The organism is Ruegeria sp. S84 (assembly GCF_056583445.1).
In genome coordinates this window covers 346,029-403,699 of the sequence record NZ_JBWPVF010000001.1, presented here as the reverse complement: position 1 = coordinate 403,699, position 57,671 = coordinate 346,029, and the positions used below count along the sequence as shown (strand labels likewise).

50 protein-coding genes, 4 pseudogenes and 1 riboswitch (2 of these 55 cut by a window edge) are annotated in these 57,671 nt (G+C 56.2%); of the genes and pseudogenes, 34 read left to right on the top strand and 20 right to left on the bottom strand.

Going from position 1 to position 57,671, the window contains the following annotated elements; translation table 11 throughout:
* On the bottom strand, positions 1-736 hold the 5' portion of the coding sequence (locus AC1DFB_RS20515) for a LysR family transcriptional regulator (RefSeq protein ID WP_480760851.1). 176 nt of this gene lie to the left of the window's left edge; the window shows 736 of its 912 coding nt (coding positions 1-736); its start codon is at positions 734-736; the stop codon falls past the left edge of the window.
* A gap of 74 nt (positions 737-810) precedes the next feature.
* Between AC1DFB_RS20515 and AC1DFB_RS20510 the strand changes: the two genes are divergently transcribed.
* The 5 genes from AC1DFB_RS20510 (at position 811) to AC1DFB_RS20490 (ending at position 5,407) form a co-directional block, all read left to right on the top strand.
* The gene (locus tag AC1DFB_RS20510) at positions 811-1,620 is read left to right on the top strand and encodes a CmcJ/NvfI family oxidoreductase (protein ID WP_480922713.1); all 810 of its coding nucleotides are present in this window, start codon (positions 811-813) and stop codon (positions 1,618-1,620) included.
* Positions 1,621-1,633: 13 nt separating this feature from the next.
* Entirely contained in the window at positions 1,634-2,599 is a 966-nt protein-coding gene (locus AC1DFB_RS20505; protein ID WP_223118529.1) for an LLM class oxidoreductase, read from the top strand.
* 12 nt (positions 2,600-2,611) lie between these two features.
* Positions 2,612-3,400 (top strand): SDR family NAD(P)-dependent oxidoreductase, encoded by a 789-nt coding sequence (locus AC1DFB_RS20500; RefSeq protein WP_480922712.1) that lies wholly within the window; start codon positions 2,612-2,614, stop codon positions 3,398-3,400.
* A gap of 91 nt (positions 3,401-3,491) precedes the next feature.
* Positions 3,492-4,337 (top strand): enoyl-CoA hydratase/isomerase family protein, encoded by an 846-nt coding sequence (locus AC1DFB_RS20495; protein WP_480922711.1) that lies wholly within the window; start codon positions 3,492-3,494, stop codon positions 4,335-4,337.
* A gap of 83 nt (positions 4,338-4,420) precedes the next feature.
* Positions 4,421-5,407, top strand: a complete 987-nt coding sequence (locus AC1DFB_RS20490) for a zinc-dependent alcohol dehydrogenase family protein (RefSeq protein ID WP_480922710.1) — start codon at positions 4,421-4,423, stop codon at positions 5,405-5,407.
* A 182-nt stretch (positions 5,408-5,589) separates the two neighbouring features.
* On the opposite strand, the gene AC1DFB_RS20485 is transcribed toward AC1DFB_RS20490, so the two are convergent.
* The 4 genes and pseudogenes from AC1DFB_RS20485 to AC1DFB_RS20470 all read right to left on the bottom strand — a co-directional run bounded on the left by AC1DFB_RS20485 (position 5,590) and on the right by AC1DFB_RS20470 (position 8,750).
* Positions 5,590-6,387 carry an ABC transporter permease gene (locus AC1DFB_RS20485; RefSeq protein ID WP_480922709.1) on the bottom strand — a complete coding sequence of 266 codons (798 nt, stop codon included), beginning with the start codon at positions 6,385-6,387 and terminating at the stop codon, positions 5,590-5,592.
* Positions 6,384-7,136 (bottom strand): ABC transporter permease, encoded by a 753-nt coding sequence (locus AC1DFB_RS20480; protein ID WP_480922708.1) that lies wholly within the window; start codon positions 7,134-7,136, stop codon positions 6,384-6,386. Before AC1DFB_RS20480 ends, AC1DFB_RS20485 begins: the two co-directional genes overlap by 4 nt.
* Before the next feature lie 9 nt (positions 7,137-7,145).
* Positions 7,146-7,911: pseudogene (locus tag AC1DFB_RS20475) on the bottom strand (transporter substrate-binding domain-containing protein).
* Positions 7,912-7,952: 41 nt separating this feature from the next.
* On the bottom strand, positions 7,953-8,750 hold the full coding sequence (locus tag AC1DFB_RS20470) for an ATP-binding cassette domain-containing protein (protein WP_170407522.1): 798 nt from the start codon (positions 8,748-8,750) through the stop codon (positions 7,953-7,955).
* A gap of 77 nt (positions 8,751-8,827) precedes the next feature.
* Here AC1DFB_RS20470 and AC1DFB_RS20465 point away from each other — a divergent pair, with 77 nt between their 5' ends.
* The 4 genes and pseudogenes from AC1DFB_RS20465 to AC1DFB_RS20450 all read left to right on the top strand — a co-directional run bounded on the left by AC1DFB_RS20465 (position 8,828) and on the right by AC1DFB_RS20450 (position 13,053).
* On the top strand, positions 8,828-9,484 hold the full coding sequence (locus tag AC1DFB_RS20465; RefSeq protein ID WP_480867904.1) for a TetR/AcrR family transcriptional regulator: 657 nt from the start codon (positions 8,828-8,830) through the stop codon (positions 9,482-9,484).
* On the top strand, positions 9,481-10,665 hold the full coding sequence (locus AC1DFB_RS20460; protein ID WP_480922707.1) for a pyridoxal phosphate-dependent aminotransferase: 1,185 nt from the start codon (positions 9,481-9,483) through the stop codon (positions 10,663-10,665). The genes AC1DFB_RS20465 and AC1DFB_RS20460 overlap by 4 nt, the downstream gene beginning before the upstream one ends.
* Positions 10,662-12,266, top strand: coding sequence for a 5-guanidino-2-oxopentanoate decarboxylase (locus AC1DFB_RS20455; protein ID WP_480922706.1), 1,605 nt, complete (start codon positions 10,662-10,664; stop codon positions 12,264-12,266). Before AC1DFB_RS20460 ends, AC1DFB_RS20455 begins: the two co-directional genes overlap by 4 nt.
* 3 nt (positions 12,267-12,269) lie before the next feature.
* Positions 12,270-13,053, top strand: a pseudogene (locus AC1DFB_RS20450) (dimethylarginine dimethylaminohydrolase family protein).
* A gap of 119 nt (positions 13,054-13,172) precedes the next feature.
* On the opposite strand, the gene AC1DFB_RS20445 reads toward AC1DFB_RS20450, so the two are convergent.
* From AC1DFB_RS20445 to AC1DFB_RS20435, 3 genes are all read right to left on the bottom strand, one after another.
* On the bottom strand, positions 13,173-14,783 hold the full coding sequence (locus tag AC1DFB_RS20445) for a glycosyltransferase family 2 protein (RefSeq protein WP_480922705.1): 1,611 nt from the start codon (positions 14,781-14,783) through the stop codon (positions 13,173-13,175).
* Positions 14,783-15,913 (bottom strand): glycosyltransferase family 61 protein, encoded by a 1,131-nt coding sequence (locus AC1DFB_RS20440; RefSeq protein ID WP_170407509.1) that lies wholly within the window; start codon positions 15,911-15,913, stop codon positions 14,783-14,785. Before AC1DFB_RS20440 ends, AC1DFB_RS20445 begins: the two co-directional genes overlap by 1 nt.
* Positions 15,914-16,435: 522 nt before the next feature.
* The gene (locus AC1DFB_RS20435) at positions 16,436-16,855 is read right to left on the bottom strand and encodes a hypothetical protein (RefSeq protein WP_480922704.1); all 420 of its coding nucleotides are present in this window, start codon (positions 16,853-16,855) and stop codon (positions 16,436-16,438) included.
* Between the two features lie 926 nt (positions 16,856-17,781).
* On the opposite strand from AC1DFB_RS20435, the gene AC1DFB_RS20430 reads away from it, so the two are divergent.
* The 13 genes and pseudogenes from AC1DFB_RS20430 (at position 17,782) to AC1DFB_RS20370 (ending at position 28,189) form a co-directional block, all read left to right on the top strand.
* Entirely contained in the window at positions 17,782-18,777 is a 996-nt protein-coding gene (locus tag AC1DFB_RS20430; RefSeq protein WP_480922703.1) for a glycosyltransferase family 2 protein, read from the top strand.
* Positions 18,778-18,849: 72 nt separating this feature from the next.
* Complete coding sequence (locus AC1DFB_RS20425; protein WP_480922702.1) at positions 18,850-19,545, top strand: FkbM family methyltransferase; 696 nt, start codon at positions 18,850-18,852, stop codon at positions 19,543-19,545.
* A 396-nt stretch (positions 19,546-19,941) separates the two neighbouring features.
* Positions 19,942-20,042, top strand: a riboswitch (TPP riboswitch).
* Between the two features lie 79 nt (positions 20,043-20,121).
* The gene (thiD, locus tag AC1DFB_RS20420; RefSeq protein WP_480922701.1) at positions 20,122-20,910 is read left to right on the top strand and encodes a bifunctional hydroxymethylpyrimidine kinase/phosphomethylpyrimidine kinase; all 789 of its coding nucleotides are present in this window, start codon (positions 20,122-20,124) and stop codon (positions 20,908-20,910) included.
* Positions 20,907-21,935: an FAD-dependent oxidoreductase gene (locus AC1DFB_RS20415; RefSeq protein WP_480922700.1), complete on the top strand. Its 1,029-nt coding sequence runs from the start codon at positions 20,907-20,909 to the stop codon at positions 21,933-21,935. Before thiD ends, AC1DFB_RS20415 begins: the two co-directional genes overlap by 4 nt.
* A pseudogene (gene thiS, locus AC1DFB_RS20410) lies at positions 21,932-22,063 on the top strand (sulfur carrier protein ThiS); the annotation flags it as partial. The gene AC1DFB_RS20415 and the pseudogene thiS, both read left to right, overlap by 4 nt.
* Positions 22,064-22,129: 66 nt before the next feature.
* Positions 22,130-22,900, top strand: a complete 771-nt coding sequence (locus AC1DFB_RS20405) for a thiazole synthase (RefSeq protein ID WP_480922843.1) — start codon at positions 22,130-22,132, stop codon at positions 22,898-22,900.
* Positions 22,897-23,493, top strand: a complete 597-nt coding sequence (locus AC1DFB_RS20400; RefSeq protein WP_480922699.1) for a thiamine phosphate synthase — start codon at positions 22,897-22,899, stop codon at positions 23,491-23,493. The genes AC1DFB_RS20405 and AC1DFB_RS20400 overlap by 4 nt, the downstream gene beginning before the upstream one ends.
* Entirely contained in the window at positions 23,490-24,458 is a 969-nt protein-coding gene (locus AC1DFB_RS20395; RefSeq protein WP_480922698.1) for a ThiF family adenylyltransferase, read from the top strand. The genes AC1DFB_RS20400 and AC1DFB_RS20395 overlap by 4 nt, the downstream gene beginning before the upstream one ends.
* Before the next feature lie 42 nt (positions 24,459-24,500).
* Positions 24,501-25,409, top strand: coding sequence for an ABC transporter substrate-binding protein (locus AC1DFB_RS20390; protein WP_480922842.1), 909 nt, complete (start codon positions 24,501-24,503; stop codon positions 25,407-25,409).
* On the top strand, positions 25,406-26,077 hold the full coding sequence (gene tenA, locus AC1DFB_RS20385; RefSeq protein WP_480922697.1) for a thiaminase II: 672 nt from the start codon (positions 25,406-25,408) through the stop codon (positions 26,075-26,077). The genes AC1DFB_RS20390 and tenA overlap by 4 nt, the downstream gene beginning before the upstream one ends.
* Positions 26,074-26,799: an ABC transporter ATP-binding protein gene (locus AC1DFB_RS20380; protein ID WP_170407469.1), complete on the top strand. Its 726-nt coding sequence runs from the start codon at positions 26,074-26,076 to the stop codon at positions 26,797-26,799. Before tenA ends, AC1DFB_RS20380 begins: the two co-directional genes overlap by 4 nt.
* Positions 26,796-27,449 (top strand): TenA family protein, encoded by a 654-nt coding sequence (locus AC1DFB_RS20375; RefSeq protein WP_480922696.1) that lies wholly within the window; start codon positions 26,796-26,798, stop codon positions 27,447-27,449. Before AC1DFB_RS20380 ends, AC1DFB_RS20375 begins: the two co-directional genes overlap by 4 nt.
* A complete protein-coding gene (locus AC1DFB_RS20370; RefSeq protein ID WP_480922695.1) occupies positions 27,446-28,189 on the top strand; it encodes an ABC transporter permease in 744 nt (247 codons plus the stop codon). Before AC1DFB_RS20375 ends, AC1DFB_RS20370 begins: the two co-directional genes overlap by 4 nt.
* Positions 28,190-28,447: 258 nt before the next feature.
* On the opposite strand, the gene AC1DFB_RS20365 is transcribed toward AC1DFB_RS20370, so the two are convergent.
* The 3 genes from AC1DFB_RS20365 to AC1DFB_RS20355 form a co-directional block, all read right to left on the bottom strand.
* Positions 28,448-29,377, bottom strand: a complete 930-nt coding sequence (locus AC1DFB_RS20365; protein WP_480922694.1) for a glycosyltransferase family 2 protein — start codon at positions 29,375-29,377, stop codon at positions 28,448-28,450.
* On the bottom strand, positions 29,367-31,148 hold the full coding sequence (locus AC1DFB_RS20360) for an ABC transporter ATP-binding protein (RefSeq protein ID WP_170423100.1): 1,782 nt from the start codon (positions 31,146-31,148) through the stop codon (positions 29,367-29,369). Before AC1DFB_RS20360 ends, AC1DFB_RS20365 begins: the two co-directional genes overlap by 11 nt.
* A 104-nt stretch (positions 31,149-31,252) precedes the next feature.
* Positions 31,253-31,936: a DnaA N-terminal domain-containing protein gene (locus AC1DFB_RS20355; protein ID WP_170423102.1), complete on the bottom strand. Its 684-nt coding sequence runs from the start codon at positions 31,934-31,936 to the stop codon at positions 31,253-31,255.
* A gap of 470 nt (positions 31,937-32,406) precedes the next feature.
* Here AC1DFB_RS20355 and AC1DFB_RS20350 point away from each other — a divergent pair.
* Positions 32,407-33,713: pseudogene (locus AC1DFB_RS20350) on the top strand (AAA family ATPase).
* Positions 33,710-34,816: a ParB/RepB/Spo0J family partition protein gene (locus AC1DFB_RS20345; protein WP_480922693.1), complete on the top strand. Its 1,107-nt coding sequence runs from the start codon at positions 33,710-33,712 to the stop codon at positions 34,814-34,816. Before AC1DFB_RS20350 ends, AC1DFB_RS20345 begins: the two are co-directional and overlap by 4 nt.
* 881 nt (positions 34,817-35,697) lie before the next feature.
* On the opposite strand, the gene AC1DFB_RS20340 is transcribed toward AC1DFB_RS20345, so the two are convergent.
* Genes AC1DFB_RS20340 through AC1DFB_RS20305 form a run of 8 tightly spaced genes read right to left on the bottom strand, consistent with a single transcriptional unit; the run spans position 35,698 to position 42,982 of the window.
* Entirely contained in the window at positions 35,698-36,540 is an 843-nt protein-coding gene (locus AC1DFB_RS20340) for a fumarylacetoacetate hydrolase family protein (protein ID WP_480922692.1), read from the bottom strand.
* 17 nt (positions 36,541-36,557) lie between these two features.
* Positions 36,558-37,313: an SDR family oxidoreductase gene (locus tag AC1DFB_RS20335; RefSeq protein WP_480922691.1), complete on the bottom strand. Its 756-nt coding sequence runs from the start codon at positions 37,311-37,313 to the stop codon at positions 36,558-36,560.
* A gap of 8 nt (positions 37,314-37,321) precedes the next feature.
* On the bottom strand, positions 37,322-38,824 hold the full coding sequence (locus tag AC1DFB_RS20330; protein ID WP_480922690.1) for an aldehyde dehydrogenase (NADP(+)): 1,503 nt from the start codon (positions 38,822-38,824) through the stop codon (positions 37,322-37,324).
* Positions 38,825-38,836: 12 nt separating this feature from the next.
* Entirely contained in the window at positions 38,837-39,949 is a 1,113-nt protein-coding gene (locus AC1DFB_RS20325; RefSeq protein ID WP_480922689.1) for a fumarylacetoacetate hydrolase family protein, read from the bottom strand.
* A 1-nt stretch (position 39,950) separates the two neighbouring features.
* Positions 39,951-40,781, bottom strand: a complete 831-nt coding sequence (locus tag AC1DFB_RS20320) for an amidohydrolase family protein (protein WP_480922688.1) — start codon at positions 40,779-40,781, stop codon at positions 39,951-39,953.
* The gene (locus tag AC1DFB_RS20315) at positions 40,778-41,206 is read right to left on the bottom strand and encodes an RbsD/FucU domain-containing protein (protein ID WP_170407431.1); all 429 of its coding nucleotides are present in this window, start codon (positions 41,204-41,206) and stop codon (positions 40,778-40,780) included. The genes AC1DFB_RS20320 and AC1DFB_RS20315 overlap by 4 nt, the downstream gene beginning before the upstream one ends.
* Entirely contained in the window at positions 41,196-42,248 is a 1,053-nt protein-coding gene (locus tag AC1DFB_RS20310; protein ID WP_170407428.1) for an aldo/keto reductase, read from the bottom strand. The genes AC1DFB_RS20315 and AC1DFB_RS20310 overlap by 11 nt, the downstream gene beginning before the upstream one ends.
* Complete coding sequence (locus AC1DFB_RS20305) at positions 42,245-42,982, bottom strand: GntR family transcriptional regulator (RefSeq protein WP_170407425.1); 738 nt, start codon at positions 42,980-42,982, stop codon at positions 42,245-42,247. The genes AC1DFB_RS20310 and AC1DFB_RS20305 overlap by 4 nt, the downstream gene beginning before the upstream one ends.
* A gap of 84 nt (positions 42,983-43,066) precedes the next feature.
* On the opposite strand from AC1DFB_RS20305, the gene AC1DFB_RS20300 reads away from it, so the two are divergent.
* The 6 genes from AC1DFB_RS20300 (at position 43,067) to AC1DFB_RS20275 (ending at position 52,740) form a co-directional block, all read left to right on the top strand.
* Entirely contained in the window at positions 43,067-44,620 is a 1,554-nt protein-coding gene (locus AC1DFB_RS20300; protein WP_480922687.1) for a UxaA family hydrolase, read from the top strand.
* Between the two features lie 29 nt (positions 44,621-44,649).
* Positions 44,650-46,188, top strand: coding sequence for a sugar ABC transporter ATP-binding protein (locus AC1DFB_RS20295; RefSeq protein ID WP_480760830.1), 1,539 nt, complete (start codon positions 44,650-44,652; stop codon positions 46,186-46,188).
* On the top strand, positions 46,185-47,192 hold the full coding sequence (locus AC1DFB_RS20290) for an ABC transporter permease (RefSeq protein WP_480922686.1): 1,008 nt from the start codon (positions 46,185-46,187) through the stop codon (positions 47,190-47,192). Before AC1DFB_RS20295 ends, AC1DFB_RS20290 begins: the two co-directional genes overlap by 4 nt.
* Positions 47,193-47,239: 47 nt before the next feature.
* Positions 47,240-48,184: a substrate-binding domain-containing protein gene (locus tag AC1DFB_RS20285; protein WP_480922685.1), complete on the top strand. Its 945-nt coding sequence runs from the start codon at positions 47,240-47,242 to the stop codon at positions 48,182-48,184.
* Positions 48,185-49,023: 839 nt separating this feature from the next.
* Positions 49,024-50,274, top strand: a complete 1,251-nt coding sequence (locus AC1DFB_RS20280; RefSeq protein WP_480922684.1) for an aminotransferase class V-fold PLP-dependent enzyme — start codon at positions 49,024-49,026, stop codon at positions 50,272-50,274.
* Between the two features lie 21 nt (positions 50,275-50,295).
* The gene (locus AC1DFB_RS20275; protein WP_480922683.1) at positions 50,296-52,740 is read left to right on the top strand and encodes a GcvT family protein; all 2,445 of its coding nucleotides are present in this window, start codon (positions 50,296-50,298) and stop codon (positions 52,738-52,740) included.
* 16 nt (positions 52,741-52,756) lie between these two features.
* On the opposite strand, the gene AC1DFB_RS20270 is transcribed toward AC1DFB_RS20275, so the two are convergent.
* Positions 52,757-53,644 (bottom strand): LysR substrate-binding domain-containing protein, encoded by an 888-nt coding sequence (locus tag AC1DFB_RS20270; protein WP_170423129.1) that lies wholly within the window; start codon positions 53,642-53,644, stop codon positions 52,757-52,759.
* A gap of 203 nt (positions 53,645-53,847) precedes the next feature.
* Here AC1DFB_RS20270 and AC1DFB_RS20265 point away from each other — a divergent pair, with 203 nt between their 5' ends.
* The 4 genes in view from AC1DFB_RS20265 to AC1DFB_RS20250 are tightly spaced (at most 16 nt apart) and all read left to right on the top strand, a layout consistent with a single transcriptional unit that may run on beyond the window.
* A complete protein-coding gene (locus AC1DFB_RS20265; RefSeq protein WP_170596365.1) occupies positions 53,848-55,203 on the top strand; it encodes an MmgE/PrpD family protein in 1,356 nt (451 codons plus the stop codon).
* Between the two features lie 16 nt (positions 55,204-55,219).
* The gene (locus tag AC1DFB_RS20260; RefSeq protein WP_480922682.1) at positions 55,220-56,461 is read left to right on the top strand and encodes an FAD-dependent oxidoreductase; all 1,242 of its coding nucleotides are present in this window, start codon (positions 55,220-55,222) and stop codon (positions 56,459-56,461) included.
* Position 56,462: 1 nt separating this feature from the next.
* Positions 56,463-56,726, top strand: coding sequence for a sarcosine oxidase subunit delta (locus AC1DFB_RS20255; RefSeq protein WP_170407402.1), 264 nt, complete (start codon positions 56,463-56,465; stop codon positions 56,724-56,726).
* A protein-coding gene (locus AC1DFB_RS20250; RefSeq protein WP_480760825.1) for a 2Fe-2S iron-sulfur cluster-binding protein crosses the window boundary here: on the top strand, positions 56,726-57,671 show its 5' end (the start). The gene runs 1,892 nt beyond the window's last position; only the first 946 of its 2,838 coding nucleotides appear in the window; the start codon lies at positions 56,726-56,728; its stop codon lies off the right edge, out of view. The genes AC1DFB_RS20255 and AC1DFB_RS20250 overlap by 1 nt, the downstream gene beginning before the upstream one ends.

Genomic DNA, 57,671 nt, shown 5'->3' with positions numbered 1-57,671 from the left:
CGCTCCACAGTGCGTTCAGGGATATTCCGGCGCCGGCCAGAGTGGCGCAGACCTGGCTTTGGCCGTCGTCTATGATCAATTGACCCTTAGCCATCGCTGGGTCAAATCCGGCTTTCTCACCTGCCTTTCCCGTTAGCGTGCGCAATTGGCGATTTTGGAAAGCGATCAGGTGGTGGCTTTTCAGATCGGCAGGTGTTTTGGGTGTGCCGTATGTGTCAAGATAGTGCGGCGCAGCGCACAGTATGCGTCGGTCATCAGCCAATTTTCGGCCTTTCAGGCTGGTGTCGACAAGCGGCGCATTTCTTAGTGCAAGGTCGTAACTCCCCTCGATAAGATCGAACTGCACATCCGATAGGCGCAAATCGAGCGTCAGATCGGGGTGCTGTTGAAGAAATTTCGGCAGGATTGGAGCAATGTAGAGCTGAGCAAAGGTGCTGGGCGCAGCGAAACGCAATGTACCGCGGATGGTCGCTGTTTGTTTGCCCAACGCCGTAAGTGCTGCCTCTTCCTGCGCAATAATCTCTCGGGCGAAGGGCAGGAAATCGGCACCTTCAACAGACAGCGACACCTTGCGCGTTGTGCGATGTAACAGTTCGGAGCCCAGGCTTTGCTCCAACTTGGCAAGCTTTGCGCTCGAGACAGCTGGAGCCATGCCCAAAGCGCGCCCCGCCGCACTGATGTTCAGCCTTTCTGCCGCCGCTACAAACAATCTCAGCGCGTCTGTATCAAGCCCCATTATATCGCAAACCCGAATTATCAATCCATGAATGGGCAGTTTATACGCAAATAGATTAGCGTTAAATCCCCTTCATGGATGCAACTCGGCATGGGAAGGAGACGCAGATGACGCGGACAGCCACAGTCAACTACCACGTTCACAAGCCCTGGCGGCAAGCCTTTGAACTAGATGCAGGCGGGATTGCTGGTAATTTGATTTCGCCCGAACTGGCCAGCACGGCTGTTGCATTGACAGATGCGCGCACCACGAGCAACACAGTTACATTCGCGTCTGATGCTGTTGAGTTCGCGCTGCTGGAAACGCAGGTACAAGATTTTACCGGCGAGGTCTGGAAACCGACATACGATGCGGAGCTAACGGCAATGCTCTCGAACAAGTTAGGTGCGCGCGAGGTTGTGGTTTTTGATCACACGGTTCGGATAGATGACCCAGGAGCGACGCGCAAACCCGCGCGCAACGTCCACAGTGACTATAGCAAGGACGGAGCCGAACAGCGGCTTGTCGATCTTTTGGGTGCAGAGGCCGCAGCGGAGTGGGCGCGCGGTCACTATGCTTTTGTTAATGTGTGGCGCCCTGTGAATCATCCTATCAACTCAGCACCCCTGGGCTTTGTTCGCCCGTCATCAGTTGAACCGTCTGACTGGATCTTACTGGACCTGATCTATCCCGACCGCAATGGGCAAATAATGGGGCTGGTAGGAAACCCCAGGCATGAGTGGATTTATCAATCGAAGATGACGCCGGATGAGGTCGCGATCTTCAACATCTATGACAATCAAGGTGCTCCGTCGATCGCGCATAGTGCGCTTGATATGGTCGAAGATTCAAACGTCAACACCATTCGCAAAAGCATCGAGAGCCGCACATTGGTGCGCTATTAAAGGAGAGCCGGACATGTTGGATAAAATGCAGCCTGCTGATTTTGCCCAAATCAACGTGGCCTATAACCGGGTATTTCGACCGGGACGGCTGAGCGTTGGCCTAGTGTTGCCGCTCGAAGCATATGCAGTCGGTGCAGAGCCCACGCTTCGGGATCATCTGGAAGCGGCTCGGAAAGCGGAGAACCTCGGGTTTGCATCACTTTGGCTGCGCGACGTGCCATTCAACGTTCCAAGCTTTGGTGATGCAGGACAGATTTTCGATCCATTTGTCTATCTGGGTGCGCTTGCTGCGGTGACGGACCGAATTGCCCTTGGAACGGCGAGCGTGATCCTGCCATTGCGTCACCCCGCTCATGTAGCCAAGGCGGCGGCGAGCGCGGATGTGCTCTCGGGCGGACGGTTGCTCTTGGGTGTAGCCTCCGGGGACCGGCCTGAGGAGTATCCGGCAATGAACCAGAGCTATGATGACCGCGGGGCACGTTTCCGCGACAGCTTTGACTATATCCGCGCCGTTGGATTGGACTATCCCGAGCGTGAAAGTGCACAGGGTACGCTGTCTGGCGGGATTGACCTGCTGCCAAAGCCGCATGGGACCCGCCTGCCGATGATTATTACGGGTGGTAGCCAGCAATCCCCCGATTGGGTGGCGCAGAACGGCGATGGTTGGATGACCTATCCGCGCAATGCGACTGCCCAAAGGCAGGTTATTGCGGACTATCGGAGGCGCGGGAAGGAAGCGGGCCAGCCAGACAAGCCTGTCATGCAATCCCTGTATATCGATGTCGTTGCCGATCACGCCGCACCACCGCGCCCGATCCATCTTGGGTTTCAGTCTGGCACCGATTTCCTGCGTAGCTATCTACGTGAAATAGAAACGCTTGGGGTCAATCACGTTGCACTGAACCTACGGTTCAATCAAGCGCCCATCGATACGACCCTCGAACACTTGGCGGATACCGTACTGCCCGACTTTTCCTAAAGGATCAGATCAATGACCAAGACTATACTCATTACAGGTTCAACCGACGGCATTGGTTTGCTCACGGCAAAGAAGCTGGCCGCCGATGGACACAAAGTACTTCTGCATGGACGCAGTACCTCCAAATTGGACAGCGCGGCCTCCGAAGTCGGCGGCGATGTCGAAGCTTATACCGCTGATCTGAGCGATCTGTCCGCAGTGCGAGAACTGGCTGAAAGCGTGAAGGCCAAACATGACAAACTGGACGTGTTGATCAACAATGCAGGTGTGCTGAAAGCTCCGCAAACCGTGCTTGCGAATGGGCAGGACATCCGCTTTGTCGTCAACACACTCGCACCCTATCTGCTCACAGAATTGCTGATGCCGATCATTCCCGCCGCCGGGCGCGTCGTGAACCTGTCATCGGCAGCGCAGGCCCCGGTGAACATAAATGCACTGGAGGGTAGTGTCCCGCTGGCTGATATGGAGGCTTATGCGCAAAGCAAGCTGGCGATCACCATCTGGACCCGGGAATGGGCCAAATCTCTGTCCGATGCACCCGTCATGGTCGCGGTAAATCCCGGATCGCTGTTGGCCTCAAAGATGGTGAAAGAAGGATTCGGCTTAGCCGGGAACGATATGAACATCGGCGCTGATATCCTGATTGATGCGGCATTGGGTGATCGGTTCGCTGATGCGTCAGGTGCCTATTTTGACAATGACAGCGGTGCCTTCGCGAATCCACATGCCGCAGCACTGGACAAAACTCACGTCGCCGACGTCATGAACACGATCAAAGGTTTGATTAACCAGACCAACTGACCCGCGCTGCGCTAAAGCCAGACGCGCTTCCAACTTTAACCTCCCTTACCCCTCGCGCGTGCCGCGTCGAGGCCCAAGAAAGGACTGTCTGATGAAATATGAGAACTTTCAAACCTTTGACGTTGATGTTGAAAACGGCATCGCAACAGTCACATTCAACTTTGGCACCGTAAACGTGCAAGGCCAGGAAATGCTGGCCGACCTCAACAGTCTGGCCATGCGGCTAGAGCGAGACCGCGAAACCAAGGTCGTGATCTTTCAATCCGCCAACCCGGAAATCTGGGTCTGCCACTACGATACCGAGCTGCTCAAGGATATGTCGACTGAGGCCGTATCCCGCGAGGACGCACAGCTTTTGGACCTTCAATCGGTCTGCGAGCGGATCAGCAAGGTGCCACAAGCCACCATCGCAAAGCTGGAAGGGTTCGCACGTGGTGGCGGACACGAGTTGGCGTTGGCGCTCGACATGCGATTTGCGGCGCGGGGTAAGTACAAGTTCATGCAGATGGAAGTTGGAATGGGCATCCTGCCTTGCGGCGGCGGTGCTTCGCGCATGGCACGTCAAACCGGCCTTGGAAAAGCGCTTGAGATCATCCTGAGCGCACAAGACTACGATGCGGATGATGCAGAACGTCTGGGCACCATAAACAAGGCTTTGGAGCCAGATGAGATTGGCCCGTATGTGACGGCTCTGGCCGAGCGGATCGCAAAATTCCCGGCAGAGTCGATCAATGCCTGCAAGCAGATGGTCTATGAATCCATCGACAAACCCATTGATGAAGCGCTGAAGGCCGAAGCCTATTGGCTGTATCAGGCCACAAGCAAAACCCCGGCGGTCAAACGGTTCACCATCGCGGATGAACAGGGTCTGGAACACGACATCGAAAACCAGCGCAAGTGGGGCGATCTGGTTATGCAGGTTCAGGATATCAACTGATCCGTCCTCCAACACAATGATCACGTCAGGCGTGCGCTGTTCAATGCCGCGCCTGACACTTCGTCAAAAAAAGGAATATCCCAATGAAAGCAATGGTTCTGAACGACTACGGACCCGATGCACCGTTCGAGCTTGTAGAAATGCCAGAACCGGTCGCGACGTCTGGGCATGTAGTCGTCAAAGTGGCCGCGACCAGCGTCAATACCGTCGATACAATGATCCGAAGCATGGGCGCGGATCTACCTCTGTCCCCCAATTTGCCCGCGGTCCTTGGCATGGATTTTGCTGGCACAATCACCGCCGTTGGCGAAGGTGTTAGAGGTTTTTCCATAGGTGATGAAGTGTATGGCTGCGCCGGTGGTTTGATGGACCTCCCTGGTTCGCTAGCCGAGTACATCAATGCGGATGCCCGCCTGATTGCACACAAACCCAAGACGCTGAGCATGCGAGAAGCCGCGGCGCTGCCTCTCGTAGGCATCACCGCCTACGAAGGATTGACGCGCGCCGGTGTCGGCGAAGGGCAGACCGTTCTGGTTCAAGGCGGTGCCGGTGGCGTTGGTCATGTTGCCGTTCAAGTTGCGCGCCACCTTGGCACAACCGTGTCGGCAACAGGTCGCGGAGCGGATCAGTTAGCCCTCATCGAGGGTCTCGGTGCGCGCCCGTTGGATTTCACAACCCAAAAGGTCGAGGACTACGTGGCCGAACACACTGATGGCGTGGGCTTCGATGTGGTGTTTGATAGCGTGGGTGGGCCTAACATGACGAACTCGTTCGAAGCGGCCAAGCTCAATGGCCAAGTCGCCTCAACCGTCGCGATGGTCGAGATTGATCTGACACCTGTGCATTTCAAAGGTCTGTCTCTGCACGTCGTCTTCATGCTGATCCCGATGATGCATGATGTCGGGCGTCAATCCCATGGTGACATCCTGAAAACTCTGGCGGAAATGGCGGACGCGGGCCAACTCAAACCAATTGTTGACGAACAGAGATTTGGGTGGACCAATGTCGATGCAGCCTATGAGCACCTGACAAACGGAGCGGCGGTCGGAAAAGTTGTTGTAGAGCTGTGAACGGAACCGGCCGGGATTGGTGCGCAGGGATATAATTGTGCACCATTCCAGTATGGCCTGATATTGATATCGACCATCAGTACTCAGCCAAGCTGAATGCAAGTTGCAGCTCAGATTGCTATGAACTCAAAGCACTGGTCGGAGCTGACGCAGCACATGGATCCCCTCCGCTGCTGGCGATACTAACTGATACCGCCATTGCGGTTTCCAGTCCCAAGAACCTTTACTTCCAGCCAGTGGAAACCAAATGCGATCACGCCCGCGACGAGAATATAGAATACGGCCAACAGGATGAGCGGCTCGTAAATAATGAAAGTGTCGGAGCGCACACGTGAAGACACAGCGTAAATGTCGACGACAGTGATCGTCGCAACCAATGGAGTTGCTTTGAGTTGCAATATAGTTTCACCGCCCAATGTCGGCAGGACGTTGCGGATAGCCTGCGGCAACCAGATACGGCGAAACATGGTGAAACGTGGCATGCCAAATGCCTTGGCTGCCTCAAGCTGACCCTTGGCGACCCCTTTGAAGGCACCGCGCATCACCTCTCCTTCGTAGCCGGCATAGGACAACGTCAGCGCCAGTACTGCATAAGGCCAGGCCTGCCGCAAATAGGGCCACAACTCGGAAGAGCGTATCCAGGGGAACTGCGGAAACAAAGACCCAAGCCCATAATACAATAACCAGAGTTGCAGCAGCAGCGGTGTGCCGCGGATGATAGTGCAAAATGCCTTGGCAGGGGCGGCAAGATACCAAGGCCCAACCGCCTGTGCCAATCCAAGAGGAACGGCGAGTAGGAAACCCAAGACTACGGTGACCACCAACAGCCAGATTGTCGTCCAAACGCCCTGAAGGGCGAGCGGCGCATATTTCGGGATCCAGTCCCACTGAAGAGAGACGGCGCACCAGACAACGATTCCAGCGAATATCAGCATCATCACAATGCGATGTGGTTGCATCAACGATCTGAAATCAATCATCTGCCCCCTCCTTTAAGAGAGGGTTGGCCGCGACGCGCCCACTTCTCAATTCGAGTGAAGATGCCGCCCGAACACAGCGTTACCATGAGGTAAAGAAATCCCGCCGCCAGAAAGAAGGTAAAATAGGCGCGTGTGCTGCTTGCAGCCTGGCGGGTTTCCAGTGTCAGCTCGTTGAAACCCACAACAGCGAGCAACGCGGTATCTTTGGTTGCAATCAGCCACAGGTTGGCAAGACCTGGCACGGCGAAGCTCATCATGGCCGGGATTGTCACGCGGCGCATGGTCATGAAGGCGGGCATACCGTAGGACTTGGCCGCTTCGATCTGACCGGGCGGAACCGCCTGAATTGCGCCGCGCAAAATCTCGGTCGCGTAAGCACCCTGGACAACACCCAGCACCCATATGCCTGCGCCAACACCACTGACCTCAACCCGACCCCCGCCCATTGCGGCGGAGATTTTGTTTATGATGTCAGATCCCACGTAATACAGGATCAGGATCAGGACCAGCTCGGGCACAGCCCGGATCACCGTCGTGTAGATGGCGAGAAGATCGCGCGTGACCTTCCCGCCATAGAGTTTGCCATAAGCTCCGAACAATCCGATCACGAGACCGAGGGCATAAGCGCCGAAAGCGATCTGCAATGAGTGGGACAATCCGCGCAGCAGATTGGCCCCCCATCCCGGCGGCGAGAGCGACAAAAGCTCTGCGCTCTGCGCCAATCCAAGTAAATCCAACAGTCCGTTCACAGCGGCGGCTTAGTAAATGCTGGCCGAGAAATAGTTCGATGTGATCTTCTCGTGCGTGCCATCGGCAAGAATTGCGGCGATGCCTTTGTTCAGCGCCTCACGCAGGTCATCTTGCCCTTTGCGCACGCCAGCCCCAACGCCGCGTCCCAGAATAGCGGGATCATCTGCAACGGCGCCTTTAATTTCACAGCAAGCGCCCGCATCCGAGTTTACAAAGTCGGCCATGGCGATGCTGTCTGCTTGAGTTGCATCAATACGGCCTGCGAACAGGTCCTGATTGGCCTCATCCTGTGTCTGATAAACCCGCAGTTCAGCATCCTTGAAATATTCCTGCGCATAGGCCTGGTGGATGGTCAGAAGCCTGAATGCCGACAACTTTACCCGCCAGCGACTCGGGTGTCGCTTCGATATCCATCGATTTGTCCGCAACGATTACAGCGGGTGTGTTGTAGTAAGGATCGCTGAAATCAATGGTTTTCAGCCGCTCCTCGGTGATCGACATAGAGGCCATGATGGCGTCGATCTGCTGCCCGGTCAGCGATGGAATGATACCATCCCAGGCTACAGGCGTTATAACACAGTCCAGTTCGGCAGCTGCACAGACGGCATTGATAACATCGATCTCCCATCCAACCCAGTTGCCTGAGCTGTCAAGCGAAGCGAATGGTGGATAAGGTTCAGCCGCGATACCGATCTTGACCTCTTCGGCACTGGCGACACCAACTGAAAGGATGGCGGCGGCAACTCCGGACGCAAGCAGTTTCTTAAGGTTCATTTTGTTACTCCCTTTTGGTTCATTAGTTTGTTTTGACTGAATCAGGCGACCGAGCTGAGGAACTGCCTCAACCGCTCTGATTTTGGATTACCGAAGACCTCGGCAGGTGGACCCTGCTCTTCAATGCGGCCTTCGAAAAGATAGACAACGTGGCTGGCAACTTCGCGCGCAAATTTCATTTCATGGGTGACGAGCAGCATGGTGCGTCCTTCACCAGCGAGATCACGGATCACGTTCAAAACTTCGCCGACCAACTCGGGGTCCAGCGCCGATGTGGGCTCATCGAAAAGCATCACCGAAGGATCTACGGCAAGCGCACGGGCAATGGCGGCGCGCTGTTGCTGACCGCCAGATAGATAGGCCGGAAAGGTGTCGGCCTTGTCACCAAGCCCTACCCTTTTCAACAGGTCGTGCGCCCGCGAGATAGCCTCTGCCTTTGGCACCTTTAGGACATGTATCGGCACTTCGATCACGTTCTCCAGAAGCGTGCGATGCGTCCACAGATTGAACTGCTGAAAAACCATCGCCAGCCGCGTTCGGATACGCTCGATCTGGCGGCGGTTCGCGGGGCTACCATCGGCGTGCATTTCAACCAATTCACCGCCTATGGTGATTTTTCCCGAGCTCGGCGTTTCCAAGAAGTTGATACAGCGCAGCATGGTGGATTTGCCCGAGCCTGACCCCCCGATGATTGCGACAACGTCCCCCTTGTTGGCAGTCAGGGAGACACCCTTCAGGACCTCTAGCGCACCAAAGGATTTGTGCAGGTCCTCAATCTTTATCGCCTCAATGGACGCAGTGGCTTCGGGTGTGGGTGATGCTGCTTCGGCTGTGTCCATATCCAACAATCTTCTGATTTCAGCTTGCAGTAAGCCTCGAATCTCGCAATTATGCAAGTGTATAATAACTCCATGCCATGGATGACACTGACGTGCAGGACGACAGCCGCAAATTTAAACGTGAATCTGCTGAGTTTCGGCGCGAGGCGCTGATATTGGCGACTTTGGACCTGATCGCCGAGATGGGCGTCCGCGGTGCCACGGTGCGTGAGATTGCAGCCCGCGCGAACGTGACCCAAGGGTTGATCCGTCATTATTTCTCTTCAAAAGAAGAGTTGGTTCAAGCGGCGTATGAGCACCACATGAATACGCTAACCGATCAGACAGCAGCTTCGTCAGGAATGGGAAGCGCGGTATCTCAGTTGACCAACTTCGTTGACGCGTCGCTACGACCACCAATCGTTGATCCAAGCGCCGTGGCGTTGTGGGCCAGCTTTCTTAACAAGGTGCAACATGATTCAAAAATGCAGCGCATTCACCAGCAGACCTATAACTATTTCCGGGGTCACCTCGAGGAGCTGATCGTCGCCGCATTGCTGGAAACCGGACGTTCAGTTGCTGCAACGGAGGCAACGCAACTGGCCATTGCTTGCAACGCGGTAATCGACGGCCTTTGGCTGGAAGGCGGTGCGCTTCCGGACGCGTTTTCCGAAGGGCAACTGGCGCGGATCGGCTTGGACTCCGTGAGCGCCATCCTGGGGATACCATTAAACAAAGAGGCGGAGCAGCCATGAAGACCACATCTGTGACTGAGCGTTTAGCGGGGTTGGGTGGTGCCAAATGGGGTGTACACCTGAAAGCACGCGATCTTATCAAAGCCGGAGCGGATATCGTCGAAATGACGATTGGAGAACCGGATGTGCCCGTGCCAGCCGCATTGGTAGAAGCCACCGTAACCTCCTTGCGGGCACAACGGACAGGGTATTCCAACGGGCGCGGTGAAGCCGGACTGCTTGACGCGCTTGCTGCTCGCTATTCAACCTCTCGTGGGCGGCCCTTCGGACCCGAGAACTTTTTGTGCTTTCCCGGGACGCAAACCGCCCTTTTCGCAGTGATGTCCGGGATTGCAGAGGCCGGAGACGAAGTTTTGGTTGGTGATCCGATGTACGCGACATACGAAGGAGTCGTGCGTGCATCCGGGGCGGATATGGTGCCTGTGCCGCTTCGGCCAGAGCACGGGTTTCGCATGCAAACCGAAGATATTGCTGCACGCATCACTCCACGCAGCCGCGCCATTCTTCTAACAACGCCACACAACCCGACAGGTGCAATTCTGACTACCACGGAAATTGCCGAAATCGGGCAGCTCGCCATGGCGCACGATTTATGGATCATCTCGGACGAAGTCTATGAAGAACTGATCTTTGACGAGGCCGAATTTGCTTCACCATTGGCAGACCCGAAACTGGCGGATCGTGTCATAGGTGTATCATCCATCTCGAAATCACATGCTGCCCCAGGGTTTCGTAGCGGTTGGTGTGTCGGACCGGCAGCGTTTTGTGAAGCGCTGCTGCCGTATTCCGAAACAATGCTCTTTGGCAATCAGCCCTTCATCGCGGACATGACCGAAAAAGCAATCCGCGACGGGTCCGAGGTTGCGCCCGGCATGGCCGCTCGTTTCTCTGGCCGCGCCACCCTGCTGGCTGATCGTCTTGAAGCAGAAACGGATCTGACGGTTCATCGCCCAGAGGCGGGAATGTTCGCCCTCATCAACGTTTCTGCCACCGGGTTTGATGGCGAAGCTTATGCGTGGGATCTGTTGCAGGCCGGGGTGGCTGTCATGCCAGGGTCCGCCTTTGGCGACGGTCTGAAAGACTGGGTCCGGGTCGCGCTGACGATTAGTGACACCGATTTTGCCACAGCGGTTTCTCGCATCATTGATCACGCCAACAGCAAATCACGTGAGGTTGCATGAGCGGAATGACAATCGGTGAAGCTTTGGTTGCCAAGCTTCGCCAAAGAGATGTGACCTGCGTCTTCGGAATTCCGGGCGTTCACACGGTCGAACTTTACCGCGGTCTTGCGGCTTCGGGCATTCGTCATATCACGCCCAGGCATGAACAGGGTGCTGGTTTCATGGCTGATGGCTACGCGCGTGTTTCGGGGAAACCGGGTGTGACCTTTGTGATCACCGGCCCCGGATTGACCAACACCTTGACACCGATGGCGCAGGCGCGCGCTGATTCAATTCCGATGTTGGTGGTCTCTGGTGTCAATAAAACCACTTCACTTGGCAAGGGCTTGGGACATCTGCATGAATTGCCAGACCAACTAGGGCTGGCCAGAACAGTTGCGTTGGTGTCAGAACAAGTTCCCGACACCAACGCTCTGGACCCGGTCTTGGACCGCGTTTTTCACGACCTGACGAACGGCCGCCCAGGGCCGGTGCATATAGAGGTCCCGCTGGATGTAGCAGCAGAAAAATATCAAAAAACACCAGTCGAGACGCTCGATCCAGCACCCCCGGTCAATCCAGACTTAATCTCACAAGCGGCAAGGCAACTGGCTGAAGCAGATAGAGTTGTCATTCTGGCGGGCGGTGGCGCGAAACAAGCTGAAACCGATTTACAGACATTGGCTGAAACCCTCGATGCCCCCGTCGTGCAAACCGTCAACGCACGGGGCATGATGCACGGACATCCACTGACCGTTCCTGCCAGCCCGAGCCTCAAAGCAGTACGCGAGCTGATAGAAAGCGCTGATTGCGTTCTGGCTTTGGGAACCGAATTGGGGCCAACCGACTATGACATGTACGCCACCGAGCAAATAGCAGGAAAGTCAGGCCTGATCCGGGTGGATCGCTGCAGCGATCAACTGGCGCGACATGAGGCAGCGCTTACCATTCAAGGTGACGTTAATTTGGTTGTACCGGCGCTGTTTGGGGCATTGTCCAATGAGGCAAAGCAAGACGACGGTGCCGAACGCGCCAGCAAAACACGCCGCGCCGCCTGGGAGGAAATTGGTCCGGACTATCGCCATCAGGTCGAAATCCTGAACGCCATTCGCTCGGCAGTTCCAAATGCATTGATGGTCGGAGACTCAACCCAACCAATTTATGCCGGCAATCTTTTCTACGACCACGACCGGGCCGGAGGTTGGTTCAACGCAGCAACGGGATATGGCGCGCTCGGCTACGGGATACCCGCTGCCATCGGCGCGTCGATCGCCGATCCGACTGCAAGGGCGATCTGCATTGTCGGCGATGGAGGTGCACAGTTTTCATTGCCTGAAATCATGGCCGCAGCAGATGAAAACCTGCCGGTCACCTTCGTGATCTGGAACAATCATGGATACCAGGAAATTGCCGCGTCGATGCGGGATGTGGGTGTGACCGTCATAGGTTGTGATCCTTCGCCCCCGAATTTTTCTGCATCAGCCAAGTCTTTTGGCATTCCATTCACCAAGGTTCCGGCCGAACCACAGGCTGTCGCGCAGGCGTTGCGCGAAACTGTCGCTTTAGATGGGCCTGCAATGATCGAAGTCATCGCTCCGAAATGTGAACCTCAGAAAGATTGAAACATGTCAGACCCGACCTTTGAGTTCTCCCGCGCCATCACCCGCCGCCCGGCTGCGACCATTGCTGGTGGTTTGCGTGCAAAGGATATTGGAAACCCCGATTTCAGAAGGGATGATGGCGGCACATAAGGCTTACGTGGCTGCACTGAAAAGCACCGGGGCTGAAGTGATCGAACTTGATCCCCTTGACGCGTTCCCCGACGCACAGTTTGTCGAAGATACGGCCCTTTGCCTGCCGCAAGGCGCTGTGCTGATGCGGCCAGGCGCACCATCGCGGATGGGAGAGGTGGCAGAAATGGCGCCAAATCTTCGCGCTTGCTACGAGACGGTTCTGGAAATCAACGGCCCCGGCCATATCGAGGGCGGAGATATTCTTGTAACCGGCCGCGAAATTTTGGTGGGCAGATCAGACCGCACGGACGCTGAGGGTGTCGCCGAGCTGGCTAAAATCACCTCCGCGTGGGGCCACAAACTGCGCGAGGTGTTTACACCGGAAGGCGTTTTGCACTTCAAGACAGATTGTTCATTGATGGATGCCGAAACAATCCTGTCTACCCGAAGACTTGATGCATCAGGCTGCTTTGAGGGCTACCGAGTGCTTCATGTTGCTGATGGGGAAGAAGCTGCTGCCAACGCGATCCGCTTCAACAATCTGGTGCTGATGGCCGCAGGCTTCTCGCGCACAGCAGACATGTTGGATCGTGAAGGGTTTGAGATCGTAGAAATTGACAACACCGATTGCGCCAAGCTGGATGGCGGCATGTCATGTCTCTCGCTAAGACTTTGAAGGGTTATTCGCCAACTTTTGGTCATCGGCGGTCTTTTAGTTGGCGAATGAATATCAAGCCGCACGCTATCTGCGACAGCCGGGCCGTTCTAAGAATCGGTTCATCGCGGCACGACAAGTCAGCTATGCATATCCGCATCTATGATGGCGCGGATCCGTTGCAAATCCTCAAGTTCGATGCCGGTGATCTCGTCATAAAGGTCGCGAAACTCGGACTCATCCATCAAAAACTCAATCTTAGCCTGGTGCCAGGCAACAGCTTTTTCGTGTAGCCGCGCAATCTGGGGAATGGCTATCAACGCTTCCATCGCCACTGACAATCTGGCCAAGTTGCGTTGGATAGTGACGTCCCGATACTGGTTCCAATCCATCCGTATCCAGTAGTTGCGCCCGACAGTGCGATCCACATGCAGGGCCCGTCCGCGTTGACGCTTGACCAAGAAAGACTGCGCAGATCTTAGTGCGTAGTGGTTTAGCTGGACCAGTTCATAACCGATGGTCTTGATATCGGATCTCCAGCCATTCTTTGCCACTTTGTGCGTGATATCCTGACCCGATCCATTGACCCATAGCACCTGTCCGGCTTTTGCTTCTTTCAGCTTATTGGGCCGGTGACAGCTTAGTTTACGATAGGCACGAATATTCCTGGTGGCGGTCTTGAAGCCCCAAGCGGTATGCGGTTTGGGCAGATATGACGCAGCGCATCGGTCAAATTGCGCCAGGACCGGCCTGTCCTCGTAGGTCTTTATCCCGGCCGACCCAAATTGCCGCCAGGTCATTGCAATATTGCTGACCCCCTCAGGCAGGCGCTTATAAAGTTCCGGCAGTGTCCCGTTACCAAAGCGGATGTTGATAAACTCATCCACATCAATATGGATAACCCAATCGGCACGTTTGACCACCTTGAGCTTTGCAGACTGGTTCAGAGCCCACTGTTGCGGGGAATTGCCCTTCCATTTGTTGTTGTCGACATGCGTGACCAGACCGGTTTTGGCCAGCGCATCCAGCATCAGATCCGTGCCATCCTCGCAGCCATTGGTATAGATAACAAAGTGATGCACACCGATCGATTGGTGGTATGCAATCCATTCCAATAGGAAAGGGCCTTCGTTTTTCATGCAACCGATCAGCACCGTGCCGCTGGTACCCTCTGGCGGCCTGAGGTCCACCGGCACCGTGTCACCCATGGGTCGACTTTCGTCAAAACTTGTCAGGTCATTGCGCGGCAAGAAGCGACGGGCAAATGGCAGCACTTCTTTTGGAGTGGATTCTTCTTTTACACAGGAGGCCAGGGTAGAGAATGCAGGAGGCTGCGCAGTCAGATCATCTGGCCATTCAATCCGGTTAACTATCGCATCGGCACCAAATTGTGCGGCCCAAATTCTGGCGCGATCAGATCCTGAATCAAGATCAGTCAAAATCAGGATGTCGGCCGCCAATTGCCCCAAAACTTCGTGGACTCGACCAACAGAGACTTCCGTGGTGAGGTTTTCTGATAGCGCTGGCATGGCCAAAAGCATGAACCGCGGTCGCTCATTAGCAATTGCACTGGCGAGTGCGGGCAAAAATTCGGGCGGCTCGGCCTTTGCACGTCTTCGCCGCGTAATCTGCGCAAACGCAACCAGTTGCTGCTGCAAATCCGCAATATCGATACTCAAAACAGACGCAACCCCATTGGCTTGGCGCGCCTGATCCCGAGCTGTGTCGCGTATATCCAGGATTAGCTGCATTAGTCAGCGGGCTCTTGATGGATGGGAACCAGCTGGTCGCCAAGGGCTTTTTCCAGTTTTCGGATGGTTCGCCGCCGCTGCCGCCAGAACATTTCTTCCCAGGCCAGATCAGGTGAGACAAATCCTGCATCGGCAAGCACTTTATGCAATCTGGACATGTCAAGCTCTCCAAGTGAATGGCGGTTGGGGCGACCGCGCGATGCCAATACCCAATCGGTGCGAATGGCATTGGCGACCAAAGGCTCTTGCCCGCAAAAGGCCGCTAGCTGAGCTGAGATATTGTGATGCACCGAAGAAGTGCGGCGCGGGATCATTGCAACCTGCTGATCTGGACGGCCTACCAGAGCAAAAAGATGCAGTGCCGACCCGTCTAGTGCAACGATCTGACGGGCGGCTTTGTAACGTGCGATCTGCTTTTCCATCGGGTGTTGTTCCGGATAGAAAATCTCGTACCCGTTCTGGCGCAAATTCTCTTCGAGAAACTCTTCTCCGATAACGCCACCCCGCCGTATTCCAAGACCTGCGCGCGAGATATAAAGCCGCTCCGGCCCATCAGGGGGAACGTCGGCGCCAAAATTTTGATGGATCAAGGCACGATATTCAGGCGTTCCCGCCACAATCGGGCCCAGCCCAAACCCCTGACCGGGCACATGCAGATGTTCTATCTGAGTTGGCTCGGTCACCACTTTGATTGGAAGATCAATACCCAGAAGCTTAAAAAAATTATGCTGCATGGGGCGTGTTTCATCCCCATTGGCGGGTCGCTTGGGGGTAAAGAGGACCCCATCAATATCCTTCGCGATTGCCGGCAGCGGCCAAAGACGTGCGGTGCTTTCAGCTAGGAAATGACCAAAGTGTACCCATAACAGCCCGGCATAAAGCCAGCGACCCGACAATTGCGGCAAAGGGTCTGTTGGCGATATCGGCTGGGTGGTCATGGCACGCTTTCCCCGCCAAAGCGCCCCATGCGCGCAGTATTCCCGGTCTTCAGTCAGAACACCGGCTTCCTGCACCGTATCGGAGACTGCGGGCGGAACCACAATGGCCCGCTCAAGCGCAACAAGTTCGCGTGACCATCCTTGATCAGGCTGAGGAGGTTGGTTCAGATCATTATCGTTAAGCGTAGACATCTTTGTTCACACCCGGTCAGAGCGACCGGGTCGACAAAGACATGCTTCTAGTCGGTCTTCTGCTGTTAGAAGCCGGGATAGATGATCGGTGAATATCCTTGTGATCTGCAACCAGCGTCTTTGACATTCGACTATCCGATAAACTGGGCCCCAGATTAGTCCGAGACCCGCGTTCGGGCTTCTTATCATTCGGCCCTATACTCCTTAGCATCCTAATATGGCCGGACCTGCATCGCTGCAAGCAATCGTAGTGAAATTTCTACGCTAGAAAAAGTAAAGGCTCTATCCGCAGAAGGACAATCGAATATGTTGACAGTGTCGCAGTTTATCATCCTTGCCTGAAGCGACCGCCACTACTTTGATTGCCAAGTTATTGTCCGTTGTACTCAATGCAATGGCCGGTTGGGAAACCGTCCGCCAAACAACTTGGCACTACGGTATTTGCAGATGACACCTAGTGTTATTGATTGCGATCGTCCGAAACTTGGACACAGACTGGCGCTTCTGACTTGCCCGGACACTTTAATCTTGGTCAACAGACTTCAGCACATCCTGTGGCATCGCCTTAGAGGGATCGATGTCATGTTTCTTGCATAGCTTGGCGACTTGGCTGTTCGGATGCGGCAAAGGAAACCCACCATCCATATTGTATTTCTTGCGCATGCTTGAGCCGCCAATGTGATGAACCCCCAACGCGTTTTCATCGAGCGATATGCGGGAAAACCGCGGCCGGAAATAATTCAAGCGCATGGCCGTAGGTTCTTGGGAATAGAATGACTCGGGTGGCAGGGCGTGTTTAACTTCACCGTTTTTGCCCAGAAAATACGAGATAGCCTGAGGCCCGAACGTATAAAATGGCAGCTGCGACAGGTTTTCCAACGGTACCGAGAAAGAGCCGTCTTCATTGGACTTGCCGATGGAAACATCAATATTTTTTTCCACGGCCAGTCATTGGGGATCACGATCTCAGACCCGTTCATAAAGTCATGCATACCCTGCAATGTTGGAGAACTGTGCGGCAGCCGGAGAGCCGCATTGTTAAAATAGCGTTTCTCTTTTGCGAAAATATACGGAATGTCGGGGATCGGCTGCATACACAGCATATCGCAATCCATCCAGATTTCGTCGGATTCCCGAAGCATGTTGATCCTGAAAAAATCCGACAACGGGGCATAAGCGCTGTTTCGCTTTTCGTTTCGCCATATTTTCAGGTGGTCAGGCAAGAAAATACGTGCATCCGCATTTTCAACGCCCGGTGGTGTGTTCGTGATTTCTTTCAAAGAGTACAACTTGACCTTATGGCCGTGATCCACAAAGCTTTTGAGGCAGAGTTGCTCGAAAAAAGTCAGACTGGATCCATGCCAAAACGATGAAATTACTGGAGAAATATCCATGCTGGATCGATGCCCGTTATGTTCTTCACTTGCTCCGCATTAGCATGGCTCCGGTATTCGATCCACTGGTTTAATGATCCCGATACAACCGCAATTGTGATGGTGACCCAACCGTCCAATATGAACTGTCTGTAGCGCAGGTCCGTTAGTCAGAATTCTCGCACCTTTGTGTTTCGCGAAAAAGAACGAGCGGTAACGATCAAACTTTAGGGGCTCGCAATAAGCAGAAATTGTTTGGTTACCTCAACTTTGGTCCAATTTTCTCAGTCCTCCCCGACAAAGGTCGCAAGATCACCCAAACTGTCTTAAATCGGATCGTCCAATAAGACCTCAGGATGCTCTTGCTTAAGGCGGAAAATTCACCGATCAAGGTAGCCACAAATCCAGACTTACTGGGCAATAGAGGAAGCCGGTGACTCTAAAGACGTGCGATCAACGAATTTGGCCCTTCCCAAACACGGGACTCCTTTGAAGATGGCCACCTGGGGTGTCGTTACCATGGTCAAAGAGCCGCCAGAGCTGGTGGCTATATTTGCTTCCTATTATGCGTCACTCGGCGCGCAAGAGATCTTTATCTTTCTGGATGGTGATGATCCGAAAGCGCGGCAACTTCTGGCTCAGATACCGAACTGTCGCGTTGAAGTGATGGATGACACGTTTTTTCGAAGAAACTGGGACTGTGCTTATCCAGAAAACAGTTTCAGACGCCAAAGGCTGATAGCGACAAAAGCCTATCGAGAAGCAAAAGTCGATTGGATGCTTTTCCTCGATGCGGATGAGTATCTGCAAGCCGATGATTTTGCACAAGAGCTTGCTGACCTGCCCTCGGATGTTGATACGATTTCAATTCCTAATGGCGAGCGTGTGTTTTCAACCGAGAACAACACACCCGGACTTTTTGGTGGTCTTATGCTGAAGCCTAAGCACACCCGCGGCTATGTCGCCCGAAGCTTATTCGGAGAAGAAAGACTCAAGTACAGCGACAGAGGATTTTGTGCGCATCGTTTCGGAAAAAGCGCCACCCGAACGGGGAAGAACATCAAGTTAGGTGTTCATGCGCCACAGCGGTGGAGAGGCAACATCAAGCGACATGTTTCTCAGCAATCGGTCATTTGTCACTTTGACGGACTGACCGAAATTCACTGGATGCTCAAATTGCTGAGATATCATGATATGGGAACATATGAATCACCTAAGGGCAGCAATGATTTCCGCTATGAACAAGTCCAATTCCTGAAAAATTCATCTTCTATGAATGCTGTTCAAGAGCTTCATGACATTATCCGAAAATACGACAAGGACACTGAAGAAAGACTAAGGGGTCATGGTCTTCTCGATGATGTGCAGGTCCGGCCTTTCCGGGGTTTGGATACCTATTATCCTGACCACGAGTTTGACTTGTCGGTTGAGTGGTTCAACGATGTTCTGAAGATGAATATGTCGGACCTCTATGCGAGATTACCGACATGATGTTTGATGCAAATAGTCTGACCTTATGCAAAACATGCTCTACCGACCGCTCATCCTTGGAATGGAGCAAGTATGACCGAAACGAACCCTGATGTTGCGATCCAGTACCGTGGATTGAAGATACCTTCATCGCCATTTCTGGACGAAACGATCATGAATCTGATCGAGCAGGACAACTATGAAAGCTGGGAAATGGATGGCGCTTTGAGCGTCGTTCAACCTGAGGATCGTATTCTGGAAATGGGCGCCGGTCTGGGTATCGTGAGTGGTGTTGTCGCGCTCGAGAACAAACCAGAGGCTATTCTCAGTTTTGAAGCCAATCCAAATCTAATTCCACACATCCGTCGTTTACATGCCCTAAATGGGCTTTCAGACCGGATCGAAGTCCGGAATGCGATACTAAGCGCCAATCCAAAGGATCCCGACTCTATTCCGTTTCATATTGACGCTTCATATCTAGGGTCTTCAGTTTTTGATAATAAAGGTGAATCAACAACATCAGTGCGCGTAGCTAAAGCGGACTTCGAAGCGGTGAAACGAGAGTTCGCTCCGACGGTTCTTGTGATGGATATTGAGGGGGCGGAACTGGATTTCTTGAGGAATGCGGACCTGTCGGGCATTCGAGCCATTGTTATTGAATTCCATCGCCTCATTTATGGGCACAAAGGTGTCCGGGCCTGTAAAAGGATTCTTTCGAACGCGGGTTTTCTACGGCTGGACGATTTGTCCTGGAGGGTTGTTTGGACCTGCACACGAGATCTTGGCTGAACCGCGTCATTGAGACGAGCATTTTCGAACTATGCGAATTGGCCAAGGCAGTTGAGCGCCCTGAAATGAAACGTTTAGCCGACTTGTGACCTGAATTTGCCCATAGCAATTTATTCGTTGCAACTATGTGCATCTGCTGACGGGAACTTGTGACAAGACCTCAAAGAACTGTTTCTGCCTTCAATCTCGGATCGCGGGGCTGGGTCAACGACCACGATGTCGGCGCTGGGTGTCCCTGTCTTATTGTGCCGTTTTCCGGTCATAGCATCTGGAAACACCACCATTTTGCGACACCGGCGACACCCCGAGTTAACTGCAAAGCTCAAAGCGAAGCCGCACCCATCATACGGTGTGCAACAAAACTGTTGACGAGACCTGATCTCATCAATAATCGGTAACCATCTGTTGGGGTGCCCCTCGGGGCTGAGATGCTGACTTGCAAACCCATTGAACCTGACCCGGTTAGGACCGGCGGAGGAAACAGGCATACCGGGCGCCCCGTGTCACAACTCGTGTCACAACGCAGGCTACGGGTCTTTCCACGCACATCCTGACCATGACAATGAGGAATGTGCCATGGTTGCGACAGCATTGACGATTGCCGGTTCCGACAGTGGGGGCGGCGCGGGAATTCAGGCAGATCTTAAATCATTCGGCGCAATGGGCGTGTTCGGTTGCAGCGTGGTCACCGCGATAACCGCGCAGAATACCTGTGACGTGACCGCAGTACATCCGGTACCCGACAATGTGGTCGCGGCTCAGATCAAGGCGGTCCTAGACGACATCCGCATAGACGCCATCAAGATCGGAATGCTGGGCACGCCATCATTGGTTGAAACAGTGGCCCGTGCAACGGAAGGTTTTTCCGGACCTGTCGTCCTCGACCCCGTCATGGTGGCGAAATCCGGGGTCGCCCTGCTTGAAGATCAAGCGATTGCCGCGCTGAAGCGGTATCTTCTGCCGCGCGCTGACCTGCTGACACCGAACCTGCCCGAGGCGGACAAGCTGCTGGGACAAACCCATAAGGGCGACAGTGCCGGACTGGTTGCGCCGTTGCTAGCGCTAGGTCCTAAGGCGGTTCTAATCAAGGGCGGCCATGCCGATGGCATTGAGTGCCTTGATGTGCTGGCAAAGTCAGGGTTCGTTGTCACGCTGGGGGCACCGCGGATCGCGACCCGCAACACGCATGGTACTGGCTGCAGTTATTCCGCAGCAATTGCGGGCTGCCTTGCGCGGGGCATGGATCTTGAGACTGCGGTGCGGCGGGCGCATGGCTGGCTGCACGCTGCAATAAAACGTGCCGACGGGTTGGAGATTGGACAAGGCCAAGGCCCGGTGCATCATTTTCACGAGATGTGGGCATGAGCGCTGTCACCATACTGGGTGCAGGGGTTGCCGGGCTTTGCGTTGCAGCCGAACTGGTGTCACGCGGTGTTTCCGTACGGATGATCGACCCGGCAGGTCCCGTGAATACGCATTCCTGCAGCTGGTGGGCCGGTGGCATGTTGGCACCAGAATGCGAGGGCGCAGTCGCCGAACAGCACGTTGTGGAACACGGGCGTAAAGCAGCGGATTGGTGGCAAAAGCAGGGGGCGCAGTTCGGTCAGGATGTGAACCGGAACGGTACCATGGTTGTCGCTCTGGGCCGGGATCAGAGCGAGCTGACGACGTTTGCACGGCGCGCCGAAGGCGTGGAATGGCTGGACCGCGAGGGCATCGCGCTCCACGAGCCGCATCTGGCCGAGCAATTCGGCAAGGTGTTGTTCATCGCGAGTGAAGCGCATCTCAATCCCCGCCCGATGTTGACCGGGTTGCATGCACACCTGGTGGCTTCGGGCGTTGAGTTTCTGACTGCAGGCGAAACGCTGGGTCAGGTCATCGACTGCCGTGGTCTGGCCGCGCAGGATCGGCTGAGCGATTTGCGCGGGGTAAAGGGTGAGATGCTCATCGTGCGCTGCCCGGATGTTTCGCTATCGCGTCCCGTGCGGCTGCTGCATCCTCGTTTCCCGCTCTACATCGTACCGCGCGGCGATGGCGTATTCATGTTGGGCGCAACCCAGATCGAAAGTGGGCAGCGCACCCGCGCAAGCCTGCGATCCGTGATGGAACTAATGAATGCGGCCTACGCGTTGCATCCAGCCTTTGGTGAAGCCGAGCTGCTAGAAATCGGAGTCGATGCCCGCCCGGCCTTTGCGGACAATCAGCCACGCATCCGCCATTTCGACGATCGCATCATGGTGAACGGGCTGTACCGCCATGGCTATCTGCTTGCTCCGGCGTTGGCAGGGATGGCGGCAGATCTGGTGACCTGCGGCACGCAGCCCGCGCTTTGGTACGAGAACTGCCAAAACACGAAAATCGCACACAAAACACCGGGGAGAACCACATGAAACTGATGGTGAATGGTGAGGCCGTCGAGGCCAAAGGCACCAGCCTTGCCGATCTTCTGGTCGAACTAGGCAAAGGCAACGACAAACTGGCCACGGCGGTGAACGAGGTATTCGTTCCGGCATCAACACGTACGGCACACATGCTTTCCGATGGGGACCGGATCGAGCTGGTTTCGCCGCGGCAGGGGGCTGACATGCCGGAATTCTACGGCAAGGAAATAGCGTCGCGCCTGATGTTGGGCACCGCGCAGTATCCGTCGCCCGCAGTGCTCGCCGATGCGTTTCGACGTTCGGGCGCAGGCATTGCCACGGTGTCGCTGCGTCGCGAGGCGGGTGGTGAAAGGGCCGGGCAGGATTTCTGGTCTATGATCCGTGATTTGGGTGTCGAGGTGTTGCCCAATACCGCCGGGTGCCACTCGGTACGCGAAGCGGTCACCACGGCGCAGATGGCGCGCGAACTGTTTGAGACCAACTGGATCAAGCTTGAAGTGATCGGCCATGCCGATACACTGCAGCCCGACCCGTTCGGCCTTGTGGAGGCGGCGCGCATCCTTGCCGACGATGGGTTCGACGTCTTCCCCTATTGTACTGAAGATCTGGTGCTGTGCGAGAAACTGATCGAGGCAGGCTGCCGGGTACTGATGCCGTGGGGCGCGCCGATCGGCACCGGATTGGGGCTGAATAACCTGTACGGTCTGCGCTCGGTACGGGCTCATTTCCCCGAGGTGCCTCTGGTGGTCGATGCAGGGCTGGGTCTGCCGTCGCAGGCGGCACAGGCCATCGAAATCGGCTATGACGCGGTGCTGCTGAACACGGCGGTCGCTAAGGCAGGTGATCCGGCGGCGATGGCCGAAGCGTTTGCGCGCGCGGTCGAAGCGGGGGCTTTGGCCTTCGGTGCCGATGCGATGGAACCACGCGACATGGCCGCGCCCTCGACCCCTGTTTTTGGAAAGGCCATGTTGTGATCTTGCCGTCGTTCTACCCGATCTTCGATGACATCTCATGGCTGCGCCGAATGCTACCGCTCGGGGTGCGGTTGGTGCAGCTGCGCATCAAGGAACATCCCCTGGATGCGGTGCGCGCGCAGTTGGCGGAGGCGCGGGATTTGTGCCGCGACCACGGCGCGTTGTTGGTGGTCAATGACTATTGGGAACTGGCGATTGAGCTTGGCTGCGACTGGGTGCATCTGGGGCAGGAAGATCTGGATACCGCTGATGTTGATGCAATCCAGGCTGCTGGATTGAAACTTGGCGTCTCAACCCATGACGAAGCAGAGCTTAAGCGTGCGCTGGCTTTGCGGCCTGACTATGTGGCGCTTGGGCCGGTGTATCCGACCATCCTCAAGAAGATGAAGTGGCACCAGCAGGGTGTTGAAAAGCTGACCGATTGGAAGGCGCGGATCGGACCTATTCCGCTTGTGGCGATAGGTGGCATGTCGGTCGAGCGCGCGCCGGGTGCGTTCGCCGCCGGGGCCGACATCGTGTCCGCCGTGACCGACATCACCTTGAAGGACGACCCAGAAGCCCGTGTACGCGAATGGCTAAGGATCTGCCCATGAGCCGCTATGCACGCCAGATTGCTGTACCTGGCTTTGGCGCGTCGGGGCAGGAAAGCCTGCGCGCTGCGCATGTGCTGGTGATCGGCGCAGGAGGGCTTGCGACACCGGTTCTGCAATATCTGGTCGGGGCCGGTGTGGGGCGTATCCGCTTGGTTGATGCTGACAAGATCAGCCTGTCGAACCTGCACCGCCAAACGCTGTTCCGCGAACGCGACATAGGGCAGCCCAAAGTGCAGGTGGCAGCACGTGAAATGATGGCGCTGAATGATGAGGTTCGGTTCGAACCGGTCCAGACCCGCTTTGATCCGGCCAATGCCCCGCAACTTTGTCAGGGCATCAATCTGGTGCTGGATTGTGCCGACAGTTTTGCCGCCAGCTATGTGGCCTCGGATGTTTGCCTTGCTGCCGATCTGCCGCTGATCAGCGCCAGCGTTGTGGGCTCGGACGGCTATGTCGGGGGCTTCTGCCACAAGGCTCCGGGTCTGCGCGCGCTGTTCCCGGATCTGCCTGCAAGGCTGGGTTCCTGCGACGCCGATGGCGTGCTTGGCCCGACGGTGGGTGTGATCGGTAGTCTGCAAGCGCAGATCGCGGTTGCGGTGCTGAGCGGGGACGTTACGCCAATGGGGCGTCTGGTGACCTATGACGCCACCAGCATGCGCTTTGGCGGTTTTCGCTTTGACGGCGCACCGGATCCTATACCTGAGCCGGATTTCATAGCGCGCGAAATGCTTCGGGCCGACGATCTGGTAATCGACCTGCGCGCTGCAGATGAACCCGGCCCGGAGCTGGCTGGTGCTCAGCGCCTCAGTGTCGATGAAATCGATCCGCGTGACCCCCTTTTGCAAAACAACAGACGCCTCATCCTTGCCTGCCGTTCCGGTCTTCGGGCCTGGCAGGTGGCGATGCGGATTTCCACGAAAAACGGGCCCGAAATCAAGCTTCTGGCCCTAGGTGACAACAACTGAAACGAGGAAACCGAATTGAAACATTTTCTGACCATAGCGGCGATGCTGATGGCTACACCGGCGTTGGCACAAGACAAGATGACTCTGCTGCTGGATTGGTTCGTAAACCCTGATCACGGTCCGATCATCGTAGCGCAGCAAAAAGGTTATTTCGCAGACCAGAATCTTGAGGTCGAGATTGTGCCGCCTGCTGATCCCTCGGCCCCACCGAAACTGGTGGCCGCTGGGCAGGGTGACATCGCCGTGAGCTATCAACCAAACCAGCACCTCCAGGTAGCCGAAGGTCTGCCGCTGATGCGTGTCGGCACGTTAGTGGCGACACCCCTCAGCTGCCTTTTGACGCTGAAGGACGGCCCAATCCAGGAAATCAGCCAGCTCAAAGGTGGTAAGATCGGATTCTCGGTCGCCGGCGTGGAAGAGGCGGTGCTGGGCGCCATGCTGGGCAAGCACGGAGTCGCACTGGACGAGATCGAAATGATCAACGTCAACTTCTCGCTCAGCCCGTCGGTCATGTCCGGACAGGTCGATGCGGTGATCGGTGCCTATCGCAATTTTGAGCTGAACCAGATGGAAATCGAAGGCGTCGAAGGCCGATGCTTCTATGTCGAAGAAGAAGGCGTGCCGACATATGACGAGTTGATTTACGTCGCCAACCCCGAGCTGATGGACACGGACAAGGTGCGCCGCTTCCTGCGCGCCACCGAGCTGGCCACGCAATACATCGTCAACAACCCGGATGAAAGCTGGGAGATTTTCAAAAGCTACGCGGAAGAGCTGGACGACGAGCTGAATGCAAAGGCTTGGGTCGACACCCTACCCCGCTTTGCCTTGCGTCCTGAGGCGCTGGACGAAGGCCGCTACATCCGCTTCGAGGAATTTCTGGCCAAAAGCGGCTTGGTCGAGGGCACCCGCCCAGTATCGAAAATCGCGGTCGATCTGGGGGCACAATGAACTACGGCACCTCATTTGAGGCATGGCGAGCGGCGGCCGGGGAAACCTGGGATGCCTATACCCGCCATGCATTCGTGCGGGGCATGGGTGATGGAACCCTCCCGCGCGCGGCGTTTTTGCACTATCTCAAACAGGACTACGTTTTTTTGATCCATTTCGCCCGCGCTTGGGCGCTAGTGGTGACCAAGGCCGAGTCCGTCGCGGATATGCGCCTCGCCGCGGGGACAGTGAATGCACTGATCAATGACGAGCTTGCCCTGCATATCGGCATCTGCGCCGAGGCTGGGATTTCCGAGGAAGAACTTTTTGCAACGCAAGAGCGTCAGGCTAATCTTGCCTATACACGCTATGTGCTGGATGCCGGGCATTCAGGGGATATGCTTGATCTGCTGGCCACACTGGCCCCCTGCGTCATGGGCTATGGTGTGATCGGGGCGGAGCTTTCGGTGGCAAAGACCTCAGAAACCTATGCCGATTGGATCAACACTTATGGCGGGGAAGATTACCAACAGGTCTGCTGCGATGTTGGCGCGCTGATCGATGGCGTGGTAGCGCGGCGCATCGGGGATGACCCGCAAAACTGCCCACGTTGGGCAAATCTTTGCGACCGCTTCCACAAGGCGACCGAGCTTGAGGTCGGCTTTTGGGGCATGGCATCGCAGCCATGAGCCCGGCCCCCGCCCTGTATCTGCGCGGATCACTGTCGATTGGCGACACATCCATCGCGCGCGGCATTGATCTGCGACTTGATGCAGGGCGTTGGACCTGTCTTCTGGGGGCCAGTGGTGTGGGCAAATCTACAGTGCTCAAGCTGCTGGCCGGACTGGGAGACCATGTTTCTTTGGACGGTGAAATCTGGGCCTCGGACTGTGGCGCGCTGGCCGGGCGGGTGGCCCTAATGGCGCAGAGTGATTTGTTGCTGCCTTGGCTATCAGCGCTCGACAATGTGGCAATAGGGGCACGATTGCGCGGCGAGACGCTTGACCGGGATCGAGCCGAGCACGTGCTGGAGCAAGTTGGGCTAGGCGCGCATCTAGACAAGAAACCGGGAGAGCTCTCCGGTGGGCAGAGACAGCGCGTGGCCTTGGCCCGAACCCTGATGGAAGACCGCCCCATTGTGCTGCTGGACGAACCTTTTTCCGCCCTTGATGCCCTGACTCGGGTGCATATGCAGGACCTCACCGCACAGCTGCTGAAGGGACGTACGGTGCTGCTTATCACCCATGACCCGGCCGAAGTGGCGCGGCTGGGGCAGAACATCATGATCATGACGCGCGACGGGCTGCACCCGGTCGAAACTCCAATGGGCAGCATCCCGCGCCCTGTTGATGATCCGGGCGTGCTGGGCATCCAGGCCGCGCTGCTTCAACAACTCAGGACGAACAGATGAGCGCAAGCGAAACTCTCAGGGCGCTGAACCAGGACGACTGGACAGCGGCCACGACACATGACTTTACCAATGCGCTGGCAACCGGAATGCTCGATCACGACAAAATGGCTGGCTATTTACAGCAGGATTACCTTTTCGTGGAAGGCTTTGTGCGGCTGCTGGCCTCAGCAGTGGCGCATGCACCCAACCTCGCCGATGCTGTGCCGGGCGCGCGCTTTCTGGGCCAGATCTGCGGGCCAGAGAACACGTACTTCCTGCGTGCATTCAGCGCGCTGGATGTGCCGCAGGCAAGCGAAGCCGCACCCAAAACACTGGCGTTTCAAGCCCTGATGGACGAGGCTCGTGCATCAGGGCGTTATGAGCGGATGCTGGCGGTCTTGGTCGTCGCGGAATGGGTCTATCTGGATTGGGCTAGCCCGGTCGAAAACCGCGCCGATAATCTGCCGTTCTGGCTGGGTGAATGGATCACCCTGCACTCCGGCGACGGGTTCGAAAGTGTGGTGGCCTATCTGCGTGAGCAATTGGATGCGATCTGGCCGACCCTTTCGGACCAGGCGCAGGCCGAGGTTGCCGCCACCTTCGAAAAAGCCGTGGCCCTAGAGCGCGCCTTTTTCGATGCCGCATGGGCAGGATTCCCGGTTGCCCGATGACAGGTTGGCCTGCAGGAATCGCTGCAGCCGCAGTGGCAGTGTCGCTTTGGCAACTGGTGGTCTGGGCCACCGGCTTGCCGCGTTTTATCTTGCCCCCGCCAGCGCTGGTTTCGGAAACCATTTGGAACAGCCGCAACCTTCTGCTGGAGCATGGGCTGGTCACCGCGACCGAAGTGCTGATCGGGCTGGCCCTTGGCGCAGTGCTGGGCGGGCTGTCGGCCATCGGCCTTGCCGCCTCACCGCTAGCACGCGCGCTGGTGCGACCAATTTTGGTGTTTTCCCAGACCATCCCCGTCTTTGCCCTCGCACCGATTCTGACCCTGTGGCTTGGCTACGGGCTCGAGGCCAAAATCGCCATGGCGCTGCTGATCATTTATTTCCCGGTTACTTCGTCTTTCTTTGATGCACTGATGCGCAGTAATCGCGACTGGCTGGATCTGGCTCGGGTCATGGGGGCGTCACCTGCCCGAGTAATGTGGCACATCCGTATTCCATCTGCTCTGCCCGGATTTGCCAGCGGCCTGCGTCTGGCTGCTGTCTATGCTCCCATCGGTGCCGTCATCGGTGAATGGGTCGGAGCGTCGCGTGGGCTGGGATATCTGATGTTGCTGGCCAATGGCCGTGCCAAAACCGACCTGATGTTCGCCGCGCTGATCGTGTTGGCGCTACTTACCATCATCCTGCACGCAACAGTCAATGCCCTGTGCAATCGGTACCTGGATCAGCGTGATCAGATATGAACAAAGTACTGAACATCAATATACGCGAACGCGGAGATCAACTTTAATCGTGCCACCAGCTGTGATGAAAGAGCTCAATGCTAGAGTACATTGATTTCCAGAGCGCCATGTTAAACAAAGCTAATTGGTCGAGCGGCGAACACAGAGTGTGCCGCAGTCACTTGTCCAAGAGTCCTACCTTAAGGATCAACTTGAATTAAACTGAACCAGAACGCGTAGCGTCATGGTCTGAAGGTGGTTTATCTTTGCCAGTGGCCACTACTTCCGCTGGTCAGGCCTCCGCATCCAGAGAAGTCGAATGGTTTCCGTAATTTTTGCAACGCGGATCACATAGTGAACGCCCCACACACCAAAAGCCTGTTTGGTTGACAGATCCTGATTCCTCAGAAGATTTTTCAACGTCTTGAAGGAAGGGATCAATTTCTGCACAGGCGGGATGTAATTAACGATGCCGCGCTTGGCATTGCGGCGCAGTCTAGCCCCCTCAATACGACGGGCTTTGGTGATGTGATCCTCAAGACTGTCGCGCGCCGGATGACGGACGATGGCGTCTTCGGCAAACACAATCGCTTCGCCCGCAGATTGAGCACGATCATTCCATTCCATGTCCCCGCCGGACAACACCGTGTCGTTGAACCGACCGATGCGATCCATAAGCTCCCGCCGTACGATCAGATTGGCCGTAACCGCACGCCCCCGTTCCACCCATTTTTTTTGCTCTAACCCCAAATGAACATCATAGAGTTCGGTCGTCTTCCAATCCTGCCCGTTCGGGATCAGCACAACATTGCCGCCAAAGCGATTAACCTCGGGGTGGTCTTCGGCTATTTTCAACCCGGCCTCTAGATAGAGCGGGTCAGGCTGACAATCGGAGTCGGTGAAAAACAGTAGCTCCGAGGCGGCTTCTTCGATTCCCCGGTTGCGCGCTGCGTATGAGCCGGGTTTTGCCTCACTTAGGATGCGGGCGTTGGCGGGCAGGCGAAACTCGTCTGGCATGGGGTCGGTCGGATCATTGTTGACTGCAAGTATCTCGAACTGGTTTGTGTTCAGTGTCTGAGAGGCGAGCCCATCCAGACAAAGCTGCAATTGGTCCCAGCTTTGATAGGTCGGGATGATCACTGACGCGCTCAGGGGCGAACGCGGCGGTGTAATGTCAGGCCGCTGGATCACGTCGGGATCATTCGGCATTGACGGCGTTCGAGTACTGATGGTCATACAAGGTTTTGAATGGTCCCGGTTTCTTCAGCAACTGTTGGGCGCTGCCCTGCTCAAGAACTTCACCAGCTTCAATCACGACGATCTTGTCCGCATGCATGATGGTTGAAAGCCTGTGAGCCACAATGATTGTCGTGCGCCCCTCGGTCAGGCGGCCCAATGCCTCCTGAACCAGATGTTCCGACCGCGAGTCCAGCGCACTTGTCGGTTCGTCCAGCAGCAGGATCGGGCTGTCGCGCAAAAGCGCGCGCGCAATCGCAAGGCGCTGTTTTTGACCACCGGACAGGAAGGCACCATTTTCACCAACCAGAGTGTCAAAGCCTTTCTCAAGCGACATGATGAAGTCATAGGCATTCGCGGCCTTGGCAGCCTCGATCACGTCGTCTTGCGAGGCACCCTCACGGCCAAAACGGATGTTGTCGGCGATTGAGGCCGAAAACAGAAACGTCTCTTGCCCGACGAACGACATGTTCTGGCGCAGTGATTTGAACGAGGCGTATTTGATATCCTGACCATCGATCGATACCGAACCACTGGTCGGGTCATAAAGGCGCAGGGCCAAATTCAAAATGGTCGACTTGCCGCCGCCGGACAGACCAACCAGAGCGGTGGTCTTGCCAGCTTCGAACGTCAACGAAAGCCCTTTCAGGATCGGATCGCGACGACGGTAGCCGAAAGTGACGTCGTCGAACACCACCTCTCGCGGACCATCAGGCAGGCTTTTGGGATTGGCCTCTTCCGGCAGAGTTTCAGGCTCGTCCAACATATTGAACAACATCTGCACCCGGCGCAGACCCAGCTCCATCTTCACCCGCACCTTCGTCAGGCGCTTCGCGGGCTCATAGGCCATCATCACAGCGGTCACGAACGACATCAGTTCACCCGGAGTGGACGCTGCAGCGCCAAACAGCTTACCAGCGCTCAACCCGATGACCGAGGCAATTGCAAACCCGGCCAGGATATCCGTCAGCGGGCTCGTCGCAGCTTGCAAACGCGCAAGCTTATTGCGCCGCTTCTCGACGCTTTTCACGGCCGAGTTCATCTTATTGGCCATGCGCTCTTCCAACCCGAAAGTCTTAACCACGCGAATGCCAGACGAGGTTTCCTGAATGACTTTCATGATCGCGCCCATCGATTGCAGTTCCATATCTGCAATCTCGCGAATCTTTCTGAGCAGTATCCTGATCCCTAAAACCGCCAGCGGGCCGACGATCAGGGTAAAAAGGGATAATATGGGTTGCTGATAGAACATAACAGCCAGCAGACCGATCAGGGTCAGCATATCGCGAACTGCCGTGGTCACCATTATCTCGATCACCGTGCGCGCTGCCTGGGCCGTTTGTGTCACCTTCAACAACAAATCCGAGCTTTCTGTCAGGTTGAAGAATGAAACACCCTGCCGCAAAAGCTTATCGTAAAGCTTGATCTGTTGTTTCGAGACAATCCGGTTCCCGGCACGCGTAAGGGCCACAATCTGGACGTAGGTTGCAATGCCTTTGACCAGGAAGATCGTGAACACGGTCATCGAAACGCCAAAAATCTTGGCTGAGTTTTCACTGTCAAACAGCGAATCCACAACATCGCGCATGATAAAGGCGATACCCGCGGTTGTTGCCGCAACAAATACCATCGCGATGATCGCGATCGTATAAGGGACCGCTTGCTCGCGCATATTCTCGGAGAGAAGTCGCCACAGGACGGAATCACTCAATACAGCCGCAAATTTTGATTTGATCTTTTGCAATGCACATGTCCACTGTGATCAGGATCGAGCTATGTCACATCTGACGCGCTCATAAACAGTTTCCGCTAGATAGTCGCCTGTTGCCAGTTGAGCAAGCCCGCGCCCTATTCTGCCGCTTCAATGCGAATTGTTCGAACCGAAGGGTCTACACGTGAATAAGCGGCCAAAACCCTCCCCGACCATTTCTGAGCAATGTAATCCGCCATAAAACGCGTTGGTGCAATCAGAGTCGCCAGGCCCCCTGCCCTTTCGGCTTCGTTCAGATGCTTGAACCAACTGGACCAAAGTTCTGGGTCACGCTCATGTAGGATCGATTGAACCTGTGCCCAAACGTCTTCACCCTGCGGCGGCGGGATCGATGGCTTTGACTGAAATGGCACAACATTGGTATCGCGCTCTGGCTTCTGCTGCATTCGTTCCTGGAAATCCGTTCCGATCACGGGCCAGGCTTCCATTGTGTCCAGCATGATCTGCTTGAGGTCGAGTTCATAAACCGCAACCCGACCCCGAGCGGCGGGTCGTTTGACCGCAATCCAGCCTGCGCTGCGCAGCTTAGCCATCTCACGTTTAACTGTGCGTTCGTTCACGGACCACAACCGAGCGATCTCTTCCCGGCCAATCGACAGTTCATTGGAGCGCCAGTTATAGCGCGTGGTAATTAATGTCATGATGCGAAGAACACTGCGATGACGATGTTTGTCACCTGATAAGGCGTGAACGGCGAGCGCCGACAAGATATCGTACTTCAGTGCAGGCGCATTTCGCCCGACCGGTTTCGCAACCTGCATCCGTTTCCTCACCGCTCTTTTTTGCCTCATGCGGGTTGATGCCGCCGTAATCGCGCCGTTTCCCAACGCTTTTCGTGATTGTTCACCGATTAGCGTCCAATACTTCGATTCTGTCAAGAGTTCGTTGAGATCACGGTATTTGATAGCTGCTATTCGCTATCAAAAAATAAAAGAAATAGGTGAATTTATGGTGATGGGGGACATGCAGGGTGTCCCCTTATAGAGCAATAATGTCCCCCTATATGCCGTATTTACTTCAGTTGTGACCCCCTAAATCTGGTAGGATATCCGAAGTCAGGACGATTGCAGAGAGCAGCAGCGTTCCGAATCGGTCAGCATTACATACGGCCATATTTTCTTACCCGTGGGTAACATCACAACCTTACAATAATTTCTTTTGCCAAATATGCAAATCGGGCGTAAATAACAAAAGAGAGAAAAATAACGTCCAGAAGAATGAGAACTGAGGCATGTACACGCACGAAGACTTGAATGCATTGCGCACCCAGTCCCTGAAATTGCAGGGCTGGATTCGCCAGCAGACTTTCAGCCCTGAGATGGAGAAGACGCTAAGGCGGTTCTCAAGCTGGGAGGTGTCCGAACTGATCTTTAAGGTGAACCAATCGACTTTCCGAGGAAAGCTGGCCGCCGATCCTTCATTGCCGGGAGGCGAGGTCGAGCCTGATGGGCGGCAGCGTTGGTTTAGTCTGGAAGAGGTAAATGAGCTCAGGCGGCGGCTTAAGGTTAATCGCAAAGCGCTCACTCCCCCACGCCCTGCGGGCAAGCGGGCGGTTCGGGCCGCTGTTGCCAATTTCAAAGGGGGGCCGGCAAGTCGACCGTGGCGTTGCATCTTGCGCACGCCGCTGCTCTGGACGGCTACCGAGTATTAGTGGTGGATTTTGACCCTCAGGCGACGCTCAGCCATTCGATGGGTCTGACCGATGTTGCTGAAGATTTCACCGTCTGGGGTATCATGGCGCGGGATCTAATCCGTGAAACCGAGCGCATGAATAACCGCCCTGCGGCTGCGGAGTCAGGAACCGCCTTGCCCCGCCGAGAATTACCACCTTCTATAACGGATATGGGCCTCGGCGAACTGCGCATTTCTGATTTTATCAAGCAGACCTCATGGTCAACGATTGATGCGATCCCTTCTTGCGCCAACGCTGCTTTCGTCGAATTCGCATCAGCACAATATCGGCACCTGAATCCTGAGTGGTCTTTTTTTGCAGCTGTGTCCCGCTATCTGGATCAAATACCGAATGATGCTTATGACCTGATCCTGTTCGATTGCCCGCCTGCGATAGGATACCAATCGATGAATGCGGTGTTCGCAGCAGACATGTTGTATATCCCGTCGGGGCCCGGATACTGGGAATACGATTCAACCACCTCATTCATTGGACAGTTGGCTGAAGCCCTCGAAGATCTGGCCTATGGTTTCGACAAGACCTTACCCACGGGTAAGATTGGTTTACCCAAGACATTCTGCGAAATTCGGTTTTTGCTTACGCGCTACGAACCGGGGAACGCACTGCACACAGCGATGTATGACGCATTCCGCAAAGTCTTTGGTGAGCACCTCGCCGAGCACCCGGTCGAGATGACGCGTGCGGTCGAGCAATCTGGTCGGTTCCTGAGTTCAGTTTATGAGATGGATTACCGTGAGATGACGAGGGAAACCTGGCGTCGCGCGCGTTCGACATTTGATAATGTTTATGATGAATTCCGGGGCGTCATGCTATCGGCCTGGGACAAGCTGGAGGATGACGTATGAGCCGAAAACGCAGAATGTTCGATATCGATATGCCAGCGATGGAAGAAATCCCGGTTGGCAAGATTCCGGATAAAGCGCTTGAGAAAAGGCGCGGACCGATGGCTACTGCAATCTCCGAGAACGCTAATGCGCTACGCGACCAGCAAACTACCGAAGATGCAATCAGAGTCGAAAATGACAGGTTAGCGCACGAGCTTGTACGACTACGTTCAGAAGGGTATGTTACTGAACAGATCGCATTGGCGGATGTTGTTACCGAGCGCCTGACGCGCGACCGCAAGCCTGGCCCTGATCCTGAGTTGGATGAGTTGAAGGCTTCTATTCAGGATGTGGGTCTTTCGAACCCGATCCGAGTCGAGCGTCGCAACGATGGACGCTTTGAGTTAATTCAAGGAATGCGCAGATTATCGGCATTTCGCGCATTACTTGAGGAAACTGGCGACGCGCGATTTGCGACGATTCCGGCCGGTGTTTCTGACGCTGCCGAGCTGGATGATAGCTATCGTCGCATGGTCGATGAAAACCTGATCCGAAAGGATATCTCGTTTGCGGAAATGGGCGCGCTTGCGCGTGCCTATGCGCAAGACCCCGCCAATGATTGTCCGGATGTCGACAAAGCGGTTTCAACCTTGTTTAAATCTGCAAGCTATACCAAGCGCAGCTATATACGGGCGTTTGCGAGTTTGTTGGCCATGTTGGAAAAGGTTCTTATGCACCCAAACGACATTCCACGGAATGTGGGTGTTGAACTCAAACGAAAGCTCGACTCTGATCCTGGATTGATCCGACAAGTCAGTGCGGCTTTGGTGAGTGAACCAAATCGCGACAGCGTGCGCGAAGTGGCCATTCTTCGCGATTTTCTCACAATCGAAAATGCGACCGCCGCTAAGCCAAAGGCTGAAGCCGTAGGTAAACCACGCCGCGCGAAGACAACGTTTCAGGTAAGGGGCAGGGCAGGGATTGCAAAATGTTCTGCATCCAGCGGAAGGATCGAACTTCGCTATGATCTCGACTTTACCCGTGTCGATAGGGCTAAATTAGAACGTGCTGTGGCCACTTTGATCGAGGATCTGCGAGAAGAAGACGATCTTACCCACGGGTAAGACGGGCTTAGCGAGATAGATCCGAAGCGCGGCGCTGGTTAATCTCAGCGCCGTTTTTTTGCATAAAAAGACCAATCGTGTAATACGGTACCCTGGGAGACCATCTAAACGCTTAGCTTTTACCGCCCGGCCTCAAATTCTTGTTTTGTAGTTCGGGCAGGTACGTTCCGAGCAGAGTTGACGAATACAAGTTCAGGCCATCAGTAGAAGGTTTCTTAACGTATTGATATGGAACTAGGGCAGATAATCTACAATTTATGTAGTTAGTCGCGGCTGAACAGATACACAGTTTTCGCGGCAGGGCAGGGACGACGCGATCGCTTCTATCTTCGAGCGCCCCGGCACTACATTTCAACTGGAAGACCAACATAGCGTACCGAAACATATTCGAGGCGCGTGAGCATATAACGGATTGGCCGTGAGCACCTATCAATGATGGATATGATTGCGCTGTGGCTTGCCAAAGAAAGGGCGGCGATGGGTTGAATGATTGACTGAGTAGATGGTCATTTGGGCGTAGTGTGCAAAATACTTTAATAAGTATTATTAAGAGCTGTATCGGTCTGCCCACCTTAATGCGAAGGCGCCCCATCTAGCCGGCTTAGGGGCCTGCTGAATCGTGATTTAAGGACAGGCTTTGTTAAAGCTTGCTAAAAAAACAATGACTCTTCTCAGTATTGAAACGCCCGAAGCAACTAGGAAGATGTTCGGTAACCTGATCCGATACTACAAATACCGGATTAATCGCGCGAGAAGCGCCTATAAGATTATTTACTGGCCTGATAGATAATCAGTATACGGGCAGCGTTATCTGAAACAAAACCTTCTCGCTTACTTTTGTTGCTTCAAGGCTACATATGGTGTTCGCCTACAGCGCGCTCTCATCCCTGGATGACGTTCTGACGTTGCGTGCCCAGCCCCTGAATACCAAGCTCCATTTTGTCGCCGGGATTCAAGTAGGTCTGCGGGTTCTGTCCCATACCAACACCCGGGGGTGTGCCTGTAGAAATCACGTCACCGGGTTGCAAAGACATAAATTGCGACAGATGCGAGATGACCGTCGCTACGCCAAAATGCATCGTTTTGGTTGATCCGTCCTGATATCGGTGCCCGTTTACCTCAAGATACATCGGAAGGTTTTGCGGGTCGGGGACTTCGTCTCGTGTTACCAACCAGGGGCCAATTGGGCCGAACGTGTCCGCAGACTTTCCTTTGACCCATTGGCCAGAGCGATGAAGCTGAAAGTCACGTTCTGACAAATCGTTCACTACGCAGTAGCCGGCGACGTGGTCTATGGCTTCCGCCTCAGAGACATATTTGGCCTCTTTGCCGATAACGACGCCCAGCTCAACTTCCCAATCGGTTTTGACCGATCCGCGTGGGATTTCTACGGTATCGTCGGGGCCGGCGGTGGCCGAGGTGGCTTTGAAGAAGATCACGGGCTCAGCAGGCAATTCCATGCCGCTTTCTGCTGCGTGATCGGCATAATTCAGGCCAATGCATATGAACTTTCCAACATTGCCAACGCAAGGACCGATGCGCGGGTTGCCGTCTACCAATGGCAGGCTGGCCAAATCTAGTGCGCGGAGCTTTTCAAGAACGACATCGCCAAGAGTATCGCCCGAGATATCATCCACCACACCGGAAAGGTCGCGAACCGAGCCGTCTGAGGCCAAAATGCCGGGTTTCTCAGCGCCCTTCGGGCCATAGCGTAGTAGTTTCATTGTCAGGTCCTTCCTGCTCAGATCGTCCAGCCGCCATCTATGGCAAAGGGCTGGCCCGAAGTGTATTTGCTGGCATCACTGGCCAAATACAGAGCCAGTTCAGCGATCTCTTCCGCTGTGCCAATACGGCCCATCGGTTGACGGGCGATGAAATCAGTCATTGCCTGCTCATAATCCCCGGTGGTGCGAAGCCGGTCATGCAGGCTGGGGCTGTCCACCGTACCTGGACAAATCGCGTTGCACCGAATGCCCTGGGTCACAAAATCGGCTGCCACAGACTTGGTCAGGCCAATCACCGCTGCTTTTGACGCGCAATACGCAAATCGGTTGGGCACGCCTTTCATGGACGATGCGACCGACGACATATTGATGATCGATCCTCCGCCTGCTTTCAGCATTCCGGGTAGAGTCAGTTGGATCAGTCTGAACATGGCCTTTACGTTGAGGTCAAAGCTGAAATCCCAATCCTTTTCAGTGCATTCAAGAATTGATCCCCCCGCTACATAACCTGCGCAGTTAAACAGAATGTCCAGTTGCGGCAGATTGACCGCTGCATCTGTAACGGCCTTATCGTCCATTACGTCCAGTTGCAGCGGTTCGATACCCGGAGTACCGCCCAATTCGGCAAGCGCAGCATCGTTGATGTCGCTGGCTATCACCCGTGCGCCTTCGGCAGCGAATAATTCGGCGGTTGCACGGCCAATGCCTTGGCCAGCTGCTGTGATGAGAGCGGTCTTATCTGCAAGCCGGTTGGATGGGTTGATTGTCGACATGAACAACCTCACAATTTTTCGGGTAGAAGCTCGGATGGGATGTCCTGATAACAAACCGGCCGCAGGAAACGGCGGATCGACAGTGTTCCCACGGATGTAGCGCCAAAGTTGGTTGAGGCGGGGTAGGGGCCTCCGTGAACCATGCTGTCGCAAACTTCGACCCCGGTCGGAAAGCTGTTGGCCAACAATCGCCCAGCCTTTCGTTCAAGCAGCGGTAGCAGTGCCTGAGCGTCCGCTTTGTCACCTGCGTCCAGATGCAGTGTGCAGGTCAGTTGCCCTTCGATGGTCCGGGCAATCCGTTGCATCTGAGCGCGGTCTTTCACACGCACGATGATGCCTAATGGGCCGAAAACCTCTTCTTGCAGCTTCCGATTGGCCAGCCAGTCATCACCAGAAACAGTGAACAGGTAAGGGGCCGCATCGCGTGACTCGCAGCTTGTGCCCATAATCTTCGATACACCGGTACCAGCAGCTACACGCGAAACTCCGTTTCGGTATGCCTCCGCAATTCCATCGGTCAGCATTGTCTGCTCGGCCACCGAAGACAGGCCAGCCTCTGCCGCTGCTTGAAACGCGTCAGCATCCGGACCTTCGGTGATCGCGGCGATACCGGGATTGGTGCAGAACTGTCCAGCGCCCATGGTCAGGGACGCGGCCCAGCCATTGCCGATTTCAGCACCGCGCGCGGCCGCCGCTTGCGGCAGTATGAACATCGGATTGACCGAACCCAGTTCGCCAAAAAACGGAATGGGTTCATCGCGTTGCGCGCATAAATCGAACAGCGCCCGTCCACCTCCGAGGCTGCCCGTAAAGCCAACCGCCCGGATCAAGGGATGTTGCACCAATCGCGTGCCCACATCCCGTTTGCCACCCTGTACCAATGAAAACACTCCGGGATGAATTCCTGTCGCTTTGATGGCGGCGTCGATTGCCTGGGCGACAATTTCGCCAGTGCCGGGATGGGCCGAATGGCCTTTGACAACGACAGGGCATCCTGCGGCTAATGCTGCGGCTGTATCACCCCCTGCGACTGAGAAGGCCAATGGGAAGTTCGAAGCGCCGAACACCGCAACAGGACCCAGTGGGCGTTGAATCATGTGTAGGTCGGGGCGGGGCAGGGGTGTACGATCCGGCATGGCCGGGTCATGGCGCATGTCCAGATAATCGCCCGCTTCAATGTGATCGGCGAAGAGGCGCAACTGGCCGACGGTACGGCCACGTTCCCCCTGCAGGCGTGCCTCGGGCAAGCCGGTTTCCTGAGTGCCGATTTCGGTGATGGCATCCCCGCGGGCATCAATCTCATCTGCGATCTTGCGCAACAGCGCGGCACGTTCGGTACGAGAGGACCACCCGAAAGTGGCAAATGCCGACTCTGCTGCCTCCACTGCGCTATCAATCATCGCTGCTGTCCCCACAGAAAAGTCATGGCTTGGTCCATGCGCTGGTTCCGACGCAAAAGTAGTGTCTGCGCCGATCCATTCGCCAGCAATCAGGTGTTTTCCGGTCAACATATTCGTTCTCTCTTACAGCAGGCCGCGATGGGCGAGGTTTCGCATCAGGTGTGAGGCCCCAAAGGTCCATTCGGGGCATTCCGTCGACAGGCGCACGGTGTTTGTCAGCGCTCCAAGGCGCGTATTGGAGATAGTGACGACATCGCCAATTTTGTGAGTGAACCCACCGCCAGGTGTGTCACGGTCTTGGGTCGGGGCGAACAGGGTGCCAAGGAAAAGCATCAGCCCATCAGGATATTGGTGATGGCGCCCGATAGTCTGCTTCACAAGGTCTGCAGGATCGCGACTGATCTGGGACATAGATGAGCTTCCGTTCAGCACAAATCCATCCGATCCGGTCACGGTCAGCGCAAGTTCAGCCTGGCGTACATCGTCCAGTGTGAACCCATCATCGAACAACCGGATCATCGGTCCGATCGCGCAAGAGGCATTGTTGTCCTTTGCTTTGCTCAGCAACAAAGCCGAACGACCTTCAACGTCACGCAGGTTGACGTCGTTCCCCAGCGTAGCGCCCTTAATCTCGCCCTTAGAAGTAACGGCCAGAACGACCTCGGGCTCGGGGTTGTTCCAGGTCGAAATCGGGTGAAGACCGATTTCTGAACCAAACCCGACCGAAGACAAAACTTGTGCTTTGGAGAACACCTCGGCATCGGGGCCGATCCCGACTTCAAGGTACTGACTCCAGAGGCCTTCGGCGATCAGTGCTTCTTTGACCTCTGCGGCCGCGTCCGATCCAGGTACGATGTTCGAGAGGCTGTCTCCGATCCGGTCTCCGATGCTCGCCCGGATCGCGTCGGCTTTGGCAGGATCACCGGCGGCTTGTTCCTCGATTACGCGTTCGACCATGGACCCGGCAAATGTGACACCACAGGCCTTGACCGCCTGCAGGTCACACGGGGCCAGCCATTGGTGGTCGGCGTCCAAAGGGCCGATATCTTCACCTTGAGCGTTGCGCACATGATCTGCTTCATCGTCGCGTTCCAGAATGTCCCTGACAGTTGGTGCCGTTTTTGACGTGATATCGATAATCCGCCCATTGCGCAGGGTCACCACGCTGGGGCCGATTCCGCCGCGCTCAATACGGCCGAGCCATAGCCCGCTCGAATCCAATATACCTATGGTCATTTCAATACCTGAGGTTGTAGGCGCGGGCGGCGTTGCCACCCATTATTGCCTGCCGTTCTGCGCTGCTCAGATGTTTCAGCAGCATGTCGGTGGTTTCACACCAGCGCTCATAGCTACTGGCCAAGGTGCAAACTGGCCAATCGCTACCCCAGATCAGACGCGATGGACCGAAGGTGTTCAGCAGGTGATCCACGTACGGGCGCAGATCGTCGATCGTCCAGTCTGCTGCAGCCTCGGTCACAAGGCCTGAAAGCTTGCACCATGCATTTGTATCTCGGGCCAAGGCGGTCATGTTGTCGGACCAGTCACCCAAGATTGCGTCTTTGATCAATGGTTTCGACCCATGGTCAATGACAACACTCATATCGGAATGATGCTGAAGAAGTTGCCTGAGCGGGCCCAGGTGTTGAGGCAAGGTCAAGGCATCAAATGTCAGGCCATGCCGTTGAGCTGCCTCGAAAGCGGGCGTTAGCGCGTCGCCTAGCATCCAAAGCGGGTCGGCGATGTCCTGTATCATCGGACGTAGACCGACAAATGCCTTGTGGGTAGCCAACGCGGAAATCTTTGCAGGTGCATCAGCGGCTTCAAAGTCAACCCAGCCCACAACACCTTTGATAAACGCATTCTGATCGGCCAGAGCGAGCATGTATTCGGTCTCGGCCATTGTGGGTGCTGCCTGCACAAGGACCGTGCCATCAATCCCGGCGGCGCTGAGTAGAGGCATCAGGTCGTGCGGTGCAAAATCCCGGTAGATCTCGCTCAGATCGGGCGTCAGCCAGCCATAGTCGCCCCGCGCCAAAGCCCAGAAATGCTGATGCGCGTCGATCCTCATTCGATCACACCTTTTTTCAGGATGATGTTGCCATAGAGCTTTCGTTCACCTGTCTGGATGATGGCAAATGCGTTGGCCGCACGGTCGTAGAATGCAAACCGTTCCAAGCCCTGCACCTTGGCAGAGTTGTCGGCGGACGTGTCGATGATGCGCTGAAAGTCCGCGACTGAGTCAGGCACCGCCTCCGGGTCGCCAACAACCTGCATGGTCAACGCCGGATCAGGAACGAACGTATCCAAAGGCATCACAGAAAGTACGGCCTTCAACATTTCACTGGCCGTAGACCCATCGGCCCGGATGCAGTCTGGTCCCATGCTGGCGCCCGGAAAATTTGCATCTGCGATAACAATCTCATCACCGTGGCCCATGGCCCTGAGGGTGAAAAGCAACTCCGGCGAAAGGATCGGGTCGATGTTACGCAGCATCAGCTGTCTCGCTTGGCAGTGGCGCGTCGGGTCGGATCAGGCCTTCGGATCGCAGATCCGACCACAGGCCGGGGGGAATGTCACGCTCCATCAGTGCCACATTGGACTGTACTTCGGACGCGTTGACGGCACCGGGGATCACGGTTTTGACGCAGGGGTGGCCCAAAACGAACTGCAGCGCGGCGGCGATCAGCGGGGTATCATGCGCGGCGCAGACCGCTTCGATCTTGCGGACCCGGTCCAGAATATCTTCGGGTGCGTCTGCATAGTTATACTTGGCGCCAGGCACAGCTCCGGTGGCGAGGATGCCCGAATTGTACGGTCCCCCGAGGATGATCCCGACATCGCGCTGCTCACAAAGCGGCAGGAAACTGTCGAGTGCTTCCTGCTCCAGCAACGTATAGCGTCCGGCCAGCAGGAACCCGTCGAAATCCCCCAGCCCAAGAAGCCTTTCGCAAACTTGCCATTCGTTTACACCTGCGCCGATTGCTGCGATTTCACCCGCATCGCGCAGCTCGGTCAAAGCCTTGTAGCCTCCGCCATCAAACAGTTCACGCACCTTGGCGTCCGAAACCTCTTGGCTGCCCTGGCTGAAGACACAGACATCATGGACCAGAAGAATGTCAGAATTGGCGACACCGATCCTGTTGCGGCTTGCCTCGTAAGACCGCATGACGCCGTCATAGGTATAGTCAAATACGATCCGTTTCTGCGGTACATCGACGAAAGCTTCGGGCGTTACTTCATGCGGTTCGCAATCTAGTAACAGGCGACCGATCTTGGTTGAAAGCTGGATGTTTTCGCGCCCGAACCGACCAATTGCCTGCCCAAACCGATGCTCTGATCGGCCAAGCCCGTATTGCGGCGCTGTGTCGAAAAACCGGATGCCTGCGTCATAAGCGGTCTGCAATGCCGCCTGCGCGTCCTCGTCCGAGACTTTGCGGTACAGGTTCCCCAACGGCGCTCCGCCGAACCCCATGCGGGTCAGGGGAACGGGCCGCGTGGTTCGGTTGTTCAGTAATTCTGTCTGGGAAACGGTCATCCTGCCTCGCTATTCAGCTGTGGGGTGAGGTTGAACAGATGCGGCTTCAGTTGCTCCAACTGCTCAATGCGCGGCATCAACTGCCCGAGGTGGGCGCGCATAGCGACCTGCGCGGACTGTTCGTCGCGATTACTGATTGCTTCGAAAATGGCCCTATGTTCCTCTAGTGTCTCGGCAATTCTGCCGGGGGTGGGCAGCAATAGCATGCGTGCGCGGCTGACCTGTAAGGAAACGGTTTGGGCAACGTCGGCGAGGCGGCGGAAGCCTGTAAATTCCATCAGAAGACTGTGGAACTCTTCATCGGCCTGATAAAAGCCTGGGATATCATCATCCATGATCAACAGTTCCTGCAGACGCATGTTGCGGCTTAACCTTTTACGCTGAACGTCGGTTATGTCGCGCGCGACTTTGGCGACAGTTGCAAGTTCAAGCGCTTCACGCAGGAATACGCCTTCGCGGATCTCGTCCATCGAAAAGTAGGATACGCGAGTGCCTGATTGCGGCACTACATCCACCAGCCCTTCCGAGGCCAAACGCGCAATCGCATCGGCCACAGGTGCGCGCGACACTCCCAATCTCTCACACACAGGTGCCTTCCTGAGGTTCGCTCCGGGTGGGAAATCCAGCGAGAGAATCGCCTGCTTCAATGAGTGGTGAACCCGCTGAGCGAGCGGTCCTTCGATCGTTGTGATCTCGGGCAACAGTTCGGCATCAATATCTTGGTGTTTGTTCATACTGCATAAGTTAGCATTCTAACATGTTAGTTGACAAGTAGAGATATTGGATTTAGCAACATTGACCAAGCAAGTGGAGAAGAGATGCGAGCGAACGGCGGCATAAACGTTTTGGAAGAGGCGACTCGCGATGTCGTAAAGCTAAATCCGCAGGACAACATCGTTATTGCTTTGCGTGACTTGCAGGCGGGTGAGCAGCCGGCACATGTTCCCGTGCAATTGGCTGCGCCCGTTACCCGCGGTCACAAGCTTGCCGTGTCATCAATCCAATCTGGCGAGAATATTGTCCGCTACGGTCAGATCATCGGGCAGGCCAAATGCGATATCGCGCCTGGCGAACATATCCATGTGCACAACCTTGGCATGGGGGCGCATCAGCAGGACTATGCACATGCCAGCGCCAACACCTCGCTGCCTGTTCTGACTGAAAAGCGTACATTCGACGGATACCATCGATCTGACGGTAAAGTGGGAACCCGAAACTACATCGGGATTCTAACCACCGTGAACTGCTCGGGTTCGGTAGCGCGTTTTATCGCCGACGCAGCGGAAAAGACCGGGTTCTTGGAAAGCTATCCCAATGTTGACGGTGTGGTCCCGATTGTGCACGGGACCGGATGTGGAATGTCCAGCAAGGATGAGGGTTATGCCACCCTGTTTCGGACGTTGGCCGGCTATGCACAGCATCCGAATTTCGGGGGTATTCTGCTGATCGGTCTGGGCTGCGAAGTCATGCAGGTGGCAGATCTTGTCGGCGGTCGACCAATCCGCGCTGACGGTGCGCTGCGTTATATGACCATTCAGAACGAGGGCGGAACACGCCGCACTATCGAACGGGGGCTGGCGGAGTTGCGCGGCATCGCCCATCTGGCCAATCAAGCCGAACGCGCCCCGGCTCCGATCAGTGCCATCACGGTCGGTATGCAATGCGGCGGCTCGGACGGGTATTCTGGGATAACCGCGAACCCGGCGCTGGGGTATGCGTCGGATTTACTGGTGCGCCATGGCGGAACAACGATCCTGTCGGAAACCTCGGAAATCTACGGTGCCGAACACCTGCTGACCCGGCGGGCCGAGACGGTTGAGGTGGGTGAAAAACTGATCGAACGCATCCACTGGTGGGAGGACTACACGGCCCGAAACGGCGGTGAGATGGACAACAACCCAAGCCCAGGCAACAAGCGCGGGGGGCTCACAACCATTCTTGAGAAATCGCTTGGTGCCGTAGCTAAGGGAGGCACCGCGCCACTGCGAGACGTCTACAAATTCGGTGAGATGATCGACAAGAGCGGGTTTGTCTTCATGGACAGTCCCGGTTTTGATCCGTGTTCGGTCACCGGGCAAGTCGCTTCGGGTGCGAACCTGATCGTGTTTACCACCGGGCGCGGTTCGGTGTCTGGATATCAGCCAACGCCCTGCATCAAGCTGGCCACAAATTCCGAAATGTATGCGCGCATGGCCGAGGATATGGATCTGAACTGCGGTGACATCGTGACAGACGGGATCAGCATCGAGAGCAAGGGCGAAGAACTGTTCGAAATACTGATCCGTGTCGCCTCAGGCAAGAAAACCAAAAGCGAGGAACTTGGATTTGGGGGCGTTGAATTCGTCCCCTGGCAAATTGGTGCGGTGATGTAAACCGCTTTGGCCCAAGGGGAGAGGGGCAAATGGGAGGCAACAAAAATAGACTGGTCGAAATGACGGGGATTGATAAGTTTTTCCCCGGCGTGCACGCGCTGAAATCCGTGCAATTCGATCTTGAACCGGGTGAAGTTCACGCGCTGATGGGCGAGAACGGTGCCGGCAAAAGTACGTTGATGAAAATCCTGTCGGGTATTTATCAACGTGACGGTGGGACCTTGAAGATAGAAGGGTGCGAAGTCAGTCCGACAACCCCGCGCGAGGCGCAGGATCTAGGTATTGGGATCATCCATCAGGAACTGAGCCTGATGAACGACCTGACTGTAGCCCAGAACATTTTTATCGGACGCGAACCGCGTAAGAGCTTTGGCCGTTTGGACGAGGCGGCGCTGAATGCGCAGACTGCCGAAATCTTTGCTTCGATGAACCTCAGCCTTGATCCCAAGGCGTTGGTTGGCAGCCTGACCATCGCAAAACAGCAAATGGTCGAGATCGCCAAGGCACTGTCCTTTCGGTCCAAGGTGCTCATCATGGACGAGCCAACAGCGGCTCTGAATGACGCCGAGATTGCTGAGCTGTTCGTGATCATCCGTCGCCTCAAGGCTGAAGGTGTGGGCATCGTTTACATTAGCCACAAGATGGACGAGCTGAAGCAGATCTCGGATCGCGTGACGGTTATGCGCGATGGGGAATATGTCGGAACAGTTGGGGCTGCTGAAACCCCGATCAGCCAGATCATCGCCATGATGGTGGGCCGAGAGGTCAAGGAAGAACCGCTGGACGTGCCCGATCTGGGTGATGCGGAGATGTCTTTGCAAGTCACCGGGCTGTGCCGGAGCAACGAAATTCAGGACGTCAGTTTCTCGGTCCAAAAGGGTGAAATTCTGGGCTTTGCCGGTCTGATGGGCGCAGGTCGTACAGAGGTTGCACGGGCTATCTTCGGAGCCGATTCCAAGGATTGCGGCGAAATCCGGGTACATGGTCAGGTGGTGTCGATCAAATCACCCACCGACGCCGTCAAAGCGGGGATTGGATACCTGTCCGAGGACCGAAAGCATTTCGGTCTCGCCACTGGTATGAATGTACGCGACAACATCGCGCTTGCCTCAATGGACCTATTCACCGGCGCAGGCGGGGTTCTGCACGATGGTGAAATCAGCGACACCGCCAAAAGCTACATCCAGCAATTGGGCATTAGAACGCCATCGGATGTGCAAGAGGTTCGTCTGCTGTCAGGCGGCAATCAGCAGAAGGTCGTCATCGCCAAATGGCTACTGCGCGACTGCGATATTCTGATCTTTGACGAACCGACCCGCGGTATCGACGTCGGCGCGAAATCCGAGATTTACAAGTTGCTGGAAGAACTGGCAGGGCAGGGCAAGACGATCATCGTGATCTCATCCGAACTGCCCGAGATCATGCGTCTTAGCCATCGTATCGCCGTGATGTGCGAAGGGCGGCTGACCGGCATTTTGCCCGGCGGAAAAGACACCACTCAGGAAGACATCATGCATCTGGCCACGCAACGTGCAGCGGCGATGCAGGTAACAGGGACAGTCCAATGACCACAGCAACCGACATCGAAAAGAAAAAGCCACTCTCGGGTCTTGCGGACAGCGGCGCGTATCAAAAGCTGTTGGCCTTTGCCAGTTTGATCGTTCTGCTAATCGGTTTTTCCATTGCTTCACCCAACTTCATGCAGACGTCGAACATGATTGCCATCCTACAGGCAACATCGGTCAATGGCGTTCTGGCCGTCGCCGCGACACTGGTTATCATCACCGGTGGGATCGACCTGTCTGTCGGCACACTGATGACGTTTTGCGCGGTGATCGCCGGCGTGGTGCTGACGTATTTGGGAATGCCGTTGCTGTTGGGCGTGGCCGCAGCCATTGCAGCTGGAGCATTCTGCGGGCTTTGCTCCGGTACTTTCGTCGCCAAGATGAAAATCCCGCCCTTCATCGCCACGCTTGGGATGATGCTGATCCTCAAAGGCCTGTCGCTGGTGATCTCTGGGACACGGCCAATCTACTTCAATGAAACGCCGGGCTTTGACCAGATCTCGCGCGGGTCGCTGATCGGAGAGGTCTTCCCATCGCTACCCATCCCCAACGGTGTGCTTATCCTGTTCCTGGTGGCCATCGCGGCTTCGTACATTCTGGGGCGCACAGTTCTGGGCCGGTACACCTTTGCGCTTGGCTCTAACGAGGAAGCGGTGCGTCTGTCAGGCGTGAACACCGACATGTGGAAGATGCGCATTTATGCGCTGGCCGGAGCGATCTGCGGCATCGCCGGTATCCTGATCGCCTCGCGCCTGAACTCGGCGCAACCGGCATTGGGTTTGGGATACGAATTGGAGGCGATCGCAGCCGTGGTGATCGGTGGCACGTCTTTGTCCGGTGGGCGCGGCACGATCCTGGGCACGCTGATTGGCGCCCTGATCATGGCTGTACTGACCAACGGATTGCGCGTGCTGTCCGTTGCGCAGGAATGGCAGACCGTTGTGACCGGCGCAATCATCATCCTGGCCGTCTATGCCGATATGGCACGGCGCAAGAAATCGGGATGACCAAGCAGCTAATTCAAAGACCAAAACGACCAACTGGAGGAGAAAACATGTTATCACGTCGTTTCATTCTGGGTGCGCTGAGTGCAGCCACCCTGGCAGGACCCACCTCGATGGCGGCAGCCGAAGAGATCTACATCCCGCTGGTATCCAAAGGCTTCCAGCATCAGTTCTGGCAGGCCGTGAAGTCGGGTGCGGAGCAGGCGGCTGACGAATTTGATGTCACCATCACATTCGAAGGCCCGGACAATGAGACTATGGTGGACCGTCAGATCGACATGCTGGCTGCCGCTCTGGCCAACAACCCCAAAGCCATTGGTTTTGCCGCTCTGGATAGCCAAGCTGCAATCCCGCTTTTGAAGCAGGCCAACGAAAAGGGCATTCCGATCATTGCTTTCGACAGCGGCGTTGACAGCGACATTCCGCTTTCAACCGCGACAACGGACAACCTGGCGGCAGCAGGGTTGGCAGCAGACAAGATGGCTGAAAAAATCGGGGGCAAAGGGAAGGTTGCTGTTGTCGCCCATGACCAGACAAGCCGCACAGGTATTGATCGTCGCGACGGTTTCGTCAATCGCATGGCTGAGAAGTATCCGGATATCGAAGTTGTTACGGTTCAGTACGGCCAGGGCGACCACCTGAAATCGACCGAAGTCACCAAGGCGATCCTGACGGCTAACCCTGATCTAAATGGTATCTTTGGCACCAACGAAGGCTCTGCTATTGGTGTTGTAAACGGTGTTCAGGAGCTGGGCACCGAGGGTTTGGTGATCATCGGTTATGACAGTGGCAAGGCCCAGAAAGACGCAATCAAGAGCGGTCTAACGGCGGGTGCGATCACGCAAAACCCTGTGGGCATCGGCTATGAGACTGTGAAAGCAGCGGTTGCGGCTCTGAATGGGGAAGAGGTTCCAGGTCTGATCGACACAGGCTTCTACTACTACGATGCCTCGAATATTGACGACCCGAAGATCTCGGCCGTTCTGTACGACTAAAAGTACTTATTAACACTGTTCGGCCTGCCTTTTTGGTGGGCCGGACAACCAATGTTCATCGTTCAGGTGAATTATGTCAGTTTTTGCGGGGCAACGGCGTTTGGGTCGCAACACCGGTCTGTCGCTGCTCTGCGTATGTCCTTGGTGCGTCGATGATGGGTTTAAGCCTAATTAGCAGAAATTTTGGCAAATTGATTTAATACTCGAAGTCTGGACATAAGCTAACCTGTTGCAGACGATTAACTTTTCAGTTTTCAATCAGCAAGCTCTATACACCAATATGTTACAAGCTATTGACCATCGACGAAGGCGCCACCAGCGCGTGAGTGGTTCGCGGTATCGCCGCGTCGAAGGCAAGTTCGTGATCTCTTACAATGGCGATTAGTCAGGTCTGAAAGACGTGACGAAATCCCAAACTGCTGTAAACAAATGCATGAATCGCTATCAATCTAAATACCCCTGCCGATATGGGAATATCTGGAATGCAGGATGCATGCCCGCTTCTACGATGTCTGGTTTGTGATGGCGGTACAGGCTACGCCAATGAGGTTGGATCGTCACTCTCTCAACACCGTCCTGCAAAGCGATGTCTCTAGAACAACGCTCAGGTTACAAACCGTCGGCCTGACCAGCGGTTTCTCAACCAAGCGAAGGCATGCGTGAGGGTGTGATCGGGCCGACGAAATTGAAATTCGCGAACCATATCGTTCTTGTGGCTGAGTTCTCTTGGCTCGATGGTCTCAATTTCCACCCACAATGCCCCAAGTTTTTTTGTGAGTAGTTTTGCAAAAGGGCGCATATATCTTGCCAGAATGACATTTTCGCAGGAATGGTTCCCGATGACTAAGATCACTCCAGAATTGCTTGAACAAATCCGTGCCCGATTTGCGCAGGTCGACCACTGCCCGCAGCAGGGACCGCGTATTTTCTTTGAAAACGCGGGTGGCGCGCTGACGCTGAATTCGGTTGTGGGCACCTCGCAGGCTTATGCTGCGATCCCTGACAATCAGGGCCGCGACAACCCGGGAAGTCACGAACTGGTGCGGGTAATCAACAAGGCCAAAGAAGATATGGCCGTGTTCATGAACGCCCCCGGTGGCCAGTTCTTTGTCGGCGAAAGCGGGACCGAGCTGCTGTTTCGTTTGATAATGAACGCCTGTCTGGGCACAGGCACCGGTCGGGTGCTTGGCACAACGCTGGAACATCCCGCGACCCGAAGCGCTTGCGCGCGTTGGGCCGGGGTGGCCGGGCAAGATCATGTTCTGGTGGTCCATGACGACGCCACAGGCACCGTCACCGCAGATGCTTATGCGGCGCAGGTAACGCCGGACACAAAGGTTGCGACTATCGTGCACACCTCGCCGGTGACCGGTATGGGCGTGGATGTAGCGGCTGTGGCTGCCGCGATCCGCGCCGTTGCGCCCAATTGCTTCATCATAATCGACGGTATCCAGCACGCCGCGCATGGCCGGATCGACCTGACCGCCTATGATGTCGATGGCTATGTGATCTCGCCCTACAAGGTGTTCTCGCGCCATGGTTACGGGGTGGCCTGGATTTCTGACCGGCTGACCAAGCTGCCACATAACAGCTTGATCGACGGCCCCGCCGACAATTGGGAAATGGGGACGCGTGATACCGGCTCTTACGCTACAATGTCTGACGTAATCAGCTATTTCGAATGGCTGGGCGCACAGGTCAGCGACGCCACCGACCGGCGCGCAAAATTCGTCGCTGCCGGAGAGGCGATCCATGAGCAGGAAAAAGCGTTGACTGATGCGATGATCCGCGGAACCGGCAACCTGCCCGGGCTGGCCGAGATGGAGAAGGTGACCATTCTGGGCGGTGTCGATAACCCAGCACGCGAGGGACTGGTGTCACTGCAGGTCGAGGGCGTGCCGTCGGTCGATGTGGTCAAGCAACTGAACGAACAAGGCATCCGTACGCATTTGCGCAAGGCCGATCACTATTCGGGCAACATCCTCACACCGCTTGGCATGGACAGCTGCGTGCGTGTTTCGATGTGCCACTACAACAGCGTCGCCGAAGTGGCCCAGTTTCTGGGTGCAATGAAAACCATCGCCGCCTGAGGCATTTGAGAGGGGAAGCTCATGAAAACGCATGCGCAAGCGGTTGTAATCGGCGGCGGCCTAGCCGGCTGTTCAATTCTGTATCATCTCGCCAAGTTGGGTTGGACCGATGTGGTCCTGCTAGAGCGGGACGAACTGACCAGCGGCTCGACCTGGCACGCGGCGGCCAACATTCATGGGCTGCATGACAACAACAATATCACCCGCATCCAGCACTATACGATGAATCTGTATAAAGAGCTGGAACAGGAAACCGGTCAAAGCTGCGGCGTGTTCCAGCCCGGCTCGCTCTATTTGGCGCAAACCGAAGAACGCGAACATCAGCTGCGCCTGCAGGAAGCCAAGGCTAAATTCTATGGTTTGAATTTCCACGAGGTCAGTCGCGAGAAGGCCAAGGAACTGCACCCGCTGGCGCAGTTCGACGATATCCGCTGCATCATGTATGAACCCGATGGCGGCAATGTGGATCCCTCGGGCGTGCCCCACGCCTATGCTGCCGGTGCCCGCGCCATGGGAGCAACCATAGAACGGTTCTGTCCGGTGCTAGGTACGGATCAGCAACCCGACGGGTCTTGGATCGTGCGTACCACAAAGGGCGATATTCACACGCAATGGGTGGTGAATGCCGCTGGTCTTTGGGGCCGCGAAGTTGCGGCGCTGGCGGGGCTGACTCTGCCGTTGCAACCGACCGAGCACCAGTATTTCGTGACTGAATCCATCGAAGAAGTTGCCAATCTGGGCCGTCGCCTTCCGTCAATTGCAGACCGGGATGGCGAGTACTATTTCCGTCAGGAAGGCAACGGATTGCTCATCGGGGCCTATGAGAAGGACATGAAGTTCTGGGCCGAGGACGGTACGCCGCTGGACTTTGCCCATGACCTGTTCCCCGACGATTTGGATCGGATCATGGAAAACGTGATCCGCGCTACCGAACGTGTGCCAGTTGCCGCCACCGCAGGGGTCAAACGGGTGATCAACGGGCCGATGATCTGGTCTCCGGACTCCAGCGCCTTGTGGGGTCCGGTGCCCGAACTGAAGAACTATTTCCTCTGCGGCGGACTGATCCCGGGTTTCTCGCAATCGGGTGGTTTGGGCCTGCTGGCGGCGCAGTGGATGATCGAGGGCGAGCCGCAATACGACATGTTTGCATGGGATCTGGCCCGCTTCGGCGACTGGGCCGACAAAAAATTCACCAAGGCACGGGTTGAGGACCAGTATACCCACCGTTTTGCCATCCACTTCCCGAACGAGGAGCGTAGTGCAGGTCGCCCCGCCCGAGTCCGCCCTGCCTATGAAATGCAGAAAGACATGGGCTGTGTCTTTGGTCTGAACTGCGGCTGGGAGCATCCCCTATGGTTCGCCGATCAGCCCGGCGTGCAGGAAACCAACGGCTTCACACGCCAGAACTGGTGGGAGCCGGTGGGACGTGAGGTACAGATGCTGCGGGAGAATGTGGGCGTCATCGACATATCGAATTTTGCGAACTACATCATCAAAGGACCCGGTGCGCAAGATTGGCTGGATCGCTTGGTCGCCAACCGCGTACCCACCGTGATCGGGCGGTCTTGCCTGACGCCGCTGATCTCTGTCCGTGGCGGCGTGGCTGGAGATTTCACCATAACTAAGGTGGCCGATGACGAATACATGATGATCGGATCGGGCATGGCCGAGCGCTATCATCAACGCTTTTTCAACATGATCGACCTGCCAAAGGACACAACCTTCGAAGTCGCCACCGACCGCATAGCAGGGTTCAACGTCGCCGGTCCGAAAGCGCGTGACCTGCTGCAGCGGCTGACCAATGCAGACCTGTCGAACGAGGCGTTCCGCTTTATGCGCTCGGCCACAATCGAGGTTGCAGGTGTCACCTGCCTGGCCATCCGCGTCAGCTTTACCGGCGATCTAGGGTGGGAGTTGCACTGCGCCGAAGAAGATCAGACCCGCCTGTACGCTGCGCTGCTGGATGCGGCCAAGCTGCTGGATGGCGGCCCCGTTGGCGGCCGTGCGCTGGGGTCGTTGCGGATCGAAAAAGGTTATGGCTCTTGGGGCCGTGAGTATTCGCAGGAATACTGGCCGCAAGAGGTCGGGCTGGCGGGCCTCATCAAGCTAGACAAGGATTTCCTGCACAAGGATGCGTATCTGTCGGTCAAGGACAACGCCGCACGCGAAATGCTGTCAATCTTCGAGGTCGAAGTCTCCGAGGATGCCGACGCTACCGGCGGTGAGCCGATTTTTACCCCGGATGGTACCCCGGTTGGCCGCGTGACATCCGGTGCATACGGCTATTCGGTCGGCAAATCGCTAGCGCTTGGCTATATAAACCCTGAGGTCGCACAACCTGGTGATACGGTCGAAGTGTTCATCCTTGGCAAGCCCCATAAAGCGAAAATCCTGTCCGAGCCTCCTTTTGACCCGGATGGAAACCGCCTGCGTGATGTTAAACCGGCACTGGAAGGGGCTGCCTGAGCAGCCCCGTTGCAGGTCAGCGGTTCATGCTGGCAGCGGCGTTTAGCAGCCAGTCCTGAAACAGCCTGACCGACGGTGAAACGGGTTTTTCCTTGAGACGCACGAAATAGGCCCAGGGGCTGTCCAAATCGAATTCGAACGGTTCGATCAGCAGCCCCCGGTCCACATAAGACCCGGCCAAAGAGCGGGGTAGAGCGACGCAGCCCAACGACTTCGCCGCCATCTCCATTGCCAGATTTGAAGCGTTGGTCCGCAGCCCTTCCTTCTGGTTCAGGTCTGCCAGATCAAAATGACGTGCGACCCGTTCCCAATAAGCTGGACGACCCAGAATATGGATCAGAGGTGCCTCTTGCAGTTGTGCCGGATCGGTTAGCTGCGCGCCATTGACTGTGAATTCGGGTGCACACACGACCGCAAGCTTTTCGGCCCACAGCTGCCGCGCGCCCACCGTCACATCGTCAATATGATTGACCGTTATCGAAATGTCCGAGACGTTCGGCTCGACATCAATCCAGACGGTGCCGTGTACCGTCAGGTCGATATCCGGGTGCTGGTCGCTAAAGCCCCGGATTACGTCCGGTAGCCAATTCTCGGCCAGGCTGACCGGGCAAGACACGACGACTTTGCGGGTGTGTGACCGCTGGATGACCGATTGTGTGGCCACGTCAATCTCATGCAGAGCATGCCGCACTGAAGGCAGATACGCCTCGCCCACGTCGGTCAGCGACAATGACCGGGCATGGCGCACGAACAGAGGCCGCTGCAAAAACTCTTCGAGCGAACGCACATGGTTGCTGACGGCCGATTGGGTGCAGTTCAGCTCATCTGCCGCGCTGGTAAAGCTGAGGTACCGGGCGGCGGCCTCGAAGGAGCGCAGGAAGATCAGGTGGGGCAGGTTCATCATGGCGACATATTCCTGGGCGGGCGGATGGGTGGTGCGCCGGGAATCCTGTTTCGCGGCGGGAATTGATCTGGTTCATATGCTACAATGGGACGGAGCCAAAGCTACAAATTTTCCGGGGCCATTGCCCTCGTATTGTTTTCGTGCTGCGATGGGCAAACACACTTAGGTTTTGGCCGAACCCGAAACCTCATCTGTAGGGCATCGTGACCAACACATTTCAAACTATCGCAAAGTTTGCGCTAAATCGAAGGGTGCAGGATTTCCCCGACAGCGCGCTCGAAGCGGCAGCACTGATGCTGCTGGACACGCTGGGGATCACCATCGGGTCCGGACCGATGCAGGCCGGTCAGATCGCGCGTGACAGCGCTATGGCGCTTTACGGTGCGGGCGATCCGGGCCTCAGCGCACGGATGCTGTTCGATGGCCGCAAGGTTAGCGTTGCCGGAGCGGCTTATGCCGCTGCGACTCAGACCGATAATCTGGATGGCCATGACGGCTATAACCCCACCAAGGGCCATATCGGTGTTGCCGTTGTGCCGGCTCTGGCGGCTTTGGCGGAAACGGTCGCGGATTTTTCCGGCCCCGAGGCGTTGGCGACCGTAACTATTGGATACGAAATCGCCGGGCGCGCCGGGATTTCGTTGCATGACACAGTCAGCGACTACCACACTTCCGGCGCATGGAACGCGTTGGGAGTTGTGGCCGTTGCCGCCCGTCTGCGCGGGCTGAGCGCAGAACGGATGCGGCAGGCCATGGGCATCGCCGAATATCACGGGCCTCGCAGTCAAATGATGCGCGAGATTGCCAACCCCACCATGCTGCATGACGGCTCGGGCTGGGGCGCGCTGGTGGGTGTATCCTCGGCAGTGCTGGCCGAGAAGGGATTTACCGGCGCGCCGGCGATCACCATAGAGGCGGATGAGGTCGCGCATCACTGGCGGGATCTGGGCAGCTTCTGGCAGATGGAACATCAATATGTGAAGCCCTATCCGATCTGTCGTTGGGCCCATGCAGCGATCGACGCCACCAGGGCGCTGATGCGTGAATATGGCCTGTCTCATCAGGACATTGCCGCGATTCAGGTGAACACTTTCCACGAAAGTGCCTGCCTGTTTCAGGGTATGCCGGATGACACTTCGAAGGCGCAGTATTCGCTGCCCTTCGCGGTGGCGACGATGGTGGCGCACGGCCGTATCGGGGTCGAGCATATCACCGGCGCGGGCCTCTCCGATCCGCTGGTCGCGGCGATTGTCGACCGTATCTCGGTGGCCGAGACCGCGCGCCATTCCGACCGCTTTCCTCAAAGCCGCGTTGCTGATGTCGTCATGACCCTGACGGATGGGCGGGAACTGGCGTCGGGCGACGTCCACGCGCGCGGCGGGCCCGAGGCACCCATGGACCGTGACGAAGTGATTGCCAAGTTCATGGAGTTCGCCACACCACCGCTGGGGGTCAGCCGTGCCGCCGCCATACGCGACGCGGTTCTGGGGTTGCAGTCGCCGGACGCCAAATTCTCGGATCTCGGCGCGCTGATTTATGACGCCGCTGACAACCGCTGAAATCAGGACAACAAAAATGCCGCTAAGGCTGCTGAAATACGGGCTATCCGCCGATTACCCTGTCACCGGAGACATTCCGGCCACGCCAGAGCTTAAATCCAGTTACGATGTGGTCATCGTAGGTGGTGGCGGCCACGGACTGGCCTGTGCCCACTACCTATCAAAGTATCACGGCATCACCAATGTGGCTGTGCTGGAAAAGGGTTATCTGGCGGGCGGCAACACCGCGCGGAACACCACTACCATCCGCTCGAACTACATCACCAAAGAGGGCATCGCGTTCTACAAGGAAGGTGTGCAGCTTTACGGGAAGATGAGCGAAGAGCTGGATTTCAACGTCATGTTCAGCCAGCGCGGTCAACTGACGCTGGCCCATACCGAGGCGACGCTACGCTCGTTCCATCTGCGGGCCGAGATGGGTAAACACGCGGGCACCCGGATCGAGGTAGTTGATGCGCAGACGGTCAAGGACCTGTCCCCGCATCTGAATATGGATGAGGGCGGGCCGCTGGAAATCATCGGCGGTTTGTGGCACGCCGATGGAGGCACTGCGCGGCATGATGCGGTGGCCTGGGGCTATGCAGCGCAAGCCAGTAGGCGCGGGGTGGAAATTCATCAACGTACCGAGGTTGAAGGGTTCGACACTGCCGGTGGCAAGATCACAAAAGTGCGCACCAATCGCGGTGATATCAGTGCCGGGCAGGTGATGATTGCTGTCGGGGGCATGAACTACGACATGGCGATGAAAGCCGGGGTAGAATTGCCGATCCGTTGCTATCCGTTGCAGGCGATGGTTACGCAGCCGCTGAAACCGTGGCTGCACACGCTGGTCAGCTCGGTCAGCCTGCACACCTATCTGGTGCAGTCTTCGCGAGGCGAGATCGTGATCGGCGGTGGCTCGGACCCTTATCAGCTGTATTCCACCCGCTCGACACTGGACATGAAAGAACATCTGGCCGAAGGCGCGGTACATTTGTTCCCGTTCCTGCACGGGGTGCGTCTGCTGCGACAATGGGCCGGGATTACCGACATGACGCCCGATTACTCACCCATCATGGGTGCCAGCCCATTGTCCAACCTATGGCTAGATTGCGGTTGGGGCACTTGGGGGTTCAAAGCCACTCCGGTGGCGGGCAAATACATGGCGCAGTCCATCGCCAACCAGAAGGTCGCGCCGATACTCGAACCCTTCACAATGGAGCGTTTCGCCACTTTTGATCTGCTCAATGAAATGGGCGCAACTGCCGCGAGCCACTGACATGAAGATCCTGATCTGCCCGATGAACGGGCCCCGCAACATCAATGAATTCCAGAGCTTCGGCCCCCTGCGCGCCAACCCCGACCCGGATGCAACCAGCGATCAGGACTGGGCGCGTCACCTGTTCCGCGCCGACAATTCACGCGGAACGCTGGTGGAATGGTGGCGGCACGTGCCCTCGAACTATTTCTTTCTGGCGGAGCGCAACGCCACCACGAACGAGGTGATCCGCACTTTTGACCCCTCAGAGCTGGAGCAAAGGTGATGGCCCGACTTCCCGCACCCTGGGGCAACAGGATCAACCGAGATGCGCCGGTATCGTTCAGCTTTGAAGGGCAGGCGTTTCAGGGATACGAAGGTGATGTGATCGCCTCGGCTTTGGCCGGGCAGGGGAAGTGGATGCTGTCGCGCTCGTTCAAATACCACCGACCGCGCGGTGCGATGTCGATGGCGGGCACCGAGGCCGATACGCTGGTGCAACTGCCCTCGGACCCGAACGTGCAGGCCGACCGGCATCCGATTTCGGCAGGGCTGCAAGTTACGGCGCAGAACGTCAACGGATCACTGGCGCGAGACCGCGACGCATTCATGGACAAGCTGGGGCGATTTATGCCGGTGGGGTTCTATTATCGCACCTTCATGGGTCCGACGCGCAATAGCTGGTTGAAACTGTGGGAGCCGCTGATCCGCAAGAAGGCTGGGCTGGGCGTTCTGGATATCAACGCCCCGCATGAAGACTACGAAAAGGCCAACCTGTTTTGTGACCTGCTGGTCGTCGGCGCGGGGCTGGCCGGGTTGACCGCCGCCATCGAAGCCGCCGAAGCCGGAGCTGACGTCATTCTGGCCGAGCAGGAGCCGGTCTTGGGCGGTGCGCTGACCTATGGCCGCGATGCCAACAGGCTGTCCGACCTACTGGCGAAAGTGCAAAGTCTGCCGAACTTCCGCATCATGACCGGTACAGTGGTGAACGGCTGGTTCGAGGACAACTGGCTGCCGCTGATCCGGGGCAACAAGCTGTTCAAGACGCGCGCGCGCGAGGTTCTGCTGGCCACCGGCTGCATCGAACAGCCCACGATCTTCCGAAACAATGACCTGCCGGGCATCTTGCTGGGCACTGGTGCGCAACGGCTTATGCGGCACTATGGTGTGAAACCGGGCAAGCGCGCGGTGGTACTGGCCGCCAATCTCGACGGTTATCGGGTGGCGCAGG

Coding starts and splice junctions, on each gene's coding strand:
- AC1DFB_RS20490 (WP_480922710.1), top strand. CDS start 4,421: ATGAAAGCAATGGTTCTGAACGACTACGGACCCGATGCACCGTTCGAG.
- AC1DFB_RS20505 (WP_223118529.1), top strand. CDS start 1,634: ATGTTGGATAAAATGCAGCCTGCTGATTTTGCCCAAATCAACGTGGCC.
- AC1DFB_RS20445 (WP_480922705.1), bottom strand. CDS start 14,783: ATGCAGCTAATCCTGGATATACGCGACACAGCTCGGGATCAGGCGCGC.
- AC1DFB_RS20280 (WP_480922684.1), top strand. CDS start 49,024: ATGACTAAGATCACTCCAGAATTGCTTGAACAAATCCGTGCCCGATTT.
- AC1DFB_RS20325 (WP_480922689.1), bottom strand. CDS start 39,949: ATGACCATAGGTATATTGGATTCGAGCGGGCTATGGCTCGGCCGTATT.
- AC1DFB_RS20355 (WP_170423102.1), bottom strand. CDS start 31,936: ATGCAGGTTGCGAAACCGGTCGGGCGAAATGCGCCTGCACTGAAGTAC.
- AC1DFB_RS20430 (WP_480922703.1), top strand. CDS start 17,782: ATGGCCACCTGGGGTGTCGTTACCATGGTCAAAGAGCCGCCAGAGCTG.
- AC1DFB_RS20315 (WP_170407431.1), bottom strand. CDS start 41,206: ATGCTGCGTAACATCGACCCGATCCTTTCGCCGGAGTTGCTTTTCACC.
- AC1DFB_RS20320 (WP_480922688.1), bottom strand. CDS start 40,781: ATGAGGATCGACGCGCATCAGCATTTCTGGGCTTTGGCGCGGGGCGAC.
- AC1DFB_RS20390 (WP_480922842.1), top strand. CDS start 24,501: ATGCTGATGGCTACACCGGCGTTGGCACAAGACAAGATGACTCTGCTG.
- AC1DFB_RS20295 (WP_480760830.1), top strand. CDS start 44,650: ATGGGAGGCAACAAAAATAGACTGGTCGAAATGACGGGGATTGATAAG.
- AC1DFB_RS20310 (WP_170407428.1), bottom strand. CDS start 42,248: ATGACCGTTTCCCAGACAGAATTACTGAACAACCGAACCACGCGGCCC.
- AC1DFB_RS20330 (WP_480922690.1), bottom strand. CDS start 38,824: ATGTTGACCGGAAAACACCTGATTGCTGGCGAATGGATCGGCGCAGAC.
- AC1DFB_RS20345 (WP_480922693.1), top strand. CDS start 33,710: ATGAGCCGAAAACGCAGAATGTTCGATATCGATATGCCAGCGATGGAA.
- AC1DFB_RS20485 (WP_480922709.1), bottom strand. CDS start 6,387: ATGATTGATTTCAGATCGTTGATGCAACCACATCGCATTGTGATGATG.
- AC1DFB_RS20340 (WP_480922692.1), bottom strand. CDS start 36,540: ATGAAACTACTACGCTATGGCCCGAAGGGCGCTGAGAAACCCGGCATT.
- AC1DFB_RS20460 (WP_480922707.1), top strand. CDS start 9,481: ATGAAGACCACATCTGTGACTGAGCGTTTAGCGGGGTTGGGTGGTGCC.
- AC1DFB_RS20335 (WP_480922691.1), bottom strand. CDS start 37,313: ATGTCGACAATCAACCCATCCAACCGGCTTGCAGATAAGACCGCTCTC.
- AC1DFB_RS20405 (WP_480922843.1), top strand. CDS start 22,130: ATGCCGGAATTCTACGGCAAGGAAATAGCGTCGCGCCTGATGTTGGGC.
- AC1DFB_RS20255 (WP_170407402.1), top strand. CDS start 56,463: ATGAAGATCCTGATCTGCCCGATGAACGGGCCCCGCAACATCAATGAA.
- AC1DFB_RS20300 (WP_480922687.1), top strand. CDS start 43,067: ATGCGAGCGAACGGCGGCATAAACGTTTTGGAAGAGGCGACTCGCGAT.
- AC1DFB_RS20455 (WP_480922706.1), top strand. CDS start 10,662: ATGAGCGGAATGACAATCGGTGAAGCTTTGGTTGCCAAGCTTCGCCAA.
- tenA (WP_480922697.1), top strand. CDS start 25,406: ATGAACTACGGCACCTCATTTGAGGCATGGCGAGCGGCGGCCGGGGAA.
- AC1DFB_RS20365 (WP_480922694.1), bottom strand. CDS start 29,377: ATGCCGAATGATCCCGACGTGATCCAGCGGCCTGACATTACACCGCCG.
- AC1DFB_RS20425 (WP_480922702.1), top strand. CDS start 18,850: ATGACCGAAACGAACCCTGATGTTGCGATCCAGTACCGTGGATTGAAG.
- AC1DFB_RS20305 (WP_170407425.1), bottom strand. CDS start 42,982: ATGAACAAACACCAAGATATTGATGCCGAACTGTTGCCCGAGATCACA.
- AC1DFB_RS20470 (WP_170407522.1), bottom strand. CDS start 8,750: ATGGACACAGCCGAAGCAGCATCACCCACACCCGAAGCCACTGCGTCC.
- AC1DFB_RS20370 (WP_480922695.1), top strand. CDS start 27,446: ATGACAGGTTGGCCTGCAGGAATCGCTGCAGCCGCAGTGGCAGTGTCG.
- AC1DFB_RS20495 (WP_480922711.1), top strand. CDS start 3,492: ATGAAATATGAGAACTTTCAAACCTTTGACGTTGATGTTGAAAACGGC.
- AC1DFB_RS20260 (WP_480922682.1), top strand. CDS start 55,220: ATGCCGCTAAGGCTGCTGAAATACGGGCTATCCGCCGATTACCCTGTC.
- AC1DFB_RS20375 (WP_480922696.1), top strand. CDS start 26,796: ATGAGCGCAAGCGAAACTCTCAGGGCGCTGAACCAGGACGACTGGACA.
- AC1DFB_RS20285 (WP_480922685.1), top strand. CDS start 47,240: ATGTTATCACGTCGTTTCATTCTGGGTGCGCTGAGTGCAGCCACCCTG.
- thiD (WP_480922701.1), top strand. CDS start 20,122: ATGGTTGCGACAGCATTGACGATTGCCGGTTCCGACAGTGGGGGCGGC.
- AC1DFB_RS20395 (WP_480922698.1), top strand. CDS start 23,490: ATGAGCCGCTATGCACGCCAGATTGCTGTACCTGGCTTTGGCGCGTCG.
- AC1DFB_RS20380 (WP_170407469.1), top strand. CDS start 26,074: ATGAGCCCGGCCCCCGCCCTGTATCTGCGCGGATCACTGTCGATTGGC.
- AC1DFB_RS20440 (WP_170407509.1), bottom strand. CDS start 15,913: ATGTCTACGCTTAACGATAATGATCTGAACCAACCTCCTCAGCCTGAT.
- AC1DFB_RS20500 (WP_480922712.1), top strand. CDS start 2,612: ATGACCAAGACTATACTCATTACAGGTTCAACCGACGGCATTGGTTTG.
- AC1DFB_RS20270 (WP_170423129.1), bottom strand. CDS start 53,644: ATGATGAACCTGCCCCACCTGATCTTCCTGCGCTCCTTCGAGGCCGCC.
- AC1DFB_RS20415 (WP_480922700.1), top strand. CDS start 20,907: ATGAGCGCTGTCACCATACTGGGTGCAGGGGTTGCCGGGCTTTGCGTT.
- AC1DFB_RS20465 (WP_480867904.1), top strand. CDS start 8,828: ATGGATGACACTGACGTGCAGGACGACAGCCGCAAATTTAAACGTGAA.
- AC1DFB_RS20275 (WP_480922683.1), top strand. CDS start 50,296: ATGAAAACGCATGCGCAAGCGGTTGTAATCGGCGGCGGCCTAGCCGGC.
- AC1DFB_RS20510 (WP_480922713.1), top strand. CDS start 811: ATGGATGCAACTCGGCATGGGAAGGAGACGCAGATGACGCGGACAGCC.
- AC1DFB_RS20290 (WP_480922686.1), top strand. CDS start 46,185: ATGACCACAGCAACCGACATCGAAAAGAAAAAGCCACTCTCGGGTCTT.